Annotated in this window: 40 protein-coding genes, 1 tRNA gene and 2 pseudogenes (1 of these 43 only partly in view); 20 read left to right on the top strand and 23 right to left on the bottom strand. The window is 68.9% G+C overall.

The window, feature by feature from the left end; genetic code table 11:
• Nucleotides 1-411: O-methyltransferase (locus tag QM809_RS17550; RefSeq protein WP_415046966.1), on the bottom strand; the 411-nt coding region annotated here is incomplete at its 3' end.
• A gap of 203 nt (nt 412-614) precedes the next feature.
• Here QM809_RS17550 and sigE point away from each other — a divergent pair.
• The 4 genes from sigE to tatB all read left to right on the top strand — a co-directional run bounded on the left by sigE (nt 615) and on the right by tatB (nt 3,739).
• Nucleotides 615-1,232, top strand: a complete 618-nt coding sequence (gene sigE / locus QM809_RS17545; RefSeq protein WP_415046964.1) for an RNA polymerase sigma factor SigE — start codon at nt 615-617, stop codon at nt 1,230-1,232.
• 88 nt (nt 1,233-1,320) lie between these two features.
• Nucleotides 1,321-1,668 carry a zf-HC2 domain-containing protein gene (locus QM809_RS17540; protein WP_415046963.1) on the top strand — a complete coding sequence of 116 codons (348 nt, stop codon included), beginning with the start codon at nt 1,321-1,323 and terminating at the stop codon, nt 1,666-1,668.
• Between the two features lie 3 nt (nt 1,669-1,671).
• Nucleotides 1,672-3,213, top strand: coding sequence for a trypsin-like peptidase domain-containing protein (locus QM809_RS17535; protein ID WP_415046962.1), 1,542 nt, complete (start codon nt 1,672-1,674; stop codon nt 3,211-3,213).
• Nucleotides 3,214-3,232: 19 nt separating this feature from the next.
• Entirely contained in the window at nt 3,233-3,739 is a 507-nt protein-coding gene (gene tatB / locus QM809_RS17530) for a Sec-independent protein translocase protein TatB (RefSeq protein ID WP_415046961.1), read from the top strand.
• A 160-nt stretch (nt 3,740-3,899) separates the two neighbouring features.
• Here tatB and QM809_RS17525 read toward each other — a convergent pair whose 3' ends face one another.
• The 4 genes from QM809_RS17525 to QM809_RS17510 all read right to left on the bottom strand — a co-directional run bounded on the left by QM809_RS17525 (nt 3,900) and on the right by QM809_RS17510 (nt 8,149).
• Entirely contained in the window at nt 3,900-5,042 is a 1,143-nt protein-coding gene (locus QM809_RS17525; RefSeq protein WP_415046960.1) for an Mrp/NBP35 family ATP-binding protein, read from the bottom strand.
• A 78-nt stretch (nt 5,043-5,120) separates the two neighbouring features.
• A complete protein-coding gene (locus QM809_RS17520) occupies nt 5,121-6,230 on the bottom strand; it encodes a lytic transglycosylase domain-containing protein (protein ID WP_415046959.1) in 1,110 nt (369 codons plus the stop codon).
• 105 nt (nt 6,231-6,335) lie between these two features.
• Nucleotides 6,336-6,854 (bottom strand): DUF1003 domain-containing protein, encoded by a 519-nt coding sequence (locus tag QM809_RS17515; protein ID WP_415046958.1) that lies wholly within the window; start codon nt 6,852-6,854, stop codon nt 6,336-6,338.
• Entirely contained in the window at nt 6,851-8,149 is a 1,299-nt protein-coding gene (locus QM809_RS17510) for a magnesium transporter MgtE N-terminal domain-containing protein (RefSeq protein ID WP_415046957.1), read from the bottom strand. The genes QM809_RS17515 and QM809_RS17510 overlap by 4 nt, the downstream gene beginning before the upstream one ends.
• A gap of 62 nt (nt 8,150-8,211) precedes the next feature.
• Between QM809_RS17510 and QM809_RS17505 the strand changes: the two genes are divergently transcribed.
• From QM809_RS17505 to QM809_RS17480, 6 genes are all read left to right on the top strand, one after another.
• Nucleotides 8,212-8,691, top strand: coding sequence for a general stress protein (locus tag QM809_RS17505; protein ID WP_415046956.1), 480 nt, complete (start codon nt 8,212-8,214; stop codon nt 8,689-8,691).
• Nucleotides 8,692-8,946: 255 nt separating this feature from the next.
• Nucleotides 8,947-10,419 (top strand): extracellular solute-binding protein, encoded by a 1,473-nt coding sequence (locus QM809_RS17500; RefSeq protein WP_415046955.1) that lies wholly within the window; start codon nt 8,947-8,949, stop codon nt 10,417-10,419.
• A gap of 638 nt (nt 10,420-11,057) precedes the next feature.
• Nucleotides 11,058-12,257, top strand: coding sequence for an ABC transporter permease subunit (locus tag QM809_RS17495; protein WP_415047137.1), 1,200 nt, complete (start codon nt 11,058-11,060; stop codon nt 12,255-12,257).
• A 6-nt stretch (nt 12,258-12,263) separates the two neighbouring features.
• Nucleotides 12,264-13,094: a carbohydrate ABC transporter permease gene (locus QM809_RS17490; protein ID WP_415046954.1), complete on the top strand. Its 831-nt coding sequence runs from the start codon at nt 12,264-12,266 to the stop codon at nt 13,092-13,094.
• Nucleotides 13,095-13,097: 3 nt separating this feature from the next.
• Entirely contained in the window at nt 13,098-14,267 is a 1,170-nt protein-coding gene (locus tag QM809_RS17485; protein ID WP_415046953.1) for an ABC transporter ATP-binding protein, read from the top strand.
• A 10-nt stretch (nt 14,268-14,277) separates the two neighbouring features.
• Nucleotides 14,278-14,958: a suppressor of fused domain protein gene (locus QM809_RS17480; RefSeq protein ID WP_415046952.1), complete on the top strand. Its 681-nt coding sequence runs from the start codon at nt 14,278-14,280 to the stop codon at nt 14,956-14,958.
• A 58-nt stretch (nt 14,959-15,016) separates the two neighbouring features.
• Here QM809_RS17480 and QM809_RS17475 read toward each other — a convergent pair whose 3' ends face one another.
• On the bottom strand, nt 15,017-15,766 hold the full coding sequence (locus QM809_RS17475) for a histidine phosphatase family protein (RefSeq protein WP_415046951.1): 750 nt from the start codon (nt 15,764-15,766) through the stop codon (nt 15,017-15,019).
• 303 nt (nt 15,767-16,069) lie between these two features.
• Nucleotides 16,070-17,200 (bottom strand): magnesium and cobalt transport protein CorA, encoded by a 1,131-nt coding sequence (locus QM809_RS17470; RefSeq protein ID WP_415046950.1) that lies wholly within the window; start codon nt 17,198-17,200, stop codon nt 16,070-16,072.
• A 19-nt stretch (nt 17,201-17,219) separates the two neighbouring features.
• Here QM809_RS17470 and QM809_RS17465 point away from each other — a divergent pair, with 19 nt between their 5' ends.
• A complete protein-coding gene (locus tag QM809_RS17465) occupies nt 17,220-18,200 on the top strand; it encodes a glycine betaine ABC transporter substrate-binding protein (protein ID WP_415047136.1) in 981 nt (326 codons plus the stop codon).
• 51 nt (nt 18,201-18,251) lie between these two features.
• Here the strand turns inward: QM809_RS17465 and QM809_RS17460 are convergent.
• The 3 genes and pseudogenes from QM809_RS17460 to QM809_RS17450 form a co-directional block, all read right to left on the bottom strand.
• Nucleotides 18,252-19,064: pseudogene (locus QM809_RS17460) on the bottom strand (SDR family NAD(P)-dependent oxidoreductase); the annotation flags it as partial.
• 31 nt (nt 19,065-19,095) lie between these two features.
• Entirely contained in the window at nt 19,096-19,929 is an 834-nt protein-coding gene (locus QM809_RS17455; RefSeq protein WP_415046949.1) for an SDR family NAD(P)-dependent oxidoreductase, read from the bottom strand.
• 28 nt (nt 19,930-19,957) lie between these two features.
• Nucleotides 19,958-21,481: a flavin-containing monooxygenase gene (locus tag QM809_RS17450; protein WP_415046948.1), complete on the bottom strand. Its 1,524-nt coding sequence runs from the start codon at nt 21,479-21,481 to the stop codon at nt 19,958-19,960.
• Between the two features lie 77 nt (nt 21,482-21,558).
• Between QM809_RS17450 and QM809_RS17445 the strand changes: the two genes are divergently transcribed.
• Entirely contained in the window at nt 21,559-22,200 is a 642-nt protein-coding gene (locus QM809_RS17445; RefSeq protein ID WP_415046947.1) for a TetR/AcrR family transcriptional regulator, read from the top strand.
• A 168-nt stretch (nt 22,201-22,368) separates the two neighbouring features.
• Here the strand turns inward: QM809_RS17445 and QM809_RS17440 are convergent, their stop codons facing one another.
• The 3 genes from QM809_RS17440 to QM809_RS17430 all read right to left on the bottom strand — a co-directional run bounded on the left by QM809_RS17440 (nt 22,369) and on the right by QM809_RS17430 (nt 31,187).
• Complete coding sequence (locus QM809_RS17440; protein WP_415046946.1) at nt 22,369-26,214, bottom strand: multifunctional oxoglutarate decarboxylase/oxoglutarate dehydrogenase thiamine pyrophosphate-binding subunit/dihydrolipoyllysine-residue succinyltransferase subunit; 3,846 nt, start codon at nt 26,212-26,214, stop codon at nt 22,369-22,371.
• A gap of 165 nt (nt 26,215-26,379) precedes the next feature.
• On the bottom strand, nt 26,380-30,318 hold the full coding sequence (locus tag QM809_RS17435; RefSeq protein ID WP_415046945.1) for an ABC transporter ATP-binding protein: 3,939 nt from the start codon (nt 30,316-30,318) through the stop codon (nt 26,380-26,382).
• Entirely contained in the window at nt 30,315-31,187 is an 873-nt protein-coding gene (locus QM809_RS17430; protein ID WP_415046944.1) for a hypothetical protein, read from the bottom strand. Before QM809_RS17430 ends, QM809_RS17435 begins: the two co-directional genes overlap by 4 nt.
• A 323-nt stretch (nt 31,188-31,510) precedes the next feature.
• Between QM809_RS17430 and QM809_RS17425 the strand changes: the two genes are divergently transcribed.
• From QM809_RS17425 to QM809_RS17390, 8 genes are all read left to right on the top strand, one after another.
• On the top strand, nt 31,511-32,719 hold the full coding sequence (locus QM809_RS17425) for a serine hydrolase domain-containing protein (protein ID WP_415046943.1): 1,209 nt from the start codon (nt 31,511-31,513) through the stop codon (nt 32,717-32,719).
• A gap of 64 nt (nt 32,720-32,783) precedes the next feature.
• Nucleotides 32,784-34,274: a DHA2 family efflux MFS transporter permease subunit gene (locus QM809_RS17420; protein WP_415046942.1), complete on the top strand. Its 1,491-nt coding sequence runs from the start codon at nt 32,784-32,786 to the stop codon at nt 34,272-34,274.
• Nucleotides 34,275-34,683: 409 nt separating this feature from the next.
• Nucleotides 34,684-36,582, top strand: coding sequence for a hypothetical protein (locus QM809_RS17415; protein WP_415046941.1), 1,899 nt, complete (start codon nt 34,684-34,686; stop codon nt 36,580-36,582).
• Between the two features lie 164 nt (nt 36,583-36,746).
• Entirely contained in the window at nt 36,747-37,832 is a 1,086-nt protein-coding gene (locus QM809_RS17410) for a metallophosphoesterase family protein (protein ID WP_415046940.1), read from the top strand.
• Nucleotides 37,829-38,011, top strand: a complete 183-nt coding sequence (locus tag QM809_RS17405) for a hypothetical protein (RefSeq protein WP_415046939.1) — start codon at nt 37,829-37,831, stop codon at nt 38,009-38,011. The genes QM809_RS17410 and QM809_RS17405 overlap by 4 nt, the downstream gene beginning before the upstream one ends.
• Entirely contained in the window at nt 38,008-40,614 is a 2,607-nt protein-coding gene (locus QM809_RS17400; protein ID WP_415046938.1) for an AAA family ATPase, read from the top strand. The genes QM809_RS17405 and QM809_RS17400 overlap by 4 nt, the downstream gene beginning before the upstream one ends.
• Nucleotides 40,615-40,721: 107 nt before the next feature.
• Nucleotides 40,722-40,797 (top strand) — tRNA-Arg (locus tag QM809_RS17395).
• 112 nt (nt 40,798-40,909) lie between these two features.
• Nucleotides 40,910-41,236 (top strand): hypothetical protein, encoded by a 327-nt coding sequence (locus QM809_RS17390; protein ID WP_415046937.1) that lies wholly within the window; start codon nt 40,910-40,912, stop codon nt 41,234-41,236.
• 207 nt (nt 41,237-41,443) lie between these two features.
• On the opposite strand, the pseudogene QM809_RS17385 reads toward QM809_RS17390, so the two are convergent.
• The 10 genes and pseudogenes from QM809_RS17385 to QM809_RS17340 form a co-directional block, all read right to left on the bottom strand.
• Nucleotides 41,444-42,427 (bottom strand): annotated as a pseudogene (locus QM809_RS17385) (recombinase family protein); the annotation flags it as partial.
• 29 nt (nt 42,428-42,456) lie between these two features.
• Nucleotides 42,457-43,887: a tyrosine-type recombinase/integrase gene (locus QM809_RS17380; protein ID WP_415046936.1), complete on the bottom strand. Its 1,431-nt coding sequence runs from the start codon at nt 43,885-43,887 to the stop codon at nt 42,457-42,459.
• On the bottom strand, nt 43,884-44,177 hold the full coding sequence (locus QM809_RS17375; protein WP_415046935.1) for a helix-turn-helix domain-containing protein: 294 nt from the start codon (nt 44,175-44,177) through the stop codon (nt 43,884-43,886). Before QM809_RS17375 ends, QM809_RS17380 begins: the two co-directional genes overlap by 4 nt.
• Nucleotides 44,174-44,809 carry an ImmA/IrrE family metallo-endopeptidase gene (locus tag QM809_RS17370; protein ID WP_415046934.1) on the bottom strand — a complete coding sequence of 212 codons (636 nt, stop codon included), beginning with the start codon at nt 44,807-44,809 and terminating at the stop codon, nt 44,174-44,176. The genes QM809_RS17375 and QM809_RS17370 overlap by 4 nt, the downstream gene beginning before the upstream one ends.
• 37 nt (nt 44,810-44,846) lie before the next feature.
• Nucleotides 44,847-45,227, bottom strand: a complete 381-nt coding sequence (locus QM809_RS17365) for a helix-turn-helix domain-containing protein (RefSeq protein ID WP_415046933.1) — start codon at nt 45,225-45,227, stop codon at nt 44,847-44,849.
• On the bottom strand, nt 45,227-45,895 hold the full coding sequence (locus QM809_RS17360) for an antirestriction protein ArdA (RefSeq protein WP_415046932.1): 669 nt from the start codon (nt 45,893-45,895) through the stop codon (nt 45,227-45,229). The genes QM809_RS17365 and QM809_RS17360 overlap by 1 nt, the downstream gene beginning before the upstream one ends.
• A gap of 106 nt (nt 45,896-46,001) precedes the next feature.
• Nucleotides 46,002-46,310: a hypothetical protein gene (locus tag QM809_RS17355; protein ID WP_415046931.1), complete on the bottom strand. Its 309-nt coding sequence runs from the start codon at nt 46,308-46,310 to the stop codon at nt 46,002-46,004.
• A gap of 115 nt (nt 46,311-46,425) precedes the next feature.
• Nucleotides 46,426-47,436 carry a DNA-methyltransferase gene (locus QM809_RS17350; RefSeq protein ID WP_415046930.1) on the bottom strand — a complete coding sequence of 337 codons (1,011 nt, stop codon included), beginning with the start codon at nt 47,434-47,436 and terminating at the stop codon, nt 46,426-46,428.
• Entirely contained in the window at nt 47,433-48,332 is a 900-nt protein-coding gene (locus QM809_RS17345) for a replication-relaxation family protein (protein ID WP_415046929.1), read from the bottom strand. Before QM809_RS17345 ends, QM809_RS17350 begins: the two co-directional genes overlap by 4 nt.
• A gap of 74 nt (nt 48,333-48,406) precedes the next feature.
• Nucleotides 48,407-49,825 carry the 3' portion of a type IV secretory system conjugative DNA transfer family protein gene (locus QM809_RS17340; RefSeq protein WP_415046928.1) on the bottom strand. It continues 726 nt past the right edge of the window, so only the last 1,419 of its 2,145 coding nucleotides appear in the window; its start codon lies off the right edge, out of view — the gene reads right to left on this strand; the stop codon is at nt 48,407-48,409.

The raw sequence follows: 49,825 nt of genomic DNA, 5'->3' as shown, positions 1-49,825 counted from the left end.
ACGTATTGCTAAGGTTAATAGGGGACACGATAGAATCCGAACAGCACCTGCACCGGTGATCAACCGCGTGCGGCTGGGGGAGATGCCCGCGTCGGCGAACGCCAGCCGGGCGGCCGCGTGGTGCTCGGGTTCGGGGTCGATCGTGGTGAGCACGCCGCCGACGGGCATGCCGGCCAGCAGCCACAGCCCGCTCACGCCGACTCCGGTGCCGATCTCCACCACGTGCTGTGCGTCGGCGATCCGGGTCAGCAGCGAGAGCAGGGCTCCGGCGGCGGGGGAGACGGTGGACGCGCCGAGCTCCTCGGCACGGGCCCGGGCCGCCTGCAGGGCATCGTCCTCCATGATCGCGGCATCGGCGTACGCGGCCAGCGCGGCCGCCGAACGCGACCGGCTTCCGGAGTTGTCCTTCATGCAGACGAGGGTGCCACGGTCGGTCTCCGCGCGTGACATCGGCACACCGGATCGGACACGACTCGCATCCTCAGCAAACACTCAGCCGGGTAACAGCGGTACCACAAGGGCATGGGAGAGGCTGTGATTCGTCAGGGTTGGGAACAGCGGCGACGTGTCGGGCGTCGGACCCACCAGCCTACGGAAAGGGGTCGAGCAGACCGGTGAAGGAACCTCAGCAGAACGACGCCGTCCCGTCGCCGTTCGCGGGAACCGCAGGGTTCGACGCGACGGGGGACCGGACGTTGATGCCGTCGTGGGAGGAGCTGGTCGCCGAGCACGCCGACCGCGTCTATCGCCTCGCCTACCGGCTCTCCGGCAACCAGCACGACGCCGAGGACCTCACCCAGGAGACGTTCATCCGGGTGTTCCGCTCGCTCAACGACTACAAGCCCGGCACCTTCGAGGGCTGGCTGCACCGCATCACCACGAACCTGTTCCTGGACATGGTGCGACGACGCAGCAAGATCCGGATGGAGGCCCTGGAGACCGGGTACGAGCGCATCAGCGACGGCACCCCGGACCCGCAGCAGGCCTTCGCCGAGGCCTCGCTCGACCCGGACCTGCAGCAGGCCCTCGACTCGCTCGCGCCGGACTTCCGCGCCGCCGTCGTGCTGTGCGACATCGAGGGGCTCTCGTACGAGGAGGTCGCCGCGACGCTGGGCGTCAAGATGGGCACCGTCCGCAGTCGGATCCATCGCGGACGCTCCGGGATCAGGGAGTTCCTGGCCGCGCGCGGCCATACCGACAGCCGTTCGGTGGCCGTCGGCGACAATGCCTGACCCCGCACCCCGCGGCGTTCCGATAAGCTGGCACAGTCTTCGCCGCGAGCGCGACGGAGCCCGGACCGTTGCGAGAGGGGTGACACAGGTGGCCGATCGACCCTCCCGGTCATGGCGCTGGGCGCCGGCCGGCGCGATGTTCACCACCAACCCCGAGTTCCGGGCGGGCCGGGCCTTCGCCTCCACCGATCATCTGGCCGCCGACGCCGTCGTCGCCTACGTGGACGGCGTGCTGGGCGGGACCGCCCGCGGGCGCGTCGTCGCCCACCTGGAACTGTGCCCGCAGTGCGCCGCCGAGGTGGCCGCCCAGGCGAGTGCGCGTTCGCTGCTCCGATCGTGCGACGACGTGTGCGCGCCGTCGAGCCTGATCGGTGAACTCGGCAAGATCCCGACCCGCGAATACGATGTGCGGGACCTGAACCGGCGGAGCCGCTGACCCGTGACCGACACCCCCGACCGGTCGGCTCCGGCCGACTCCTCCGCGCCCGTCGTCGAACCCGACACCGCAGCCGAATCCGCCGTCGTCGAACCCGATCCGGCCGCCGACGACCGGCCGACGGTCGTCGAACGACGACCCGTGCCCCCGCGCGGTGTCCCCGTGTCACCGCAGACGGCGGCCGTGTTCGGTCGCCCCGCGGGCGTGACCGGCTCGTTCAGCACCGTGCCGTCGGAGCGGCCGCAGCCGCAGCTCGCGCCCCCGGATCCGGTGCTCGCCGAGGCCTTCGGCCGTCCGGCAGGGGCGGCATCGTCGTTGGAACGCGACCCCCACGCCGACTACGGCCGAACCGAGCCGGAGTCCGACGTCGCCGATCCGTGGCGCGATCCGGCCAGCGCCGCGCAGCTCGCCGCCCCCGCGCTGAGCGAGTCGAAGAAGACGTCGGCGGCGGCACCCGGTCCCAAACTCGGTCTCGGTGATCTGCTGTTCGGCCGCCGGGTCACATGGTGGGCGCTGGCCAGCCTGGCGATCGTCGCGATCCTGATCGGGGTCGCCGGCGGCCTCGTCGGGCGCTACACCGCCGAAGCCGTGCCCCCGCTGAACTCCGAGAACGTCAAACTCAACATCGACGACTCCCAGGCCGCCTCCTCGCCGATCGCCAAGATCGCGCAGGGCGTGGCGCCGGCGATCGTGATGATCGAGGTGCGCACCCCGGCCGGCGGCGGCACCGGTTCGGGCTTCGTGGTGTCCAAGGACGGCTACATCGTCACCAACAACCACGTGATCTCCATGGCCGCTCAAGACAAGAGCGCCAAACTGGAGGTCGTCTTCGCCGACCACCAGCGGGTGCCCGCGCGCATCGCCGGCCGCGACACCAAGACCGACCTCGCGGTGCTGAAGGTGGACGACGTCGAGGGCCTCAAGGTCTCGGCGCTCGGCGACTCCAGCCGACTGGAGATCGGTCAGACCGTGATCGCCTTCGGCGCGCCCCTCGGGCTGGACCGCACCGTCACCACCGGCATCGTGAGCGCCGTGGACCGTCCGGTCCCGCTGCGCCCGGACGCCGTCAGCGACACGGACGCGGTGCTCAACGCGATCCAGACCGACGCGGCCATCAATCCGGGCAACTCGGGCGGCCCGCTGGTCGACGCGAAGGGCCGCGTCATCGGCGTCAACACCGCCGTCGCCGGATCGGGCTCCAACGGCCTGGGCTTCGCGATCCCGATCGACGAGGTCAAACCGATCATGAAAGGCCTGATCAGCGACGGCAAGGTGTCCCACCCGCAGATCGGGGTGTCGGCCTCCACCGTCCGCAACGACCGGGTCTTCGGCGCCAAGGTCGAGAGCGTGTCGCCCGGCGGTCCCGCCGCCCGCGCGGGCCTCAAACTGAAGGACGTCATCACCGAGTTCGGCGGCAAGCCCGTCGAGGGCGCCAACGAGCTCACCGTCGCCGTGCGGATGTCGAAGGTGGGCAAGGACGTGAAGTTCAAGTACTGGCGCGACGGCCGGGTGTTCTCCGGCACCATCAAGCCGGCGGCGGACTAGGCACGGCCGGCGGACCACGATGTTCAGCAGTGTCGGATGGGGCGAGATCGTCGTCCTGGTCATCGCCGCCCTGGTGATCCTGGGGCCCGAACGGCTGCCGGGAGCGATCACCTGGGTCATGCAGTCCGTGCGCAGGGTCCGCGACTACGCGACCGGCGCCTCGAAGGACCTGCAGGAGCAGATGGGCACCGACTTCGATTCGATCCGCGAACCGCTGCAGCAGATCAACGAACTGCGGCAGATGACGCCGCGGGCGGTGATCACCAAGCACCTGTTCGACGGCGATTCGTCGCCCCTGGACGAGATGGAGTCGTCGGTGCGCGACTCGCTGAGTCCGCTGAGCCGGTCCGGTCCGGCTCCGTCGCCCGGTGGCGGCGTGTCGATCGAGAAATCGAGCACTCCGCCGGAGCTGAACCCCGACGGGGGAGTGACGCAGGTCGACCCGAGCCGCCTGGGCGGCGAGCACGTCCCGCCTCCGCCGAAGGCTCCGCGCAGGCACGACGTCACCGACTGGGATGCCACTTAGCACCTGACCCCGGGCGGGGCGGAAGAAGCGTCGCCCTCGGCCCTTCGGTGATCGAGGTCCTTCCGGTGCCCGAGATCCTTCGATGCTCGACGACCGGACGGGGGTCTCGACTCCGCTCGACCAGCGAAGAGAGAAGCTCGACCGGCGAAGGGGAAGGCGGTCAGCGGCGGACGGTGTCGATGCCCAGGCTCATTCCGGCCAGGCCGCGGCGGCGGACCGCCAGTTTGTCGGCCACCGCGCGCAGCGCCGACCCCGACGCCGACTCCGGTGCCGACAGCACGACGGGCGTGCCCGCGTCGCCGCCCTCGCGGAGCTGCTGCTCCAGGGGGATCTGGCCGAGGAGTTCCACCGGGGCGCCGACCGCGCGGGTGAGGCGCTCGGCCACGGTGGCGCCGCCGCCGGAACCGAAGGGCTCCATCCGGGTGCCGTCGGGGAGTTCGAGCCACGACATGTTCTCGACCACGCCGAGGATCTTCTGGCGGGTCTGCAGCGCGATGGCCCCGGCCCGTTCGGCCACCTCGGCGGCGGCCTGCTGCGGGGTCGTGATCACCAGGATCTCGGCGCCCGGGATCAACTGGGCGATGGAGATCGCGACGTCGCCGGTGCCCGGGGGCAGATCGAGCAGGAGCACGTCCAGGTCGCCCCAGAAGACGTCGGCGAGGAACTGTTGCAGGGCCCGGTGCAGCATGGGGCCGCGCCAGGTGACCGGGGTGTTGCCGTCGGTGAACTGGCCGATCGAGATGAACTTCACGTCGTGGCTGATCGGCGGCATGATCATCGAGTCGACCTGGGTGGGCTTGGCGTCGCTGCCGAGCATGCGGGGCACGCTGTGGCCGTAGATGTCGGCGTCCAGGACGCCCACCGAGAGTCCGCGGGCGGCCAGCGCCGCAGCCAGGTTCACGGTGACGCTCGACTTGCCGACGCCGCCCTTGCCGGAGGCCACCGCGTACACGCGGGTCAGGTTCCCCGGCTTGGAGAACGGGATCTCCGGCTCGGCCTTGTCGCCGCGCAGGAGCTTGCGCAGTTCGGCGCGCTGCTCGTCGTTCATCACGTCGAGCTCCACCCGGACCTCGCCGACGCCGGGGACGTCGGACACGGCGCTGACCACGTTGTCGCTGATCCTGCTCTTCATCGGGCAGCCCGCGGTGGTGAGGTACACCCCGACGTCGACGCCGCCGTCCTCGGCGACGGCGACGGATTTCACCATGTTCAGGTCGGTGATGGGGCGACCGATCTCGGGATCGGTCACCTTGCTCAGCGCCGAACGGACGGCGGCCTCGGTGGGGTTGCCTGCTGTGCTCACGCCCACCACAGTAGTCGTCGCCGGTCCGGGTGATTCACGCCGCCGCGGCGCGGACCGACGGACCCGTCGTCGACAGCCCTACCGCGGGTTGTTCGGCGACGTCCGGGTGGTCGGAGCCTTCCGGGTGGTCGGGGAGGGCTTCTTGGAACTCGGCGGCACGGGCTGCGGACCGACGCCCGGGGGCAGGCAGACCGCGCCGAGGCAGTGCTGCTGCGGCGGTGCGGGCTTGGGCTTGGTCGACGTCGACGGCGCCGGGGTCTCCGCCCGCTCGCGCTCGCGGTCCCGGTCCCGGGCGCGCTGCCGGTCGCGTTTGCGCTCGTCCTTCTTGTCGTCCTCGTCGTCCATGCCGGGGATGCCCTCGGTGGGGATCGCCCCGGTGGCGTAGGCCGCGGCCCAGCCCAGGACGTTGTTCACGTACGCCCGCGAACGGTTGTAGCGCAGGACCGCGCCGATCTTGTTCTTCTCGGACATGATGTCGGTGACACCGGAGCAGAGGTAGCGTCCGGCCGAGAAGGTCGCGTCGAAGATGTTGTCCGGGTCGGCCTCGCCGTCGCCGTTGGCATCCGAGCCCCAGGTCTTCCAGGTGCTGGGGATGAACTGCATGGGGCCCATCGCGCGGTCGTGCTTGGGGTCGCCGTCCCAGCGCCCCTTGTCGGTGTCGGTGATCACCTCGTGGCCGGACAGCGAACCGTCGAGCACGGGGCCGCGGATCTCGGTGCGGGTGTTGCCGAACTCGTCGACGTCGCCGTCGCCCGCGTGCCCGGACTCGATCCGGCCGATGCCGGCGAGCAGGTACCACGGCAGCTTGCACTGCGGGTTCTCGGCGGCCACCCGGGTGGCCGCCAGCTTGTACGCCTGCAGCACCACGCCCGGGATGCCGAGCGGGCCGTTCGGGAGGTCGTCGGCGATGCGGAACTGCGGATCGCGCGTGTCGCGAGCGGACGTCGGCGGAGCGAAGCCGTACAGTTGGGCCAACTGCGCGGGAACGGCCTGGGCGTCGGTGTGGCGGCCGACGGCCTGCGCGGCCTGGGCCACCGTGGTCGTGGTGGTTCCGGCCTGCGCCGAACTGCTGGCGGTGGCGCCGGTGAGCATGGCGGCGCCCACCGCGGCGACGCCCGTGGTCACGACGACGCCGCGCCACGGAACTGCCCCAGAGCGGTGCTGCGACCGCGAAAAACTGATCCCCATCGGTTCTACTGACTCCAGTCGATACCTTCAGTGCGGCCGGATGTCCGGATTCTCCGGCCGCAGACTGTGAGTCAGCATACCGTGCGGTAAGTTCTGCGGTGTCCGCTACCGTTTCCGGGGCTCGTTCGAGGAGCCGTCGGACGGTGCGTCGGCGCGGGCCGCCAGGCGTTCGACGAGGTCGTCGAGCAGGTCGTCGAGCTCGCGGCGCAGATAGTCGCGCGTCACCGTCTCGCCGACGGCCAGGCGGACCGCGGCCAGTTCACGGGCCAGGAACTCGGTGTCGGTCTTGGTCTGGGCGGCCCGGATCCGGTCCTCGTCGAGCGCGACCTTGTCGCGGTTCTCCTGCCGGTTCTGGGCGAGCAGGATCAGCGGGGCGGCGTAGGCCGCCTGCGTCGAGAACGCCAGGTTGAGCAGGATGAAGGGATACGGATCCCAGCCCCAGGTGAAGACGCCGATGTTCAGCAGGATCCAGACCACCACGATGACGGTCTGCAGGGCCAGATAGGTGCCGGTGCCGAGGAATCGGGCGACCCGTTCGGCGTACACGCCGACGATGTCGGCGTCGATGCCGCTCCCGAAGCTGCGACGGCCCTCGCTGGGGGTGTCGAGGCGGCGGGGGCTCATCGCGGTCCTGCCATCTCTGCGGTGTCCTCCGGTTCGTGTTCGCGCCAGTCGCGGGGAAGCCCGGCGTCCAGCAGGTCGTCGACGGCGACGGCCCCCAGGAGGTGGCCCGCCTCGTCCACCACCGGCGCGAGCACCAGGTTATAGGTCGCGAAGAACCGCGTCATCGCCTCCAGCGAGTCGTCCGGGGAGAGGCGGGGGATGTCGTCGTCGAGCACGCCGACGACCAGGTTGGCCGGCGGCTCCCGCAGCAGCGCCTGCATGTGGGCGACGCCGAGGAACTTGCCGGTCGGGGTGCTGGTGGGCGGGCGGACCACCAGCACCATGGTGGCGGTGGCCGAGGTGATGTCGGGGTTGGCGATCCGGGCGAGCGCCTCGGCGACGGTCGCCCCGGCCGAGACGATGATCGGTTCGGGGGTCATCACACCGCCCGCGGTGTCCGGGGAGTGCAGGAGCAGTCGACGGACCGGCTCGGACTCCTCCGGGTCCATGCGGGCCAGCAGCGCCTCGGCCTCGGCGCGGGGCAGGTCGCCGAGGAGGTCGGCGACGTCGTCGGGGTCCATCGCCTCGAGCACGTCGGCGGCGCGCGACGGCTTCAGGGACGCCAGGATGGCGGTCTGCTCGTCGCTGGACATCTCCTGCAGGACGTCGGCGAGCCGTTCGTCGTCGAGCGCCGCGGCCAGTTCGGCGCGGCGCTTCTCGGGGAGTTCGCGCAGGGCGCCGGCGACGTCGGCCGGACGCATGCCCTCGAACTGGGAGAGCGCCAGCCCCACGCCGTGTCCGGGGCGGTCCAGGTTCATCCGGGTCAGGCCCCGCACGTTGTTCCACGGCACGACGACGGTCTCGCCCCGGCGTCGCAGGCCCTTGCGGATGGTGCGCAGCGCGACCCGGCTCACCACGAAGTCCAGGGCCCGGGCCCGTTCGATCTCCAGGTCGACGATCGACAGGTCCATGCCGTGGACCTCGGGATGGTCCGGGTCGTCGGTCTGCACCCGGCTGTCGAGGATCTGGCCGATCGCCAACGCCTCGTTGGGCCGCAGCTGGAGTTTGCGCATGTTGATCCGGCCGGTGGTCAGGGTGACCGCGTCGGCGTCGATGTTGGTGACCCGGCCCATCGGCAGGAAGATCCGGCGCCGGGTCGCGGTGAGCTCCACCGCCAGGCCGAGCGCCCGCGGCCGGCGACCGGGCAGATGCATGGAGACGACGACGTCGCGCACCCGGCCGATGGACTCTCCGTCCGGACCCAGGACCACCAGACCGACTAATCTGGCGACAAAGACCTTGAGCGTGGGCGTCATGAGGACCAGCCTAGAAGCTCGGGTCGGATTCCGAACGAGAGAACCGTCCCACAGGGGGAGACATGACCCAGCCGATGCGCCCGACCCCGGGCCTGCCGACCAAGCCGACCGGATGGCCGGTGGGCTCGTACGACACCTACGAGCAGGCGCAGAAGGCCGTCGACCACCTGTCCGACAACGAGTTCGCGGTGGAGAAGCTGACCATCGTCGGCGTCGACCTGATGCAGGTCGAGCGGGTGGTGGGGCGTCTGACGTGGGGCAAGGTGCTGGGCGGCGGCGTGGTCTCGGGCGCCTGGCTCGGTCTGTTCTTCGGCATCATCATCAGCATCTTCACCGGCGGCAACCTGGTGGGGCCGCTGCTCTTCTGCGTGAGCGCGGGCATCGTCTTCGGTCTGATCAGCGCGGCCATCCCGTACGCCGCGACGCGCGGCCAGCGTGATTTCGCGTCGACCATGCAGCTGGTGGCCGGTCGGTACGACGTCCTGTGCGATCCCGGCAGCGCCGAGCAGGCGCGCGACATGCTCACCCGACTCGCACTGTAGGGGCGGTCACAGTGCGCCGGGCGGGACAGCCGTTCGCGCGCAACGGTATTGGTGGAAACACCCGGTGAACTCGACGAAGCGCCCGCCTCCGGCGGGCGCTTCGTCGTCGTGAATCGGTTTTCGGACACCCCGGGACGCGGCTTGTGCGTTGCGTCACGTGTCATGTCGGCTAACGTTAGCCCCGCATGAGATTTCACAGGCGCCGCTCAGGTGGGTCTGCGGTCGACAACCATGGTTCAGGAGGCGTTTGGCGCGATGGGCTCAGAGGAATTCTCCGGAAGGCGTCGCCGGCGTCGTCTGCGGACCCGGCTCGCGGCCGCCGCGGCGGCGGGAGCGGTGCTCGCGCCCGCGCTCGTCGCGTGCGGTGCCGGGCACACGCCGGGCGTCGTCAACATCTACGTGCCCGCCGACGGTGCGGGCGACGTGGAGAAACGCGCCGCGATCTGCACCACGGAGTCGAACGGCGAGTACGAGGCCAAGGTCACGGTGCTCCCGAAGGACGCCGACGGCCAGCGGCTCCAGCTGGCACGCCGCCTGGCCGGCGGCGACGAGGGCCTGGACATCATGGCCATGGACGTCGTGTGGACCGCGGAGTTCGCCAACGCGGGCTGGATCGTGCCGGTGCCGGACGCGCTGGCCGCGGAGATCGAGCGGACGCACCTCGCGGGACCGGTCGAGACCGCCATGTGGAAGCGGCCCGACGACGCCGAGCGCCGCCTGTACGCGTTGCCGATCTGGACCAACACCCAGCTGCTCTGGTTCCGGCCGGATGCGCTGAAACAGTACGTCGGTCCGCGTGCCAAGGCGCCGACGACCTGGGATCAGATGATCGCCGACTCGGAGAAGATCCATCAGGCCGATCCGAGCGGTCCGACCCGCATCCTGGTGCAGGGCAGTCAGTACGAGGGCCTGATGGTGTGGTTCAACTCGGTGCTGCAGAGCGCGGGCGGCGCCATCCTGGACCCGGACGATCCGTCCAAGCAGACCCTCAACGACACCCCCGAGCATCGGGAGGCGACGCTGACGGCGCTGCGGATCCTCAAGCAGGTGGCCTCGTACCCCGGCGCCGATCCGTCGATCACCAACTCCAACGAGGGCACCGCGCGGGACGGCATGGAGAAGGGCGAATCGGCCTTCCAGATCAACTGGCCGTTCGTGTTCTCCTCGGCCCGGCAGAACGGCGCCTCCGGCGACGTCGCGTTCCTGAAGGATCTGCTGGCCCCCTACAGCGAGAAGATCCTGGACGAGGAGAACCCGCCGACCGCGCAGGAACTGGTGCCGATCAACCGGGTGGTCCGCAAATCCTTCGACTTCGTCCCGTATCCGGCGGTCTCCGCGGACAAGCCGGCGAAGTCGACCCTGGGCGGTCTGAACATCGCCGTCGCCGCCACCTCGCAGCAGCCGGAACTGGCCTCGACGGTGGCCGAGTGCCTCACCAGCAAGGATGCCCAGCGTGACTACGCGCTGAAGGGCGCGCTGCCGCCGACGATCGAGGCGCTGTACGACGAGCCCGACTTCAAGATCGCCTACCCGATGGGCGACGACATCCGCACGCAGCTCACCGAGGAGCACGTGGCGCCCCGCCCGGCGACGCCGCAGTATCAGGCGGTCTCCACGCTGGTCACCGCGACGCTCAGCCCGGTGGGCCAGTGGGATCCGGAGACCATGGTCGACACCCTGGCCGAGCAGGTCCAGAAGGCCGTCGACGGGGAGGGGATCATCCCGTGACCACCGACGACGAGAACACGTCGGACGAGCGGGAACCGTCGGACACGCAGGATCGGCCGGAGGAGTCGGATCGGCCGGACGAGTCGGACGCGCAGGATCAGCCGGAGGCGCAGGACCGGCCCGCTGAACAGGACTCGGCGGACGGGCCGGACTCGGCGGAGGAGCCGGACTCGGCGGAGGAACAGGATCCTGCGGACGCCCGGGAGCAGGCCGATCGTCCGGGCAAGCGGGACTGGGCGGTGAAACTGGGCTGGCCGGACCGACTGGATCGATCGGTCCCGCCCGTGCACTCGGACATCTGGGTTCCCCCGGAGCGTTTCGGCGGTCTCGGACGGGATCCGCTGAACGATCCGGATCCGTTGAGCGCCCCCGCGTCGGATCCGTTCCCCGCCGACGATCCGCTGCCCACGAGCCTCTCGAAACCCTTCGAGATGGAGCTTCCCGCCTGGCCGGACCTTCCCGACTGGGCGACGATCTCCTCACCGCGGGATCGCCCCGAGCGGGAGGGTCCCGAGACGTCGGACCTCTCCGAGGCCCCCGACCCGCAGGCGACCGCCGATCTCCCCGGGGCCCGGGACCGTCCGGAGAAACCGGATCCGGGAGAGGCGGCGGATCTTCGGAAGGCGTCGGAGCCACCGATGTCGCTGGACTTCCGAGAACCGGACTCGGCGGAGTGGGCGCCGTCGTCGACCGAGTCCTGGTCGCCGGCGGACGTGCCGGGCGACACCGTCGACCTCGGCAGACGCACATCGGCCGGACCGCCCTCCCAGCCGCTCCCGGCCATGCCCCCGATCCCCGAGCTACCGCGGATGTCACACATGTCACACAGTTCCAATGCACCGCAGCGCAGGCCCGCGCCGCCGCTGTCGGCGGCGGCCACCGGGTCGATGACCGACCTGCTCGACGTCGGCGCCGATCCGGTCGGCGGCGGAGGCCGAGCGCCGAAGAACAAGATCTCCGACCGCGAGGCCGGTGAACGCCGGCTGGCGTACGCGCTGGTGGCCCCGGCCGCGCTCGTCATGCTCCTGGTGACGGCGTATCCGATCGTCTACGCCTTCTGGCTCTCGCTGAACCGGGCCACCCTGACCGCCCCGGACGACACCGAGTTCGTGTGGTTCGCCAACTACGCGACGGTCCTCTCGGACGGCTACTGGTGGAACGCGCTGTGGGTCACGCTGTTCATCACCGTGGTCTCGGTGGCCGTCGAACTGGTCCTGGGCATGGCGATCGCGATGGTAATGCACCGGACCGTCTTCGGTAGGGGCACCGTCCGCACCGTCGTGCTGATCCCGTACGGCATCGTGACGGTCGCGGCCGCGTTCTCCTGGTACTACGCGTGGACGCCGGGCACCGGATACCTCGCGAACCTGCTCCTGCCCGAGGGCTACGACCCGTTGACACACCACTGGTCGTCGATGTTCATCATCATCCTCGCCGAGGTGTGGAAGACGACGCCGTTCATGGCGCTGCTGCTGCTGGCCGGGCTGGCGCTGGTGCCCGACGACCTGCTGAAGGCCGCCCAGGTCGACGGCGCGGGCGCGTGGACGCGACTGGTCAAGATCACGCTGCCGATGATGAAGTCGGCGATCCTGGTGGCGCTGCTGTTCCGCACGCTCGACGCCTTCCGGATCTTCGACAACATCTACGTCCTGACCAAGGGCAACCACGACACCGGTTCGGTCTCCATGCTCGGCTACAACAACCTGTTCAAGGCGTTCAACCTGGGCATCGGGTCGGCGGTCAGCATCCTGATCTTCCTGTGCGTGGCGCTCATCGCGTTCATCTTCATCAAGCTGTTCGGCGCCGCCGCGCCCGGCTCCGACAACGAGGGGAGGTAGCCGGGCATGAACAGCACGACCAATCGCCGCGTCGGCTGGTCCATCGTCAATCTGCTGGTGGTGCTCTACGCGGTGATCCCGCTCTGGTGGATCATCAGCCTCTCGTTCAAACCCGCGGGCAGCGTGACCGACGGGAACTTCATCCCGCGCCAGTGGACGCTCGACAACTACAAGGGCATCTTCGAGACCAGCCTGTTCACGTCGTCGCTGATCAACTCGATCGGCGTCGGCCTGCTCACCACGCTGGTCGCGGTGGTGCTGGGCACCATGGCCGCCTACGCCATCGCGCGGTTGGAGTTCCGCGGCAAGAAACTGCTGGTCGGCGTCGCGCTGCTGATCGCGATGTTCCCGCAGATCTCGCTGGTGACCCCGCTGTTCAACATCGAGCGACGGCTGGGCATCTTCGACACCTGGATCGGCCTGATCGTCCCGTACACCGCCTTCGCGCTGCCGCTGGCGATCTACACGCTGTCGGCGTTCTTCAAGGAGATCCCGTGGGATCTGGAGAAGGCGGCCATGATGGACGGCGCCACTCAGGCGCAGGCCTTCCGCCGCGTGATCGTGCCGCTGGCCGCACCCGGTGTGGTGACCGCCGCGATCCTGGTGTTCATCTTCGCCTGGAACGACCTGCTGCTGGCGCTCTCGCTGACGTCGACCGAACGCGCCGTCACCGCGCCCGTCGCGATCAGTCAGTTCACCGGCGCCAGCCAGTTCGAGGAACCCACCGGTTCGATCGCCGCGGCCGCCGTGGTGATCACCGTTCCGATCATCATCTTCGTGCTCTTCTTCCAACGTCGTATCGTGGCCGGTCTCACCTCCGGCGCGGTGAAGGGATAACCCATGGCCGACATCGTTCTGGAGAACGTCTCCAAGCAGTACCCGGACGGCTCGACGGCCGTGCAGGGCGTCAACCTGCAGATCGCCGACGGCGAGTTCGTCATCCTGGTCGGCCCGTCGGGCTGCGGCAAGTCGACGACGCTGAACATGATCGCCGGACTGGAGGACATCTCCAGCGGCACCCTGTCCATCGGCGGACAGGTGATGAACGACGTCGCCCCGAAGGACCGCGACATCGCGATGGTGTTCCAGAGCTACGCGCTCTACCCGCACATGACGGTGCGCGAGAACATCGCCTTCCCGCTGACGCTGCAGAAGCTGCCGAAGGACCAGATCGCCGCCAAGGTGGCCGAGGCCTCCCGGATCCTGGATCTGGACGCCTACCTCGACCGCAAGCCGGCCAACCTGTCCGGCGGTCAGCGCCAGCGCGTGGCGATGGGTCGTGCGATCGTGCGCCAGCCGCGGGCTTTCCTGATGGACGAGCCGCTCTCGAACCTCGACGCCAAACTGCGCGTGCAGATGCGGACCGAGATCGCCGAACTGCAGGATCGGCTGGGTGTGACCACCGTGTACGTCACGCACGACCAGACCGAGGCGATGACGCTCGGCGACCGCGTCGTGGTGATGCGCGGCGGCGTGGTGCAGCAGGTCGGTGCACCGCAGGAGCTCTACGACCATCCGGTGAACCTGTTCGTGGCGGGCTTCATCGGCTCGCCCGCGATGAACTTCATCCCGGGCCGGCTCACCGCGAACGGCATCGACTCGGCCGTGGGGCACATCGATCTGCCCGACTACCGGCAGGTCGTCGCCAACGCGCAGCGGGCCGGAAGCCAGGGCGACGTGCTGGTGGGCGTGCGGCCCGAGCACCTGGCCGACGCGACGCAGATGGAGGCCGATCGCCTGGAGATCATGAAGACCTTCGACGCCCGCGTCGACATCGTCGAGTCGATGGGCTCGGACAAGTACTACTACTTCACGCTCGAGGCCCCCGGCCCGGCCGCCGGCGTGCTCGACCAGCTGGCCGAGGATCTGGGCGCCACCACCCAGGGCGGTCAGAAGGTGGCGCGCCTGCTGCCGTACACGCAGGTCCCGCGCGGCGGCACCCTGCACCTGGCGATGGAACCGCGTCTGCTGCACGTGTTCGACACCGCCACCGGCCTCTCGCTGCGGTAGCGTCCGACGGGTGAGTTCTGTTCCCGCCCTCGTCACCGCACACCTGACCGACGCGCTCGGCACGACGCCGCAGAAGGCCAGTGTCACGTTCCTCGGCGTCGAACCGATCGACGTGCTGCGGTTCGCCGCTCTTCGACGGGCTCAGGGGGCGGACGAACGGGCTCCGGGGACGGGGAAGCAGACCCGGGCGACGGTGAAACGGGCTCAGGCGAAGCGGGCTCAGGAGCCGGGGGAGGCGGAGGTGGTGTTCGCGACGGTGGGGTGTTCGCGGCACCCGATGCACGATCCGTCGGATCTGGCGCCGGACCCGGTGCGCGGGCCGCGCGCGGAACTGGTGGTGCGGCTCCGGCCGACGACGGCGCTGCCCGGGCTGCACAAGTCGCTGGCCACGGTCGCGGCGGCGCCGGCCGTCGAGGGGTTGATCCTGGGCGAGGACTCGCTGATCGACCTCCAGGAACCGCTGTGGGGCGGGGCGATCTGCTCGGCGTTGCTGCTCTCGGGCGACTCGGGGATCGACGACCTCGTGCTCGACGCCCCCGCCGACCCGGTCCGCTTCCTGCGCGCGGTGCCGATCACCGCGAACGAGGCGGCCTGGGTGCGGCTCAAGGGGGCCGACGCACTCCGCGAGGCGTGGTCCGAGGCGGGCGTCGACGTCACCGACCCCACCCGGGGCGGCGTCACCCCGAGCTGAACGACAGCCCCGTCCGGCGCCGTTCACGGTCACCGGACGGGACGGTTCGGAATCGGGGCTACTTCTCGCCGGCGGGCGCGGTGTGCCACTCCTGCAGGGTCCAGCCCTTCTCCAGGCTGCCCTTGACGACGACGTAACCGGTGTTCTTCAGCAGGTCCGCGGGAAGCGCGCGGCCCTTCTTGTCTTTGACGTTCATCAGGGTCCACGTGGTGATGGTGCCGCTGTGGCTGAACACGACGGGTTTGCGGCTGCCCGCGTCGCGGATCTTCGCGATCGCGCCGTTGACGCGCTTCTGGAACTCCTCGCCGCTCTCGGCGCCGGGCATGCGGGCGGAGAGATCGCCTTCGGTCCACTTGATCGGTGCCACCAGGTAGGTCTTGGCGGCGTCGGCCTCCGGCGTGCCCTCGTAGTCGCCGGCGGGGATCTCCTGGATGCCGTCGACGACGACCGTCTTCATCCGGAGGTCCGCCGCGGTCGGCTCGGCGGTCTGCTGCGTCCGCACCATCGGCGAGGCGTAGACGCCGTCGAAGTCGCGGTCCTTGAAGGCCGCGGCCGCAGTCTTTGACTGCTCTCGGCCCAGGTCGGTGAGGTCGGGTCCGGGCACGGTCGTGATGATCACGCCGGACGAGTTCCCGGCCGACTGGCCGTGCCGGACGAGGGTGAGCGTCATGTCGTCGTCCGCCGCGGCCGAAGCGGACGTCGTGGAGGACTCGGGTGCCGGGTCGCTGCCGCCGCCACAGGCGGTGAGGACGACGGCGAGGACCGCCGCGAACAGGATCGCGACCAGGTCGGGGAGTTTGTTACGCAACGAATGCGCCTTTCGGATCGGGTGGTGGTCTCTACCCGGGTCAGGCTAGGGGCGCGAACTGCACTGCAGGAGACCACCGAGCGAACGGTCGGTAGCCATCGCGCTCCGCCGACGTGAAACCCGTTTCCCGGATGAGGCGAGGGGCCGTGAGCGCTCATCTCGGTGTCGAGAGTGTCGGGCGGGGATCGCTTCTGAGCCCTCCGCAGGATCTCGGGAAAGCGCTCGATCCTGGGACGGGCCGAGGACTGACGAAGAAGTGATTCCCGACCGACACGCCTCACAGACAAGGAGAAGAGCAGACGGCTACAACCACTTGTTCCGATGCAGCGACCGCCACAGCAGGGCGCAGACGCCGATCATGACGAGCAGGACCACCGGGTAGGAGAACTCCCACTTGAGTTCGGGCATGAACTCGAAGTTCATGCCGTAGATCCCGGCGATCATGGTGGGCACGGCGGCGAGGGCGGCCCAGGCCGAGATCTTGCGCATGTCGGTGCTCTGCTGGATGCTCACCTTGGTCGCGGCGGCCTGCAGCAGCGAACCGAGGCGGTTGTCGTACTCGTTCACCATGTCGATCACGGTGCTCAGGTGGTCGGCGACGTCGCGGAAGTGCCGCCGGATCTCGGCTTCGCGGTGTCCGCCGATCAGTTCGGTGAGGTGACCGGCGTCGAGTTCGAGATGGCGGGCGACGGGTGGCCGCTCGTTGCCGGAGAGCCATGCGAGCGGGGGCGCGAGGGGGAGCACGGCTCGTCGTAACTCCAGGACCTCCCGCTGAGACAGATACACGACGTCGATGTCGAGTTCGGCGGTCGACGCCGCGAAGATCCGTTCCTCGAGTTCGTCGATGTCCGGCTGCATCTGGTCGACGACGTCGACGTAGGAGTCCACGACGCGGTCGGCGACGCCGTGCACGACGATCGCCGGTCCGTGGCGGAGGATCTCCGGTCGTGCCTCGAGGGCGGCGCGGACCCCGGCGAGCTGTGTGTGGTCGCCGTGGCGGACCGTGATCACGAAGTCCCGCCCGGAGATGAGCATGATCTCGCCGGCGTCGACGATGTCGTTGGCGCGGTCGAGGCTGTCGTGATCGATGTAGTGGATCGAGCGCAGGACCAGGAACACGATGTCGTCGTACAGCTCGAGTTTGGGGCGCTGGTGCGCGCTCACCAGGTCTTCGACGATCAGGTGGTGCAGTCCGAAGACCTCGGCGACAGTGGTCATCTGCTTCTCGTTGGGGGAGTGCAGGCCGAGCCAGACGAAGCCCTCACCGGTCTCGCGGACGTGCCGGTAGGCGTTCGCGAAGTCGCGGAGTCCGGGCTGTCGGACGCCGTCGACGTAGACGCCGCAGTCGACGACGGCGCGGTTCGCGGGGATCGGCGGGAGGGGCGGGTCGGCACGACGGTCTCCGCCGGACGGACCCCAGTGAAGCGAGGGCACGGGGTGATCGTAGCGAGGGATGCCGGTTCGGGCCGTCCGCGCGACACCGGGTGCCCGATTCGTCGGTCGAGCGGAGATTCGGCGGGGCCGGGTGTTCCGGAGCGGAGTCGCCGGTGGACTACGGTGGGCAGCGATGCGAAACACCACACGCCTGCTGACCTCGTGCCTCGTCGTCGTGCTCGTCGCGCTGGGCCTGGCGGCCTGCGACGGCGACGACGCTCCGTCGCTGCGGATCGGCTCGTCCGACGATCCCGCGATGCGGGCGGCGGCCGCCGTCTACGCGGTGGGGTTGACCCGGTCGGGTACTCCGGCGACGGTCCAGGGCGCTCCGACCGGCTCCGATGCGCGACTCCTCGAGGCCGTCGCCGCCGGCGAGGCCGACCTGTTCCCGGCGTTCACCGGGGCTCTGCTCACCAGGCTCACCGCGCGTCCCGAGGCGATGGCGGGCGAAGAACTGCTCGCCGAGGTGGCGCGTTCGCTGCCGCAGGGGGTGGCCGTCGGCGATCCGACGGGGGTGAGCAACCGGCCGCAGCTGCTCGTCTCGGCCGAGCTCCGTGAACGGCACGACGTCGAGACGCTGCAGCAGTGCGCCGCGCTCCCGGCGGGGTTGCCGCTGGTCGTCGCCCCGGGGGTGCCGGACGACCAGTTGGCGGCGTTCGCAGCGTGCCGCCCGGGCCCGGTGGAGCGGGTGCCGCAGGTGCAGGCGTTGCTCGACCGGGTGCTCTCCGGCGGTGCGCTCGGTGTGGCGCCCGCGCTGGTGACGGCGAGCGCCGGTGAGGTGCACGGCGTCGTCGCCCTGAAGTCCGATGCGGCGCCGCGCGCGCAGGATCTGGTCCCGGTGTATCGGAGTGCCGCGCTGGGCAGGTCGCAGTTGAAGGCGTTGAGCCGGATCGCCGGTGAACTCACCACCGGTGAACTCGCCGGACTGGCCGCCCGGGTGGCCGAGGGGGCGGACCCGCGGGTGGTCGCCTCGGAGTGGTACGCCACGCGCGGGTCCTGAGATCGCGCTCGGGTGTGGACCCGGCGCGCCGCCGGTGGCGAGTCGAATGCCCGCCATCTTGGTGATGCGGGCGGAGATGCCCTGGTACCAGGATCCGATCGCCCGGATGCCGAGGTCGAGCAGCTTGGCATCCGCGCCGACCAGTACTCGGGCCTGCTCGTTCTCGACGGCCTTGAGGATGGTCGCGGCGGCGTCGGCGGCGCTGGTCCGGGCCAGATGCCTGTCGAAGAACTCGGCGCCGGCCTTCGCATCGTGGCCGCCGGAGGCGGTGGCGTTGCGGGCGATGGCCGTCTTGATGCCGCCGGGGTGCACGCAGGTGACCTTGACCTCGGGGTGGTTCAGGAGCATCTCCTGGCGGAGGGCCTCGGTGAAGCCGCGGACGGCGAACTTGGCCGAGTTGTACGCGGCCTGACCGGGCTGGGAGAGCAGCCCGAAGAGCGAGGAGATGTTGACGATCGCACCGTCGCCGGAGGCGATGATCGCCGGCAGGAACGCCTTGGTGCCGTTGACCACGCCCCAGTAGTCGACGTCCATGATGCGTTCGATGTCCTTGAACTCCATCGTCTCGACCTCGCCGTTGTGCGCGATGCCCGCGTTGTTGACGACGGCGTTGACGGCGCCGAAGTGTTCGGCGACGGTGTCGGCGTATGCCAGCACGGCCTCCCGTTCGGCGACGTTGAGCAGCTGGGCGTGCACCTGCCCGCCGACTTCCCCGACGAGGCGTTCGGTGGTGCCCAGCCCGGCCGGGTCGACGTCGGAGATCGCGACCTTCGCGCCGCGGCGTGCGGCCTGGACGGCGAGTTCGCGGCCGATGCCCGACCCCGCTCCGGTGATCACGACGACCTTGTCGCGCAGATCCTTCATCTCGGTGTCTCCTCTCGTTCTCTGCCGGCGCTCAGCCGTTGAACCGGTCGAGGGCGAACCTGGTGACGCGGGCGACGGTGCCCTGGTACGCCGAACCGGTCAGTCGGACCAGCAGGTCGAGGACCTTCGCGTCGGGACCGACCAGGACGCGGGCGTTCTCCCTGCCGACCGCCGACAGGATGATCCGGGCGGCGCTCTCGGGCGAGGTGTGCGCGAGGTACTTGTCGAAGAGCGCGGCGAACGAGTCCAGGTCGCCGGAGGTGGTGGCGTTGCGGGCGACGGCGGTCTTGATGCCGCCGGGGTGCACGCAGGTGACCTTGACCTCGGGGTGGTTCAGGAGCATCTCCTGGCGGAGGGCCTCGGTGAAGCCGCGGACGGCGAACTTGGCCGAGTTGTAGGCGGTCTGGCCGGGGATGCCCAGGAGGCCGAAGAGCGAGGAGATGTTGACGATCGCACCGTCGCCGGAGGCGATGATCGCCGGCAGGAAGGCCTTGGTGCCGTTGACCACGCCCCAGTAGTCGACGTCCATGATGCGTTCGATGTCTTTGAACTCCATCGTCTCCAGGTCGCCGTGATGGGCGATGCCCGCGTTGTTGACGACGGCGTTGACGACGCCGAAGTGTTCGGCGACGGTGTCGGCGTATGCCAGCACGGCCTCCCGTTCGGCGACGTTGAGCAGCTGCGAGTGCACCTGTGCGCCGGGCGTCTTCTCTGCGATCAGTGCGCCGGTGGTGGCCAGGCCGGTCGGGTCGACGTCGGAGATCGCCAGCTGGGCGCCGCGCTCGGCGAGGTCGAGGGCGAGGGCGCGACCGATGCCCGATCCGGCGCCGGTGACGACGACGACCTTGTCGCGGAAGTTCTTCATGATGTTCTGTGTCCTTCGTGTCGGGGTGTCAGGAGGTGACCGAGGCGGGCTCGGTGGTCTTCTTCGGGGTGCGGGCGCCTCGCACGACGTCGTATGCGGCGATGTCGAAGCGCCGGGTCGCGTTGCGGAAGTCGAAGGTGAAGCCCGGCCACAGGGTGGTGATGTCGCCGTGGGCGTCCTTGTACCAGGACGAGCATCCGCCGGTGACCCAGACGCTGCGCTTGAGCTTGTCCTGCAGGTCGGCGTTGTACTTCTTCTGCACGTCGAGTCTGACGTCGGTGCGGACGATGCCCTCGGCCTTCGTCTTCTCGAGATAGTCGACCAGGTAGTTCAGCTGGGACTCGATCATGTACACCATCGAGGTGTGGCCGAGGCCGGTCGACGGTCCGATGAGCAGAGTCATGTTGGGGAAGCCGTGGACGAAGGTGCCCTTGTAGGCCTGCATGCCGATCTCGTCCCAGACCCGGGCGAGGCTGCGGCCGTCGGCGCCGTGGATGGTCTCGAACACGGGCGAGTCGGTGACGTGGAAGCCGGTGGCGACGACGATCGCGTCGACCGGGTGCTCGACGCCGTCCGCGGTGACGATCGCCTCGGCGGTGATGCGGTCGATCCCGGTGGTGACCAGGTCGACGTTCGGGCGGTCGAGGGCGGGGTACCAGTCGTTCGACTTGAGGATGCGTTTGCAGCCGACAGCGAAGGTCGGGGTCACCTTCGCGCGGAGCTCTGGATCGCGGATGCCCTTGAAGATGTTGGCGCGGCAGAGCGCCTCGACCGGTTTGAGGGCCTTCGGGGCGTAGGTCATCCCGGCGGCGACGACCTCGTTGGCGGTGTAGATGCTCCCGCGGATCAGGTTCTGCAGGCCGGGGACGTGCTTGAACGCCCAGTTCTCCGCGGGGAGGTAGGGGCGTTCGGTGCGGGGGATGATCCACGGCGCGGTGCGCTGGTAGACCTCGAGGTGGCCGGCGGCTTCGGCGAGGTGGGGGACCAGCTGGATGGCCGAGGCGCCGGTACCGATGACGGCGACGCGCTTGCCGGCGAAGTCGTAGTCGTGATCCCAGCGGGCCGAGTGGATGATCTTCCCGCCGAACGCGCCGATGCCGTCGATGTCGGGGAGGTTCGGTTCGCACAGCGGGCCGATGCCGCCGACGAGGTGCCGGGCGCGCACCTGGACGGCGGTGCCGTCGCGGTCGACGTCGACGATCCACCGGTCGGCGTCGGAGTCCCAGCGGGCCCGGGTCACCTCGGTGCCGAACCAGGTCTTGTCGCCGATGCCGTGGGAGTCGGCGACGGCGTTGATGTAGCGGTGGATCTCCTCCTGGTGGGAGTAGGAGCGGGTCCAGTCGGGGTTCAGCGCGAAGGAGTACGAGTACAGGTGCGACGGGACGTCGCAGGCGGCGCCGGGGTAGGTGTTGTCGCGCCAGGTGCCGCCGAAGTCGGTGCCGCGGTCGAGGACGAGGTAGTCGTCGAAGCTGTTCTCCTGCGCTTTGACGGCGGCGCCGAGCCCGGAGAACCCGGCCCCGACGATGGCGATCTCTACATCGTGTGTTGTCATTGTTGTCACGGTAGAGGCTTGCTGACATCGCGTCAATAGTTGTTGAGGGTTTGTCAACAGTGCCCTAGGGTGGTCGTATGACGATCGACGACGAGGTGACACCCGCCCGGGAGCGGCCCGCGGCGGAGCGTCGTCGTCGGATGAGTCCGGCGGAGCGCCGTCGTCAACTGCTCGATCTCGGGCTCGATCTGGCCAGACGGCTGCCGCCGGAGGACGTCACCATGGAGGTGGTCGCGGAGGCGGCGGGGGTGTCCCGGGGGCTGATGTTCCACTACTTCGAGTCCAAGCAGGACTTCCACCTGGCGATACTCCGGGAACAGGCCGGCGAGATGCTCGCCCTGACCCGGCCGCCGGAGGGCCTGGAGGACCCGAACGAGATCGCCCTCGCCTCGCTGTCGGCGTACGTGGAGTACGTCGAGGCCAACCCCACGGCCTACAGCTCACTGCTGCGCGGTGCGCTCAGCGGCGACCCGGAGATCCGGGCGGTCACCGAGGAGACGCGTACCGAGGTGGCCCGTCGGGTGCTGGCGTTCGCCCCGGCGATGGGGATCGACGCGTCGCCGATGATCGAGGCCGCGGTGATGGGCTGGATCGCCTTCGTCGAAGAGGTGATGACCCGCTGGATCGCAGATCCGGTGATGCGCCGGGACCAGGTGCTCGCGCTGATCACGACGTCGCTGCTGGCGATCGCCGGCGTCGCCGGAAGCCTCGAGGGCTGACCGGGCACGTCCCGACTCCGGCCGGAGACGACGAAGGACCGCGCCCCCGGGACGGGTGGCGCGGTCCTTTCTGCGTCGGTCGAGTCCTCCCGCGCTGATCGGGCGGAGTTCGAGATCTCGACTCCGCCCGATCAGCGACGGTCGTGACGTGTCAGCGTCGTCGACGACTCACTGCGCGAAGGCCTCGTCGATGATCTCGGCCTGCTCGACGGCGTGGACCTTCGACGACCCCGACGACGGCGCCGACATCGGGCGGCGCGAGATCCGGCGCAGACCCGACAGCTGCTCGGGGAGCAGGTCGGGCAGCCACAGACCCAGGAACGGCCACGGACCCTGGTTCGCCGGCTCCTCCTGGACCCAGACGAAGTCCTTGGCGTTCGGGTACTGCGCCAGGGTGCGGCCCAGACGACGGTGCGGCACCGGGTGCAGCTGCTCGATCCGGACGATCGCGATGTCGGTGCGGTTCTCCTTCTTGGCCCGGGCGGCGAGCTCCCAGTAGAGCTTGCCCGAGACCAGCAGCACCCGCTCGACGCTCGCGCGGTCGAGCTTGTCGCCCTCGGCCTTGAAGTTGCCGGCGAACCGCGGATCGTCGCGCACCGAGAGGAACTTGCCCTCGGTGAACTCCTCGATCGGCGAGATCGCGGCCTTGTTGCGCAGCATCGACTTCGGGGTGAAGACGATCAGCGGACGGCTGATGCCGTCGTGCACGTGACGGCGCAGCAGGTGGAAGTAGCTGGCCGGGGTGGACGGCAGCGCGACGGTCATCGAGCCCTCGGCGCACAGCTGCAGGAAGCGTTCGATGCGGCCGGAGGTGTGGTCCGGTCCCTGACCCTCGTGGCCGTGCGGCAGCAGCAGGACGACGTCGCTGCGCTGACCCCACTTGGCCTCGCCGGAGCTGATGAACTCGTCGATGATCGACTGCGCGCCGTTCACGAAGTCGCCGAACTGCGCCTCCCAGAGCACCAGGGCGTCCGGGTTGCCGATCGCGTAGCCGTACTCGAAGCCGAGCACGGCGAACTCGCTCAGCGGCGAGTCGTACGCCAGGAAGCGGCCGGGGCCGTCCTGGGCGACGGTGTTCAGCGGCGTGTACTCCGAGCCGTTCTCCCGGTCGATCAGCACCGAGTGCCGCTGGGTGAAGGTGCCGCGGCGCGAGTCCTGACCGGACAGGCGCACGGTGACGCCCTCCTGGACCAGGGTGCCGAAGGCCATGAGCTCGGCGAAGGCCCAGTCGACGTCGCCCTTCCGGGTCATCTCCAGGCGGCGCTGCAGCACCGGCTTCACGCGCGGATGCGGGGTGAAGCCCTCCGGCACGTTCGCGAAGGCCTCGCCGATCGCGGTCAGCGCGGCCTGGGGCACCGAGGTCTTCAGGTTCACCTGCGGCGTCTGGTCGGTGAGGATCGACGGCGACGGCTCCGGGCTGAACCGGTCCAGCTCCTTGACCTCGACGAAGACCCGCTCCAGCTGGCCCTGGTAGTCGCGGAGGGCGTCCTCGGCCTCCTTGGTGGAGATGTCGCCACGACCGATCAGCGATTCGGTGTAGCTCTTGCGGACGCTGCGCAGGTTGTCGATCACGTCGTACATGGCCGGCTGGGTCATCGACGGGTCGTCGCCCTCGTTGTGGCCGCGGCGGCGGTAGCAGACCAGGTCGATCACCACGTCGCGGTTGAACGCCTCGCGGTAGTCGACGGCGAGCTGGGCGGCCCAGACGCAGGCCTCGGGGTCGTCGCCGTTGACGTGCAGCACCGGGGCGCCGATCATCTTGGCGACGTCGGTGCAGTACTGCGTGGAGCGCGAGTACTCCGGTGCGGTGGTGAAGCCGACCTGGTTGTTCACGACGATGTGGACGGTGCCGCCGGTGCGGTAGCCGTCCAGCATCGACAGGTTCAAGGTCTCGGGGACCACGCCCTGGCCGGCGAACGCGGCGTCGCCGTGCAGCATCAGCGGGAGGATGTCGAACTGCTCCTCCTCGGGGAGCAGGTCCTGCTTGGCGCGGGCGATGCCCTCCAGGACCGGGTCGACGGCCTCCAGGTGGCTGGGGTTGGCGGTCAGCGAGACGTTGATCTCGTTGTCGCCGAACATCTGGTAGTACTTGCCCTCGGCGCCCAGGTGGTACTTGACGTCGCCGGAGCCGTGCGCCTGCGAGTTGCCCAGGTTGCCCTCGAACTCGGTGAAGATCTTGGAGTAGGGCTTGCCGACGATGTTGGCCAGCACGTTGAGGCGGCCGCGGTGCGGCATGCCGATGATGACCTCTTGCAGGTTGTGCTCGGCGCTGCGGTCGATCACCGCGTCCATCATCGGGATCACCGACTCGGCGCCCTCCAGCGAGAAGCGCTTCTGGCCGACGTACTTGGTCTGCAGGAAGGTCTCGAAGGCCTCGGCGGCGTTGAGCTTGCTCAGGATGTACTTCTGCTCGGCCACCGGCGGCTTGACGTGCTTCACCTCCACCCGCTCCTGCAGCCAGCGCTGCTGCTCGGGGTCGAGGATGTGGGTGTACTCGACGCCCACGTGGCGGCAGTACGCATCCCGCAGGATCGACAGCACGTCGCGCAGCTTCATCCGCTGCTGGCCGTGGAAGCCGCCGACGGTGAACTCGCGGTCCAGATCCCACAGGGTGAGGCCGTAGGTGAGGACGTCCAGGTCCGGGTGCGCGGCGCGGGCGTCGCTGTCCATCATCAGCGGATCGGTGTCGGCCATCAGGTGGCCCCGGCTGCGGTAGGCGGCGATCAGCTCCAGGACGCGGGTGTTCTTGTCCACCGCGCCGGCCGGGATGTCGCGGCGCCAGCGGATCGGCTCGTACGGGATGTGCAGGGCGGTGAAGATCTCGTCCCAGAAGGCATCGTCGAGCAGCATGTGGTGGATGCGGCGCAGGAAGTCGCCGGACTCGGCGCCCTGGATGATCCGGTGGTCGTAGGTGGACGTCAGCGTCATCACCTTGCCGACGCCGGCGTCGGCGAGCTGCTTGTCGCTGGAGCCCTGGAACTCGGCGGGGTACTCCATCGCACCGGCGCCGATGATGGCGCCCTGGCCCGGCATCAGGCGCGGCACGGAGTGCACGGTGCCGATGGTGCCGGGGTTGGTGAGCGAGATGGTGACGCCGGAGAAGTCCTCGGCGGTGAGCTTGCCGTCGCGGGCGCGGCGCACGATGTCCTCGTACGCCTGCCAGAACTCGAAGAAGCCCATGGTCTCGCAGCCCTTGATGGCGGCGACGACGAGCGTGCGCGCACCGTTCTTGCCGGGCAGGTCGATGGCCAGACCGAGGTTGGAGTGGGCGGGGGTGACGACGTTGGGCTTGCCGTCGACCTCGGCGAAGTGGCGGTTGAGGTTCGGGAAGTCCTTGAGCGCCTGGACGATCGCGTAGCCGAGGATGTGGGTGAAGCTCACCTTGCCGCCGCGGGTGCGGGCGAGCTGGTTGTTGATGACGATGCGGTTGTCGATCATCAGCTTCACCGGGATGGCCCGGACGCTGGTGGCCGTGGGCACCTCGAGCGAGGCGTTCATGTTCTTGACGATGGCGGCGGCCGGTCCGCGGATCACCTTGGCCTCGTCGGCGACGGGCTCGGACGACGGCTTGCCCGCGGTCGCGGTGCGGCTGACGCCGGAGGCAGCCTTGGAGCCGGCGGCGACCTGGGCGGGCGGTGCCTTACGCGCGCTCTGGGTGGAGCGGGCCGGCACCGCATCGAGGGTCAGACCGGGCTTGGCCGGGGTCGGCTGCGGGATCGGGGCCGGGGCGGCGGGGGCCGCCGGGGGAGCGGCGGGGGCCGGGGCCGAGGCGGGCTCGGGCGCCGGGGCTGCGGCCGCCGGGGCGGCGGGTTCGGCCGGAGCGGCTGCGGGCGCCGCCGGAGCCGGTGTCGCGGGCGCCGCCGCGGCATCGGCGCCGCCGTTGGGCTTGTAGGACTTGAGGAGTTCGTGCCAGCTGGGATCCACCGATCCCGGGTCGGTCTGGAAACGTTGGTACATCTCCTCGACCAACCACTCGTTCTGTCCGTAGTCGGTCTCGGATGTCGAACTGCTCACAGCGTCGTCTCGCCTCTTGTGTTCGGGTGTGTTGTTCATCGCAGAGCAGGGCGCGTAGCGGTTGAAACCACGCCCCCGGCCAACCGTCGATGGTACGCGTCCGGGACGGTCTCTGCCGGGCACTTGGACCCTCCTCCGACCCGACTGACGAGTAAGTGGTCGGAATCACTCCGTGGTCTCGGCGACACGTCCGGAATCGCCGGGCTCGACGCCCGCGGCCCACAGCGCGGCGTACGCGCCGTCGGCGGCCAGGAGCTCCGCGTGCGTCCCGAGTTCGACGATCCGGCCGCCCCGCACGACGGCGATCCGGTCGGCCCGCGCGGCCGTGGCGAGCCGATGGGCGACGACCACGCTGGTGCGCCGTCGCGTGAGCGCGGACCCCGCGGCGAGGACCCGGGCCTCGGTGGCCTGGTCGAGGTTCGCGGTGGCCTCGTCGAGCAGGATCAGGTCCGGTTCCACCAGTTCCGCGCGGGCGAGCGCGATCAGCTGACGCTGTCCGGACGAGAGGCTGCGGCCCCGTTCGGTCACCGGGGTGCGCATGCCCGCGGGCAGTTCGGCGATCATCGCCGCGGCGCCGACCCGGTGCGCGGCCGCGGCGATCTGCTCGCGGGTGGCGTGCGGGCGGCCGTAGGCGATGTTGTCGGCGACGGTGCCGGCGAACGAATGCGCCTCCTGCGGCACCACCCCGAGCCGGGCGCGGTGGCGGTGCAGGTCGACGGTGCGCAGATCGACGCCGTCGACGGCCACCGTCCCGCGCACCGGGTCGTAGAACCGCGCGAGGAGTTTGACGACCGTCGACTTACCTGCTCCGGTGGGGCCGACCAGGGCGAGGGAGTCGCCCGGAGCCAGGTGGAGGTCGACGTCGTGCAGGGCGTCGACGGCGGCCCCGGAGTACCGGAACCCGACCCCGGTCATCCGCACCTCGGCGCCGCCCCGGTGATCTCGGCGGTCGGGCGGGGGGTGATCTCGACTTCGCTCGATCAGCGAGGGGGCGTCGCCGATCAGCGAGGGGGTGTCATCTATCGGTGAGGGAGCGCCGCCGTCGGTCGAGGGGGTGTCGCCGCCGGTCGCGGTCGTCTCCCGCTCCACCAGTGAACTCGGGGTGGCCAGCAGGTCGCCGATCCGGCGCAGGCCGACGGCGGCCTGCTGATAGGCGTCGAACACGGTGGTGAGCTGCTGGACGGGTCCGAACAGCAGCGCCAGATAGAGGACGAAGGCCACCAGCGTCCCGGCCGAGAGCTCTCCGGCGGCGATCTGCCGCGCGCCGATCCCGACCGCGACGGCCGTGGCGACGTCCGCGCAGAACGTGATGAACGGGAAGTAGACCGCCACCGCGCGCTGGCTCACCATCCGCGCCTCGACCCACGCGTCGCTGCGCCGGGCGAACTGCCGTCGGGCGGGTTCGGCGTGCCGGTAGGCGCGGGTGGTCTCGAGGGCGGCGATGTTCTCGTGGAAGCCGGCGTTCACCGCGGAGACCAGGTCGCGGGCCCGCGTGTAGGCGCCGCCGGCCACCCGCCGGAACCAGACGGTGGCGAGCGCCAGGATCGGGAACACCGGCGCGATCGCCAGCCCCAGGTGCCAGTCGGTGGCCAGCAGTGCGCCGAACACGCCGATCACGGTGAGCACCGCGACCACCGCGGAGGTCAGCGACGTCTGGATGAAGTTCGAGAGGGCGTCGACGTCGGTGGTCATCCGCGTCATGATCCGCCCGGACAGCTCGCGCTCGTAGTAGTCCAGGCCGAGGCGTTGCAGGTGGGCGTAGCTGCGCACGCGCAGCGCGTACAGGACGCGTTCACCGGCGCGGGCCGCCAGGAGCGTGTTCACCGCGCCGGCCAGCCACGCGAGCGCCACCAGTGCCAGGCCGACCGCGACGGCCGCCCACAGCACGTCGCCGTGGTCGTCGGCCCCGGCGTCCAGGACCACCCGGGCCAGGGACGGGAAGGCCAGGCCGATCAGGGTGTCGACCACCACGGTCGCCAGCACGACGGCGAGCAGTCCGCGCACCGGCGTGAGGATCTGGCGCAGGGAGAACGACGGGTCCTCGCGCCGGGCGTCCTCGACGTCGACACCGGGGTCCTCGTCGGCGGGCGGGAGCGCGGCCACCGCGGCGGCGAGCTCCGGAGTCGCCGGCGTCGCGCCGAGCGCGTTCGCCAGCGGTGCGCCGCCGCGGGCCCCGCCGGGGCCGTCACCCGTCGGACGCACCCGGGCGCGGGCGCGTTCGGCTGCGGGGGCCCGGGCGGGCCACAGCCGGTCCAGGGGCACCGGATCGTCCGCGGCCGCCCCGTCGTCTGCAGTCGCCCCGTCGTCTGCGGGCCGGAGGGCGGCGGGGTCGAGCGGGGTCATCAGGTCGCGGAACCGCGGACAGCGGGCGTCGAGCTCGTCGACCGTGCCGACGTCGACGATCCGGCCGCCGTCGAGCACGGCGACGCGGTCGGCGACGGCGAGGGTGGAACGACGGTGCGCCAGTAGCAGCATCGTCGTCGGCCCGGTGCCGGACTCCGCGGAGCGCAGGCGGGCGAGGATCGCGGTCTCGGTGACGGCGTCGACCGCGGAGGTGGCGTCGTCGAGCACCAGGATCCGCGGGCGGGCGTGGAAGGCCCGGGCGAGGGCGATGCGCTGGCGCTGCCCGCCGGACAGGGTGAGGCCGCGTTCGCCGACGACGGTGGCGAAGCCGTCGGGGAGCCGGTCGACGACGTCGGTGGCCGCCGCCCGGTCGACGGCGGTGCGCAGGGCCGGATCGTCGTCGGGAGGGGTGGGTTCGGGCCCGAGTGCGACGTTGGCGGCGAGGGTGTCGGAGTAGAGGAAGGGCTCGTCGAAGACGACGGTCAGGGCGCCGGCGCCGAGCAGCGAGTCCGGTGCGAGGTCGGCGACGCGGTGGCTGCGTCCGGCGGCATTGGTGAGGGCGACGGTGCCGGAGTCGGCGGGGCGGGTGCCGTCGAGCAGGGCGGCGAGCGTCGACTTGCCCGAGCCGGGGCCGCCGACCACGGCCACGCATTCGCCGGGCGCCACGGTGAGGTCCACGCCGCGCAGGACCGGCCGGTCGTCGTGGGCGAAACGGACGTCGTCGAACCGGATGCCCAGGGGGCCGTCGGGGAGCCGGGCGCTGTGGGCGAGCGCGGGGTCGCGCGGATGGTCGACGACGTCGAACACGCGGCCCGCGGACGCGGCGGCGAGTTGGGAGGCGACGACGAGGTTGGTGAGGATCCGCGCGACGCCGGTCATGGTCGCGAGGTAGGTGGAGAACGCCAGGAAGGTGCCCGCGGTGAGGTCGCCGCGCAGGGTGAGCCAGCCGCCCACCGCGATCACCAGGACCAGACCGAGTTGGGGCGCGGCGCTCATCGACGGTGTGAACCGGGCGGTGAGGCGTGCGGTCCGGAGTCGGAGCCGGTAGAGGGTGCGGCCGTGGTCGATCAGTTCGTCGGTGGCGCGGTCCTCCTGCCCGAAGCCCTTCACCACCCGGACGCCGGTGACGGTCTCCTCCACGTGTCCGGCGAGTTCGGCCGCGGCCTGCTGGGCGGCCCAGGTCGCGGCGAACAGGCGACGACGTCCCCGGTAGGCGATCAGCACGATCAGCGGGACCACGGACAGGGTCACCAGGGTGAGCGGCGGCGAGAGCCACCACATGATGCCGATCGCCAGGACGGCCTGGACGGCCCCGCCGAGCGCCAGCGGGGTCATCGCGAGCAGGCCCTGCACCACTTGCAGGTCGGAGATCGATCGGGAGACCACCTGGCCGGTCCGGAGCGTGCCGCGGGCTCGGCCGTCGACGTGCAGGAGGGTGTCGAGCATGGCCCGGCGCAGGTCGTCCTGGACGACGATGGAGAGCCGACCGGCCGTCAGGCGGCGGCCGAACTGGCACGCGTAGCGGACGGCTGCTCCGACCAGGAGGAGCGCGATGAGGGTCCCGAGGCCGACCGCGACGGGGTCGTCGCCCCCGGAGCCCGCGGCACCGGACCCGGTGGCCTGGTCGATCGCCGCGCGGGCGAGCAACGGGGTCACCAGGTCCACCGCCACCGCCCCGAGGGTGACGGCGGCGGTGATCAGGGCGAGGAGTCGGTGCCGCAGGCAGTACGCGGCCAGCCGGGGGAGACGGCCTGACGTCAAAGACGCTCGCCGTCGATCGCGCGCAGCGTCGGAGGATCGGTCGGGGTGTCGGTGAGCGCGGTCCCGGTGCCGGTGGTGCCGAGGTCGATCACCTGGCCGTCGACGTCCCAGAAGCGGGGCGGCGGACCGAACGCCTCGCGTGCGTTGCGGAGCACCATCGAGCCGAGTGCGCGGTTGCCGATGCCGCCGACCGCGGCGCCGATCCCGCCGGGGATCAGCTTGCCCACCAGGACGGGGGCGCGCCGCAGCGCGAAACGGCGGACCAGGCGCTTGGTGAGGGCGTTGTTGAGGCTCGCGAGGCGCTTGGGGGCGAGCGCCGGGCCCATCAGGCGGTTCAGCGCGTCCGTGCTCCGGGCGCCGGCCACCTTGCCGAGGGCCGAGAGACCCTCCTCGCCCATGGCGACGGTGAGGACCAGGGCGCGTCGTCGTTCCGACTCGTGCGGAGCGATGCCGTAGACCTCGGCGGTCGCCAACGCGAACAGGGCGGACGCCTCGATGAAGATCGCGGTGTCGGCGCTGAGCGCGGAGAGGGCCGTGACGGTGCCGACTCCGGGGATCGCCGCCGCGGCGCCCACCGCGCCGCCCGAGGCGGTCACGGTGTTGAGGAAACGGCGTTCCAGCCGGCGGAGCAGCTGTTCGGGGGTGTCGTCGGGGTGCTTCTCGCGGAGTCGGGCCACGTATTTGGTGACGGCCGGCTCCTGCAGTCGGTGGGCCTTCTCGACGATGCGGGTCACGAGCGCCACCGCGCGGGCGGGCACCTGCCTGTCGTCGGACTCGCCGCTCCGGGGCTCGGCCTCCGGGAGGTCCGACGGCCGGTGGACGTCGATCTCGGTGTGCGTGTCGCGGGCCTTGCTGGTCTTCTTCCGCATGGCGGTCTCCGATCTGGTCCAGAACTTTCCGGGTGTGGGGACGACACAGGTTCAACGTCGCCGGACGACGGATTGTTTCCGGTCGTCTCCGTCCGGTGCGCTGACCAGCCTAAGACTTCGGTCACGTCGCGGGGGCGGAGTGGTGTGCGCCGAGTGGATCGGGGTCCGCCGGGGCGGGGTCCGTCTCCGATTTTTCGAAACGTTAACGAATCGGATTCAGTTATGTATCGTTCGAGGATCATCGTTGGAGCCGTCGATGGGATCCATCGGCGACCGGTGCGGGAACATCGGCGACCACCGGCGCCGACGAAGGAGAATCGACCATGGCATCCACTGTTCGGCGTTCGATGCGGCGCCGCCCGGCTCCGGGGAGACGGGCGCTGGTCGCGACGGCCGTCGCGGCGGTCCTCACGACGACGGCGGCCGCCCCGGCGTCGGCCGAACCGGCCCGGCCGCTCCCGGTGGCCCCGCACATCGTGTTCTACGGGTCGCAGACGATGACACCGTCGTCGAACCCGCTGGGACTGCCGCGGGCGGTGCACGGCGACATCGACGCGTCCTACACCTACGCGGGCAGACGCACGACGGTCGCCGACTTCCTGGAGCGCACGTCCACCCGCGGACTGGTGGTGCTGCACGACGGCCGGATGGTGGCCGAGAAGTACTGGGCCGGGTACACGTCCGGCAGCAGGTTCAACTCGTGGTCGGTGGGCAAGTCGATCACCTCCACCGCGGTCGGTCTCGCGTTCTCGGAGGGCAGGATCGACTCGCTCGACGACCCGATCACCGAGTACGTCCCCGAACTGAAGGGCTCCGGATACGACGGCGTGCCGATCGAGCACATCCTGCAGATGTCCTCGGGCCAGGACTACGACGAGTCCGACTACGCGAACGTGACCGCCGGGGCCACCGGCACGACGATCCGCATGGTGGCCGGCGAGCCGCTGAAGAACCAGGCGAGACAGTCGAAGAGGGTGCGCAGGTCCGGGACCGCGTTCAACTACGCGTCGATGGACACCTTCGTCCTCGGCTGGCTGGTGACCTCGGTGACCGGCCGGTCGCTGCCGTCGTACGTGCAGCAGAAGATCTGGCACCCGGCCGGGATGGCGTCGTCGGCGGCGGTCGGGGAGGACTACCACGGTTCGCCGATCGCCTACGCGTCGTACCACGCCACGACCCGCGACTTCGCCCGCTTCGGCGAGCTGTTCGCGAACGGCGGCGAGGTGCGCGGGAGACAGGTGATCCCGGCCGAGTGGGTCCGCCGGGCGACGACGCCGCAGAGCGGCCAGGTGGCGCCGGGGAAGCTGTATCCGGGCGGCGGATCGCGGTACGGCTACGGCTACCAGTGGTGGATCGGCGAGGGCGACCGCGGGGACTACACCGCGATCGGCATCCTGGGGCAGTTCGTCTACGTGTGGCCGGCGAAGGGCATCGTGATCGCCAAGAACAGTGAAGACGCCGACGCCGAAAACCACATGGAAGAGGCGATGTCGGCATTCCGGGCGATTGCGGACAAGGTCGTCCAGGGGTGATCGAGGTGTCCTAGGGCGGTGTTAGTGTCGCGGGATCTCACCGTCCGAAAGGGGTCCACCCGATATGACCGTTCCTGCTTCTCGGCGGTTCACGCCGGTCACCGACCGGCCCTGGGCCGCTCTGCTGGCGCTCTGCGTGGGTTTCTTCATGATCCTGGTGGACATGTCGATCGTCGCCGTCGCGCAGCCGCAGATCATGGAGGCGCTCGAGGCGAGCGTCAGCGGGATCGTCTGGGTCTCCAGCGCGTATCTGCTGACCTATGCGGTGCCGCTGCTGATCGCCGGCCGGCTGGGCGACAAGTTCGGGCCGAAGACCGTCTACCAGGTCGGACTGGTCGTGTTCACGGCCGCGAGCGTGTGGTGCGGGCTGTCGTCGTCGATCGGTGAGCTGATCGCCGCCCGGGCGCTGCAGGGTGTCGGCGCCGCGCTGATCACCCCGCAGACGATGGCGCTGATCACCCGGATCTTCCCGCCGGAACGACGCGGCGCCGCCATGGGCGTGTGGGGGACCGTCGCCGGCGTGGCCACCCTGGTGGGCCCGCTCCTCGGCGGCGTCCTGACCGACGCGTTCGGCTGGGAGTGGATCTTCTTCATCAACCTCCCGGTGGGCCTGATCGGCCTGGTGCTGGCCGCGGTGCTGGTGCCCACCGTGGAGACCAACGACCACCGCTTCGACTGGGTCGGCGTGGTGCTCTCGGCGATCGGACTCACCGCGCTCGTGTTCGGCATCCAGGAGGGGCAGACGTACGACTGGGCCGTGTGGGTGTGGCTGCTGATCGCCGGCGGACTGCTGACGATGGGGCTGTTCATGCTGTGGGAGGCGCGGATGCGCGGGGAGCCGCTGGTGCCGCTCAGCCTGTTCCGCGACCGCAACTTCTCCATCGCCAACGCCGGGATCGCCTCGATGGGTTTCGCCGTCTCCGGCACGATGATCCCGCTCATGTTCTTCCTGCAGTTCGTCGGCGGGATGACGCCGACGCGTTCGGCCCTGATGCTGGTGCCGATGGCGGTGCTCACCGGGGTGCTCGCGCCGGTCATCGGTCGACTGGTCGACAAGGTGCATCCGCGCAACATCGTCGCGGCCGCGCTGTTCGGCTACGCCGTCGCACTGAGCCTGTCGGCGTGGCTGATGAAGCCCGAGACCCCGGTCTGGCTCCTGCTGATCCCGACGTTCCTGATGGGTGTCTCCAGCGCGGGGATCTGGTCGCCGCTGGCTGCGACCGCGACGCGGAACCTGCCCTGGCATGTGGCCGGCGCCGGGTCGGGCGTGTACAACACGACCCGTGTGATCGGCTCGGTGGTCGGCACCGCGGCCATCGGTTCGCTGATGATGACGCGCCTGGCCGTGGAACTGCCCGGCATGAGCATGGAACGGCACGAGGGCCAGCACGTGACGCGGTTGCCCGAGCCGTTGCGCGACGGTTTCGCCACCGCGATGGGGCAGTCGCTGTTTCTGGGCGCCGTCGCGCTGCTGCTCGGCGCGGCGGCGACGCTGTTCCTGGTGCGGCCGGGGCATCAGACGGGGGCGGCGGGTGTGAAGTCGTCGGACTCGTAGCGGGGCGGTGTCTCGACCGGTTCCGGGTTCCCGATGCGGGGACCGTGAGCCCGGGGCGGGGCTGGGGGATTGGGGGGCGTGGGGCCGGGATCGCTGGGTCGGGTCCGCGTGTCGCGGCTCCTGTTCCGTGTCGCGTTCCATCGACGGGCCGCGACCTGGAAGACGAGCCGCGACACGCTCTCTGAGAAGCCGCGACACGATCCCTGAGAGGCTGCGACACGATCCCTGAGAGGCTGCGACACGATCCCTGAGAGGCTGCGACACACCCGCTGAGAAAAAGACAAGAGAAGTTTCCTGATTCTCTCCCGTAGCGGACTGCGGTCACGTTAGCCTGGGCGCATCCATTGGAATCCGGTCCGTGACAGTGGGGTGGGGGTCAGCGGGCCATCGCACAGGAAGCGTCCTCGCCATGGGCAAGCACACCTCACGACGAACCCGGCAGGTCACCCGATCCGGGCACACCTTCAACATCTCGAAAACGGCGGTCCGCAAGGGTGCGACAGGGGCGACGGTGGTCACCGCGGCCGCCGCCGTGACCGCGAGCCTGGCGCTCGGGCCGGGTGCGGCGAACGCGGCGGCGTCGAACGAGTTGAAGGACGCGGCGGCCGCGCTTCACACCTGGGCCACCGCGGGGCAGGACCAGGCTGTCGACGCGCTCGGGATCAAGAGCGGCGGTCACCTCGGCGGGGTGGCACTGGGGCCGAACTATCTGCTGGACCAGATCCGTGCGATCGTCAACAGCGCGTTGCCCGGTGCGTCGCTGGGGGACGCGGTGGTCGATCAGATCGTCGTCCGCATCCTGAACGAACTGGGCCTCGCGCCCGGCCACGAACTGGCCATCGCCATCCTGCCGGGCGCCGCGGTCGCGGTGCCGATCGGCGAGGGAACCAGCGCGACGGCGATCTCGATCCTCGGTGTCGCACTCGCCACCGACGGGATCACGAAGATCTTCGACGACATCTGGAACCTCGGGGTCGACGACGTGCTCGGCGGTCTGATCGACGACGGTCTCCTCGATGGTCTGGGGTTGCCGGGGATCGGTGACCTCCTCGACGTCCCGACCTTGGGCGAACTGATCGAGACCGTGACGCAGGGCGAGGTGACGCGCGCGGACCTGCCCGCGGATCAGGTCTTCTGTCTCGGCGGTTTCGCGTACGCCAATTCCGGCTCCGCGGGTACGTGCGTCAACGTCGCGGCGCTGATCGACGGCCGCTACAACAAACCGACCGGCGAGGTCCAGCTCGGTCTCACCAATCCGCTGTCGGTGCTCAACTACCTCGTCGACCCCATGTCACTGCTGCCGGTGGTAGGGAACGCGCTGACCGGTCAGCCGATCTATCTGCTCAAGGACTTCGCTCGAGTCAGCGTCAACGGCCCGGACTATCTGGCCGCCCTCACCAGCAGCTACGGGTTCGAAGCACTGCCGGGCGGAGCGCCGATCACCGTGAACTGGCTCGGATCCAGCGTGCAGTTGTTCCCCGAGACCGCCGCGGTCCACGGGACGGGCGGCCTCATTCCGGGGTTGGGGACGCCGTCGCCGTTCGTCAACTACCTCAGCATGCCGAAGGTCGCTTTCGGCCTCCCGACCGACATCTCGCAGATCATTCCGTCGGTCGACTTCTCCAAGTTCAACATCTTCGACCTCTACACGGTCGACGGCTGGAGCACGAACGGCCTCTTGCAGGGCAATCTCCCGAAGGGGCAGGTGGGCCCCATGCTGCAGCTGCTCGGTCAGTTGGGGAACATCCTGCAGACGCTCACGTCCGTCTCTGGCACCTCGGCATCCGGTCAGGCGCGCAGCGGCACAGACACCTCGCTGATGAAGGCGAAGGTTGGCGAGCACGGTGCCGTGACACTGTGGCCGGTCAATAAGGAGAAGACTGGGGCCACGAAGAATGTTTCTGCTCTCAAGCGCGGCGTCGTGAAAGAGGATACGGAGGAGTCGGCAGAGGATACGGAGGCCGGTTCGGACAAGCCCGAAGACGATCCTCGGCCGAAGACCCCGTTCGAGAGAACATCTCCGCGTAAGACTCCGCCGTCCGGGGGCCCGGGGAGCGATTCCAGTGATTCCGAGGAAGGGGAGGACAGCGCTCGCACACCCGGTGACGGCGGGAGGCACACGCCCAAGCTCGGTGGCGGGGTCAAGATTCCGAAGCTCGGCGGCGGGGGCCGCATCCTCCCTGGTGGAGACAGGAACGACACTCCGCCCAGCAAGGACAAGAGTGACGACTCCACCACTGATGCGGATCCGCCCGCAGCGACGCAGTCGAAGCGACCACGTCCGAAGTTGAGGCTCTCGGTGGGGTGACCGCCGTCCCCGGCCGAACCCCGTCGTGAGGTCTGCCGCCGACGTGTCCGGGTGAGCCCGAGCCGTTCGAGCCGTGGTCGCGGAGGTGCGGCCTGAGACGGTTCTGTCGGTGCCCTGCCATACCATCGTCTGGATGAAACGATCGAGGGGATGAGGTGGCCGGGATGACGGTACCGCTGTTCGACCTGCCGGAGGCCGACCGGGCGGGCACTCCGGCTCGAGGGGAGCGGTCCAAGAAGGCGAAGAAGCCGGCACCGCAGCGGGAGGTCGTCTTCCTGCACACCGCGGACTGGCAGTTGGGCATGACCCGGCATTTCCTCCCCGGTGAGGCGCAGGCGACGTACGACGCGGCCCGGCAGGAGGCCGTCGTCGAGATCGGTCGGCTGGCCGAGTCGACCGGCGCGGAGTTCGTGGTGGTGTGCGGTGACGTGTTCGACGATCCCCGCGTCTCGTCCCGGATCATCCGGCGCACCCTGGATGCGCTCGCGGACTACCCGGTGCCGGTCTACCTGCTGCCCGGCAACCACGACCCCCTCAATGCGACCAGCGTCTACCGCAGCACCGTGTTCCGGAGTTCGTGCCCGGAGAACGTCCACGTGCTCGACCACGCGGGGATGTTCCAGGTGCGCGAAGGCATCGTCCTCGTCGCCGCACCGTGGACCAGCAAACGTCCGGACGGCGACCTGATCGCCGCGCAACTCGGTCGTCTCGAACCGTCCGACGAAATCCGGATCGTCGTCGGTCACGGCGGCGTCGACACGCTCAGCCCCAACGACGACGCGGCGATCGTCGCCGAGGCGGGCCTGCGCTCGGCCGTCGACGACGGTCTGGTCGACTACATCGCGCTCGGCGACCGCCACTCGGTGACCAGCCTCGGCGACTCCGACCGGATCTGGTACTCCGGGGCGCCCGAGGTGACCGATTTCGACCACCGGGAGAAGGACTCCGGGCAGGTGCTCCAGGTGTCTCTGCGCCGCGGACCGGAGACGAGTGTCGAGGTGATCCCGCACCGGGTGGGGGCGTGGTCCTTCCTCGGGCATCGAGCACGACGTCGCCGGCCCCGAAGACCTCGATACGCTGCGCGAACGCCTCGCGGAGCTGCCGGACAAGGCCCGCACCGTCGTCAAGCTCGCCCTGATCGGCACGTTCGGTCTCGCGGAGGACGCGGCGTTCGACGACCTGATGGAGGAGTACGCCGATCGTTTCGCCGCCCTGCGCATCTCGGCGCCGGAAGCACGATCTCACGGTGATCGCCGACCCGTCGGACGTCTCCGAACTCGGTCTCCGCGGATACGCGGCACAGGCCGCGGACGAGCTCGTCGAACGGGCGGCCTCCGACGATCCCGCCGCCGCGGCCGCCGCACGCAGCGCGTTGACGCTGCTGTTCCGGCTGGCCGGCACCGGTGAGCGTCAGGAGGTACGACGATGAGACTCCACCGTCTGTCGGTCAAGGACTTCCGGGGCATCGACGATCGCGAGATCTGTTTCGCCGAGACCGGTGTCACCGTGGTGGAGGGGCCGAACGAGGCGGGCAAGTCGTCGATGATGGACGCCTTCCACCTGCTTCTGCGGACGCGTGCGGACTCCAAGAGCGCCGAGGTGAAGGCGATTCAGCCCTCGGGGCGCGATGTCGGCTCCGAGGTGACCGCCGACGTCAGCTGCGGTCCCTACCGGTTCACCTACTTCAAGCGTTTCAACCGGCGGGCCGCCACCACGCTGACCGTCTCCGAGCCCGTGCATGAGCAGCTGACCGGGCGGGAGGCGCACGACCGCGTCGTCGCCATCATGAACGACTCGCTCGACGACGCGCTCTTCCAGGCGCTGCGCGTCGTGCAGACCGAGGCGCCGGATCTGGGGACGTTGACCGACTCCTCGGCGCTGGCGCGAGCCCTGGACCGGGTGGCTGCGCCGTCTCGGGCCGGGGCCGACGACGATGCGGACGGCGACGCGGAGGCGCAGGCCCTGATCGAGGCCGCGACCTCCGAATACCTGCGGTACTACACGCTCAAGACCGGTCGGACGGCCGGGGAGCTGGCCGAGGCGGAGAAGGCCCTGCAGTCGGCGCAGGCGGACGTCGCCGACCTCGTCGAGCAAATGCAGAGCGCGGAGGAGGCCACCGCGGCTCTGCCCGAGGTCGAGCAGGAGCACCGGGACACGGTCGGTCGGGTGTCGCTGGCGGAGGCGGCGTTCGCCGAGGCCGGTACACGGGTCGCCGAGGCCGAGAAGGCCACGGCGCAGCTGGCGCAGGCGCAGGAGCGGGCGCGCGGGTGCGGAGTCACCGTGGAACTGCGTGAACGAGACCTGGCCGAGCGTGAGACCGCCGAGAAGCGGGTGGCCAGGCTCGTCGAGCAGGCCACGGCCGACGAGGCCGTGGTGCGTGATCAGCTCGATCAGGCCGAGACCGCCGACGCCGAATGCCGGAAGCTCGAGCACGCGCTGACGGAGGCCCAAGAGGATCTCACGCGGATCCAGCGGGAGCTGGCCGCGGCCGAGGCCGCGGAGCAGGCGGGGCGGAACAGGGCGCGGATCGCCGCCATCGACGCCGCGCTGGACGAGGCGCACACCCTCTCCCGGCAGCGGGAGCAGGTGGCCGCGGAGGTCGAGTCGAATCCGGTGTCGGCGGAGCACGTCGCCGCGGCTCGCCGGTTGCGCGACGAGATGGTGCAGGTCCAGGCGCAGGTGGACGCGATCGCGGCGACCGTCGAGGTCACCCGGACCGGCGCCGCCGAGGTCGTGGTGGACGGGGACTCGATCACCGAGCCCACGGTGTTCACCGCGGTCGGCGAGACGGTGGTCGAGGCGCCCGGGGTGCGCGTGGTGGTGCGCGGCCCCGCGGACGCGCAGGCTCTCGCGGCGCGACTGGAGGGTCTCCGGGCGGAGGAGAGCGACCTCCTCGCTCGGTGCGGTGTGGAGTCGCTCGACCGGATCCCGGTCCGGGCCGACGCCCGAAGCGCGGGGGAACAAGCCCTGAAGGCGATCGACGACGCACGACGCCGCATCCTCGGCGATGCCGCCGAGGACGGACTGCGCGCCGAGCGCGATGCGCTCGCGGCGGCGCTGCCGGACGTCGCCGACCCGGAGGATCTGCGGTCCGTGGCCGAACTGCGATCCGCTGAACGCGAACAGACGGTGGTGGTCGCGCGCGCCGGAACGGAACTGGCCGAGCGGCGCGGTGTCGCCGATCGGTGCCGGGCGCGCGCCGAGGCCGGCACCGTGGCGGCCGAGCGTGCGCGTGCGGCGGTCAAAGCCGGGCGGGCGGCGCTGTCGGAGCAACGATCGAAGAACAGCGACGATGCGCTGCGCGGCGCGCTGGTCACCGCGCAGAACGATCTCGTGCGGGCGATCGACATCGTCGTCGCATGCCGTCGGGAGGCGGAGGGGCAGGACCTGCCCGCGCTGCGGGCGGCGTGCGACGAGGCCGAGAAGAATCTCGACCGGAACCGGGTGCGGCTGGCCGAACTGCAGGAACGACGGACGCGACTGCGGACGATCCTGGAGCAGTGCCGCGAAGAGGACCGGATGGATCGCCTGGCCGCGGCCGAGGACGCCGAACGCGCCGCACAGGCGGATCTGGACCGGGTCCGGGAGCGTGCGGCCGGCGCCCGGCTCCTCTACGACACGCTGTGCGCGAAACGCACCGAGAGCAGGTCGCGCTATGTCGAACCCTTCACGCGTCGACTCGAGGAACTGGCCGAGCCGGTGTTCGGGGAGTCGGTGCGCTTCGAGGTGTCCGACGACTTCACCATCGCCAGGCGCATCCTCGACGGCGTCGCCGTGGACGTGAAACAGCTCTCCGGAGGTGCTCGCGAACAGCTCGGCCTGATCGCCCGGCTGGCGTGCGCGATGATCGTCGACCAGAACGACGGCGTCCCGGTGATCCTCGACGACACCCTCGGCTACACCGACCCGGAGCGGCTCTCCGCCATGGCCCGGGTGCTGGGCAGCGCGGCCGACGACGCACAGATCATCGTGTTGACGTGCACCCCGGCCCGGTTCGCCGGGGTGCCCGACGCGACGGTCGTCACGGTGTAGCCGCACCGACTCGGAAGGAACCTCGCCGACCTGCGACGACGTGCCGAACCGGACCCCGTTTTGGGGTGTGGCACCGTGGTGCGCTAGTCTTTCATTCGTCCCGGTGAGCCCCCCTAGCTCAGGGGATAGAGCGTCTGCCTCCGGAGCAGAAGGTCGTAGGTTCGAATCCTACGGGGGGCACCATAGGTAGTTCATTCAAACCCACGCCATCGCGCGTGGGTTTGTCTTTTTCTCCGAGGTCAGGGCCGTTTCCCGGTTCAGGATCCGGCGTCCGGGTCGCGGGATCCGTCGGGACGTGGAGGCGCGACGCCGTGGAGACGATCGTCTTCAGGGCGTTGAACGGTTCATTGAGGACACCGGTAGCCTCGTCGTCGCTGATCTCGATCCGTTCGAAGAACGCCTGATTGAAGAGTCGGCGGATGTGTGGCTGGGCGGCGAGGTAGCCGTAGTGGCAGTTCTCGGCGTACTTGAGCGTGAGCTGGAGGTTGGCTTCGAGTGCGTCGACGGACGAAACAGTGGCTGTGATCTTGCTCTCGACTGCGGCAAGCTGCCGGGAGATACGTTCCTGCTCGTCCTTGAGGAGTTCGAGCGGCACAGCGCCGGCGTAGTGGGCTCTCAGTAGCTGCGTGCGCTCCGTAGTGAGGCGATTCCGTTGCGTGGCTAGGTGCTGGCGTTCGCGCTTGGCCTCGGCCTGCAGGGTGGCAAGTTCCTTGACAACGAACTCCTCGACGGAGGCGCGTTGTTCGGCGGTGAGCTGGATGGATTGGTAGAGGTCTTCGACCATGCCCTCGACGACTTCGATGAGCATGGCCTTCTGGCGGCAGTCTGTGCGCTTCTGGTGGCGGCCGACGCACATGAAGTACGGGTAGACGGTGCCGTAGCGATTCTTTGCCATCGTGATGACGAGGCGGCTGCCGCAGCGGCCGCAGAAGACGGAGGACTTGAGGTAGTGCGGGTGGTCGCGTTGCTTCTCTCCGCTGGCGTGCTCGCCGAGGACGTCCTGCACTCGTTCCCAGACTTGTGGGTCGACAAGCGGTTCATGGCGACCGGGGTAGTTCACGCCACGGTAGGTGACTTCGCCCTTGTAGTACGGCGTGCGCAGGATCTGTTGGAGGGAGTTGATCTTGATGGGGCCGCCGGGACGATTGCGGGTCGGGCGTGAGGTGAGGCCGCGGTCTTCGAGGGCGGCTGCGAGTCGACTAAGTGTCCAGTCTCCGGTGGCGTACTGCTCGAACGCCCAAGCGATGTGCGGCCCGCGTTCGGGGTCGATGTCGACGGTCTTGACGCTTTTGCCTTCGTCGTTGATGACGCTGACGTTGCGGTAGCCGAGTGGGGCTCGTCCCGGCGTGCCGCCGGTGCGGGCTTTTTGCTCCATGCCCTTGATGACTTCGGTGGCGAGGTTCTGCGAGTAGAACTCGGCGATCGAGCTCATAATGCCGTGGAGCAGCATGCCGGAGGCGGTCTCGTCGATGTTCTCCGAGGCTGAGACGAGCTTTGCTCCACCACTCTGGATTGCCATGTGGATCGCTACGTCGTCGGCTCGGTTGCGTGCGAGTCGGTCGACCTTGTGGACGATGACGTAGTCGACCGAGTTCTCCTTGAGGTAGCGCAGCATTTCCTGAAGCTTCGGACGGTCGGCGGAGCGAGCGGATTCGCCTGCGTCGATGAACTCAGCGATAACTTCTGCGTCAAGTGCTTCGGCTCTTCGAACGCATGCGTTACGCTGCGCTGGGATGGAGAATCCCTCGGCTTCGCCTCCTTTCTGTGCTTGGTCTTTGGTGGACACGCGAAGGTAGATGACTGCCTGTGTCATGACGTAGCTCCTTGGGTGGATCGGGTGTGCTATATGTAGCGAGCGGGTAGTGATTCGGTGACAGCTAACCTGACAGCAACGTAGCCAAGTATTTGCATGTAAGCGTGGCTGCGTAGTTGGTTGACAACAGAGGTGAAGCGTGAGTTTATTCCGTCCCCGGGGCTCCTCTTAAGCAGGGTGTCGAGGGTTCGAGCCCCTCCTGGCCCTCCATAGAATTTCAAGCCATCCCTTCTCTGTTGAGTGGGGTGGTTTTGTTTTTGTAGCGTTGGAGTTTCAATGCTGGTTTTTGAGTTTGACAGCAGCGTTTGACAGCTACGCGTGCTGTCACCTCCAGATAGTTGCTGTGCAATCCTGTCGAGCGCTTCGCGCTGCCCTTCTGAATCTCCGTGCTGGTAGATCTGTTGTGTTGTCGTGATGTGGGCATGACCCAGAATTAGTTGGATGTCTCGATCAGCTACTCCGAGGTTTTTGAGTAGCGTGGCCGTGGAGTGGCGCACATGGTGCAACTTGATTCTTCGCAGTCCGGCGCGTTCGCGGATTGCATGGAATCTTCGGGCGAAGTTTCGTGGCCAGATTGGTGTTCCTGTTGAACTCAAGAACACCAAGTCGCCCATCTCTGGCGGATTGTCTTCGTGGGCGGTTTTCTTGGTGTCTCTGTGCTGGGAGAGGGTATCTTTCGCTGCGGGTATGAGTGGGATTGATCGTTCGCCCGCGTCGGTCTTGATATCTCCAATCTGGAGTTCGTTCTTGATCTGCTGCAATTGCTGCCTGACGTGTATGTGGTTACCTTGCCAGTCGATGTCCTGCCAGCGCAGTCCGAGCACTTCTCCTCGACGTAGGCCATACAGGGTTAGGAGATAAAACGCGGGATACAGCGGATCGTCCTTGGCTTCGTCGAGGAACCGAGTGACTTCGTCGGCTGTCCAAGGCACGATCTCCGACCGCTTGCCAGCGCGGAGCTTGACGAGGCGTGCGACGTTCCTTGTGACGATCTCTTCTCGCATGGCGTTGGTGAGTGCGGCGCTGAGTACCTTGCGGGCGTTTCGCACGGTGTTGAGGGTCTTACCGCTGGCGATCTGCTCGTTGAAGGTTCGCTGCAGGGTGCTGACGCTGAGTCGGCTGAGCGGGATCGCCCCGATGTACGGACGTAGATGGAGGCGGATCGTCGACTCGTAGCCTTCGAGGGTCTTGGGGCGGAGGGCGGTCTCGCCGACTGACGCGACGTTGGCCATCCAGTAGTCGAGGTACTCGCCGACGCTCCACGCGCGGTCTGCGACGGGCAGGCCGGCTGAGGCGTGGTTCAGGAGTTTCACCAAGGCGTCGTGCGCCTCCTGGCGAGTCTTGCCGTACACATAGACGCGACGTCTCCGGCCAGTGGCGGTCGTAAGGTAGGTCGAGCCCGAGTAGCGTCCGTCCTTGCGCTTGTAGATCGTCCCTTCGCCATTGGTGCGCCGGCTCATCGCGAGCCTCCGTGTCGCTGTGACTCGCGGATGAAACGGTGCAGCTCCGATACGGCGACGAGGCGGCGCGCTCCGATTTTCACGGAGGCGATCTGGTTGTCGTTGAGGAGTCGGTAGACCGACCACCGACTGACGTTCAGCCTGCGCATGACGTCCTCGATCGTGAGGAGTTCGGTCGTAGCAGTAGCAGGCTCCGTCGTGAAGGGCTGTTCAGCAGCGAGCGTGATCGCCAGCTCCGCGATGAGCTTCTGGGCGTGTGCGAGTTTGTCTGGGGTGAGCACGGCCGTCATGAGCGTGCTCCAGCGGGCATCGGTGCTCGGTTCCACGCAGACGCTTCTCGCGGCGGCACGCACCGACGTACAGGTTCGTAGTCCCGGTCGACCAGTCCTATCTGATCCACTCGGTACTTCATCGCTTGCTCAGATACTTGGAAGTGTGCAGCGAGGTCGGGAATGCGTTGGATTCCGCGGCCCCACGCTTGTTTGACGAGTCGTCGTGGCATGAGGAGGCAGGCGGCGAAGTAGTCGGCGGCGGCTTCGCGCTGGTTGACTGCTCGGCGTGAGTCGGGGTACAGGCGGTCTGTGGCGCCGTGGTCAATGATGTGCTTGTACTCGTGGGCGATCGTGAAGCGCTTACGGACTCGGCTGTCATAGCGGTTGACGTGGATGACCCATCGTCGGCTGCGGGGATCCCAGAAGCTGGCTCCGGCGACGGGCTGGTCGACGTAGCGCACGCTGATCTTCGGCAGTGTCGTGATGATCTCGACTGGTGTCGGTCCGGTGGTGACGTTGTTGAGTTCTAGGAGTCGGTTGGCGTGGAGTTCGGCGATCCGGAGTGCTTCGGGCCACGTGACTTGGTTGTGTCCGGGAATGCACGACCGGAGACGTGCCAGAGTGCTTGGTTGTGGTTGATGGGTGTTCATGGTGACGTCTCCTTTCGTTGTCGTGGATATATTCGAACTATTCGTCCTCTCCGGGGCGTGGCCCGCTGGACTCGGTAATGCCGTAGTCTTTAGCGACTTTGGCGAAGTGTGCAGCTATTTCTCGCTGTGCTTTCGGTGGAAGGTGCTTGTATTTGGTGCGTAGGTACGGGGTCAGTGCGGGCAGGTCGTCGGACTCGATCATGTCGGCGGCAGCCAGCACTTCTGTCATGGGTGCGCCGACGACACTCGCGATGGCGCTGAGCTTGTCTACGGATGGGCTATGTTCGCCGGCTTCGAGTCGGGTGACCGTTGTCGGGGAGACGGCGGCTCGTCGGGAGACTTCCGAGGCAGATATGCCGAGCTTCATGCGATAGTTCCGTATGACTTGGCCTACTTCGACGATTACGGATTTGTCCATTATTTTCCGTTCCTTTCTTTCTCTATTTTCCGCGAATTCGTGCAAATATGCAACGATATTTCATTTAATAACAACATCTTTAAGGGGTGAAAATGTCGATCGTGCCGTCTCCGCGTTCGACTGTCTCCCACTCGATTTTCACCAGTTCGATGAGCGACTGGCGGTCGATGGCCAGGTGGCTTCCTATGGATGATGTTGTCTGGAGTTTTTCTAGTTCGTCGTCCCATCCCCAGTCGGTGATGGAATGCGTCGATGAAGGCTTCGATACTCGGGTAGTTGCCTGCGTAGCGGTTGGTGAAGTCTTCTTCGCTCGCCTCGTCGATCCCGACGTGCTGGGTGTAGGTGGCGTAGGCCTCGCCGTGTTCGGCGATGAGTTTCGCGGTGGTCACGACGTCGTCGATCTGTTCGTATTCGTCGAGGCGTAGTGAGCCGAATTCGTCGTAGTCGTGGATGGCGAACTCTTCGGCGTCGGGTTCTGGTGATGTGGCGAGTATGGCGGCGATCTCGCTGGAGACGGTTTCGGTGTCGGTGGTGGCGTCGATCCAGCGGCCGTGGAGTCGTCCGTTGTTGTAGTCGGCCAGTGAGGCGACGTAGATCCGTGGTCGTAGCGGCTGCGGTTCTCGTTCGGGCTCGGCTGGCTCGGGGTGGGTGTCGTGGTGTTTCTTCATGGGTGATTCCTCCTTCCGGGTTCGTTGTTGTTGGTGGGATGTGCGGGACAGGGAGAGCGGCGAGGGGAACTCGCTGCTCATCCCTGCCCGCGGTGAGGACGGAGAGCTATGTGCTCGATCCTCGGGTTCCGCGCTTGGCGGCCGGTTTGGCAGGCGGCGTCGGGTCGAACAGGCTGGCCAGTGCTGCCTTGCGGGCGGCGGCTTCCTGTTCGATCTCGGCGGCTGCTTGGTTGGCACGGGCAGCCAGATCGTCGGCAGTGCGGGCGGCCTCGATGTGGGCCGTCAGCGCTTTCTTGATCTCGTCGGTGATCGTGGTGTCGCGGAGCGACGCGATCATGGTCAGCTGGCCGTGGGTGGCCGGGTCCAAGCGGATGGCGAGGGTTTTGATACCCCCGCTGGAGTTCGGTGCCGACATGGCTCCTCCTCGGTGTGGTGCGATCAGGAACGGTGCGTCGTGGTTCGACGCGCCTTGGGGATTCCTGACCGCAGGCCACCGATGAGGCGACCGAAACCGGCAGCCGGGTGCGGGGTCACGGTGGTGAGGCTGTGGCGACGCGGTGGCGGGCGGCGTCGGCGAAGTCGGGATTGAGTTCGATCCCGTACCAGTCCCGGCCGAGGGTTTTGGCGGCCACCGCGGTGGTGCCCGAGCCCATGAACGGATCGCAGACCAACCCGGGTTCGCTGGCGACGCGGCACTCGCAGGTCGGCGTGAGCGCCAACCGGGTGGCGGTTTCGCCGAGCCGCTCGACTGGCCGTACATGCGGTGCACGGCAACGGGCGCAGCGTCGTTCGGGGCAACCTGTTACGACCATGCGGGAGGCCAACCGCAGCGGGAACGTGGCGTGGTGGTCGCCGTGTCCTCGGCTGGCGGCCAGAGTCCAGAGGTCACCGGGGTTCTTGCCGAGCGGATGGCCGCTGATCCCGCGCTGGTGCATACGCGCCAACCCGTCGGCCGGACTGCTGTGGCTACCGCGCCAAGATTCATGTCCTCGCAGGTCAACAGGGCTCTTACGTGGAGTGCTCGCCGGTTGTTTGAGTGGCTGGCGAATACTGTCGAGGTCGAAGTAGTACCTCGGTGCTCGGGCGAAGATGTAGATGTATTCCCAGCTGCTGGTGAGTCGGTCGCGGACACTGCTCGGAGTCGGATTCGGCTTATGCCAGACGACTTTCGAACGCAGGATCCAACCCCGGTCGACCATCGCCAGCGCGAGTCGTTCGGGCCCGAGCAGCAGACTCTTACGAGGCGCGCCATCCTTCTTGGCGGTGGCGAAGGTGTCGCCGACATTGAGCCAATACGTGCCGGTCGGGACGAGGACGCGGGTGGCTTCGTCCGCGATGGCCAGCATGTCGGCAACCCAGCCTTCGATAGAACTCTCCGCGCCGATCTGTCCGTCGACGTCGTAGTCCCGTAGCCGGTAGTACGGCGGCGAGGTCACGATCTGGTCGACCACGCCACCCGGTAGCCGGCGCAGTTCGTCGAGGGCGTCACCGTGGCGGATGACCCGTCGTGGCACATCGTCCGTGGCGGTCGCGGCGTTCATGGCTGCACCTCCTCGGCAGGGTCGCAGAGGCCGGCAACCGTGGCAGTCAGGCCTTCGGCGTCGGTGACGTGGACGAGTTGCGCGGGAATCTGGCGATCCCGCCTCAGCGCGGCGGCGAGTTGTTCGGCACGAACCGCTGGCGCGGTACGCATACCCGGATACAAGGCCACGACCACTGGCGGGAACGCGCCGTACCGTTCCTGCTCGACCCCTGTGCGCCGGTAGTCCTCGTAGGCTGCCATCTGGCGCAGGACGGTCGGGATGGACTCGCTACCCCGGTCGATCTCGACGAAGTAGCCCCACACGTCCTCACCGCGAGCGACTTCGACGTACAGGTCCGGTTTGAGCGTGGCCAGCGACGCAGCACGTTGGTGTCGTCGCCATGACGCCGGTTCGGCCTGCCAGCACACGAGCGTCACGCCGTATGCGGGCAGTCCGGTCGTGAGTCGGACGAGGGCGTCGCCGATGTCCAGACAGTGCTGCACGAAGCGCGTGGACGGCTCGCTGTAGCGGCGACGTTCGGTGCGGCCGTGCCACTGACGAAGCAGCCGATCACCCGCATTCGTCAGATGGACGACCAACCCGCTGCTCCCGGAGCGCAGTCCACCCACCCGTCGAGGCAGCGGTGTCACGAGCCCGAGCTTGGTCAGCTTGCCGACTGTCCGGCGCGTCGATCGCTCACTGGGACTCGGGGCTTGTCTTGCGTCGTCGGCCAACACATGGAGCGTCGTGGCGGCTGCGAACCGGAGTCGGTCGACCAGTCCCAACACCGTCCGGTCCCGTTCGCCCAGACGTGCGGCGATCGTTTCCAGCCGGCGACCGGAGATCCGCGCCGGGGAAGAAGACGGGACACCGTCTTTCGTTACCCGTATCCGCCCGGATTCACCGTTGACCACCGTGTTTGCTCCATCGTTTCCGGAAGCGGTCGGACGCCCGATTGGACGCCCCGGATCGTGGTGGTGACCCCCGTTCATGACGACCGCCTCCGACGACTACCGCCGATGTCGCCGCCGGTCTGGGCAGCCGGCGACCCCATCAGGGCGACGAACTCGGCGTCGATGGACTCTCGGTCGACACCGTAGGTCTGGCGGGAGACCGCCAGCACCTCCGCTGGATCACTGATCGCGGCCATCGGTGCCGTCGTGACGCCGGAGACGAACGGCTGCACCGCGCCCCGGGTCAGGAGTTGGGCGTAGAAGTGGAAGCGCGGCAGACCGGTGAAGTCCTCGGCACTCAGCCGCCCGTCGGTACGAGCGAAGCCGGTGGCGTCGGAGTGACCGAGCTGGAACGCGATCGTGCTGCGACAGTTCGCCTCGACCGCACTCCGCACCGACTTCGGCAACTGGTCGTTGTGCTGGTGTGCGAGGTGGAAGGCGCCGCCGAGTGACCGGGCCTGCGTCAGTGCGCCGACGAGGTCGTCGCCGAAGCCCCCGATGACGTCTTGGAACTCATCGAGATACACCGCCACCGTGGGCCGCTGGTCGGCGGGCACGCTGACCTGTTCACGGATGGCCTGCCAGACTTCAGCCAGAATGACCGCACCGAGGAGCCGAGCGTTCTCCGCGCCGAGTCGCCCGACCTGTAGCGGTACGAGCAGCGTCAGTCCCTCGTCGATGACCTGCCGGAGACTGACCCGCGGCCGCGTCTGCCCGAGCACGCCCCGCAGTGTCGGGGACAGGAGCGGGTCGAGTTTGTTCATGAGTGGGCCGGTGACCTGCGTAGCCATCTCCGGCGACAAACCGTCGAACCACTGCCAGAACGGCGCCGCCGACACCGGATCACGAGCGATGACCGGCTGCGTCAACGTGCGACGAACCCCCGGATTGTTCAGCAGGATCGGGACGTGTGTCAGGTTGGCTTCGCCGCGCACGGCCAGCGCTTGGAGCGCGTGCCGCAGCACATGACTGCTCCGCGGCCCGAGGTCGTCGTACAGTCCGGCGATGACACTGAACAGATGACTGGCCAAGGCTTCGGGATCCCGGCCGCCGGTAGCCAGCGGATTGATCCCCGCAGGCCGTGCGTCGGCAGCGTCGACCACCACCGTCCGGGCACACTGCTCCGGTGTCGTGTCAGCCAACACCTCGGCCACGAGATCCTTCGGCTCGATCACGATCACCGGACGCCCCGCAGCCCGGTCGGCACGAATGAGGGCACGCAGCAGATTGCTTTTACCCACACCCGTGGGCCCGATGACCCGCAGGTGTTGACGGCTATCCAACTCCGCGATCCCGATCGCCCGCACCGGCCCCGGCGCCGTCGTCATACCGAAGACCCGCGCCTCAGGCGGTGTCGCCACAGCCGGCGCCAACGGTCGCGGATGTACCGGTGGCTGCCCCGGCAGCGGCGGTGCCCCGGTGACGTCGTCATCGAGCGGCCACGCCGTCAGCAA

Origin of the sequence: Gordonia sp. (in: high G+C Gram-positive bacteria) (genome assembly GCF_047600385.1) — a bacterium.
Classification (GTDB): Bacteria; Actinomycetota; Actinomycetes; order Mycobacteriales; family Mycobacteriaceae; genus Gordonia.
This window is presented reverse-complemented; position numbering and strand designations above follow the sequence as displayed.

What these genes read in the sequence shown, in the direction of transcription:
- tatB (WP_415046961.1), top strand. Translation starts at nt 3,233, where the DNA reads ATGTTCAGCAGTGTCGGATGGGGCGAGATCGTCGTCCTGGTCATCGCC.
- QM809_RS17350 (WP_415046930.1), bottom strand. Translation starts at nt 47,436, where the DNA reads ATGAACGCCGCGACCGCCACGGACGATGTGCCACGACGGGTCATCCGC.
- QM809_RS17430 (WP_415046944.1), bottom strand. Translation starts at nt 31,187, where the DNA reads ATGCGGAAGAAGACCAGCAAGGCCCGCGACACGCACACCGAGATCGAC.
- QM809_RS17360 (WP_415046932.1), bottom strand. Translation starts at nt 45,895, where the DNA reads ATGAAGAAACACCACGACACCCACCCCGAGCCAGCCGAGCCCGAACGA.
- QM809_RS17375 (WP_415046935.1), bottom strand. Translation starts at nt 44,177, where the DNA reads ATGACGGCCGTGCTCACCCCAGACAAACTCGCACACGCCCAGAAGCTC.
- QM809_RS17520 (WP_415046959.1), bottom strand. Translation starts at nt 6,230, where the DNA reads ATGGGGATCAGTTTTTCGCGGTCGCAGCACCGCTCTGGGGCAGTTCCG.
- QM809_RS17355 (WP_415046931.1), bottom strand. Translation starts at nt 46,310, where the DNA reads ATGTCGGCACCGAACTCCAGCGGGGGTATCAAAACCCTCGCCATCCGC.
- QM809_RS17495 (WP_415047137.1), top strand. Translation starts at nt 11,058, where the DNA reads ATGTCGCTGGACTTCCGAGAACCGGACTCGGCGGAGTGGGCGCCGTCG.
- QM809_RS17445 (WP_415046947.1), top strand. Translation starts at nt 21,559, where the DNA reads ATGACGATCGACGACGAGGTGACACCCGCCCGGGAGCGGCCCGCGGCG.
- QM809_RS17510 (WP_415046957.1), bottom strand. Translation starts at nt 8,149, where the DNA reads ATGACGCCCACGCTCAAGGTCTTTGTCGCCAGATTAGTCGGTCTGGTG.
- QM809_RS17380 (WP_415046936.1), bottom strand. Translation starts at nt 43,887, where the DNA reads ATGAGCCGGCGCACCAATGGCGAAGGGACGATCTACAAGCGCAAGGAC.
- QM809_RS17365 (WP_415046933.1), bottom strand. Translation starts at nt 45,227, where the DNA reads ATGGACAAATCCGTAATCGTCGAAGTAGGCCAAGTCATACGGAACTAT.
- QM809_RS17415 (WP_415046941.1), top strand. Translation starts at nt 34,684, where the DNA reads ATGGGCAAGCACACCTCACGACGAACCCGGCAGGTCACCCGATCCGGG.
- QM809_RS17450 (WP_415046948.1), bottom strand. Translation starts at nt 21,481, where the DNA reads ATGACAACACACGATGTAGAGATCGCCATCGTCGGGGCCGGGTTCTCC.
- QM809_RS17455 (WP_415046949.1), bottom strand. Translation starts at nt 19,929, where the DNA reads ATGAAGAACTTCCGCGACAAGGTCGTCGTCGTCACCGGCGCCGGATCG.
- QM809_RS17485 (WP_415046953.1), top strand. Translation starts at nt 13,098, where the DNA reads ATGGCCGACATCGTTCTGGAGAACGTCTCCAAGCAGTACCCGGACGGC.
- QM809_RS17370 (WP_415046934.1), bottom strand. Translation starts at nt 44,809, where the DNA reads ATGAACACCCATCAACCACAACCAAGCACTCTGGCACGTCTCCGGTCG.
- QM809_RS17400 (WP_415046938.1), top strand. Translation starts at nt 38,008, where the DNA reads ATGAGACTCCACCGTCTGTCGGTCAAGGACTTCCGGGGCATCGACGAT.
- QM809_RS17420 (WP_415046942.1), top strand. Translation starts at nt 32,784, where the DNA reads ATGACCGTTCCTGCTTCTCGGCGGTTCACGCCGGTCACCGACCGGCCC.
- QM809_RS17425 (WP_415046943.1), top strand. Translation starts at nt 31,511, where the DNA reads ATGGCATCCACTGTTCGGCGTTCGATGCGGCGCCGCCCGGCTCCGGGG.
- QM809_RS17515 (WP_415046958.1), bottom strand. Translation starts at nt 6,854, where the DNA reads ATGAGCCCCCGCCGCCTCGACACCCCCAGCGAGGGCCGTCGCAGCTTC.
- QM809_RS17505 (WP_415046956.1), top strand. Translation starts at nt 8,212, where the DNA reads ATGACCCAGCCGATGCGCCCGACCCCGGGCCTGCCGACCAAGCCGACC.
- QM809_RS17465 (WP_415047136.1), top strand. Translation starts at nt 17,220, where the DNA reads ATGCCGGTTCGGGCCGTCCGCGCGACACCGGGTGCCCGATTCGTCGGT.
- QM809_RS17410 (WP_415046940.1), top strand. Translation starts at nt 36,747, where the DNA reads ATGACGGTACCGCTGTTCGACCTGCCGGAGGCCGACCGGGCGGGCACT.
- QM809_RS17490 (WP_415046954.1), top strand. Translation starts at nt 12,264, where the DNA reads ATGAACAGCACGACCAATCGCCGCGTCGGCTGGTCCATCGTCAATCTG.
- QM809_RS17500 (WP_415046955.1), top strand. Translation starts at nt 8,947, where the DNA reads ATGGGCTCAGAGGAATTCTCCGGAAGGCGTCGCCGGCGTCGTCTGCGG.